Below are 57,671 nucleotides of genomic sequence, written 5' to 3'. Positions count from 1 at the left end.
CGTGGGTGTCGTTTGGTAGGCAAATGATCTTACAAAGGTGGGATTTTTTTGAGATCGGTTGATACCATTTATAAGATATTGTTTGGTCGATTCATCGCTGCGGTCGCTGACTATTATTCCTGTAAATTCAGCAATTCCTTCGTTAATTTCCAATAAATTTTCATTTTTAGCAGCTTCATCGAATAGCACGTATCTATATTTTCTAAAAAATAAGGCATTAGTGAGATGACGTTTCATTTCATTTTTATGTGTAGACATTAAAGCTTGTTTTAAAGCTTCAAATTCAAGACGCAAGCTAATTCGACCATATTTTTCGTCGAGGTGATTATTGTTTGCATTATTTAGTGCGAAACCCAAATCAGGTTGTATGCGATGAAATGACTCATGTGCGAGCAGATTTACACGATCATCCCTGTTTTCTGGAAGTGGTAACATGATCATTGCCCATCTCTTATCGTTCCAATCCAGTGCCGTGTTAGAAAAATTAACTTCCTGAGGTAGAATTCCAGTGTATAAGTTTGCCGAGGGTTTTAAAGTTTTTTTTCCATCCAATTCGTTGGCATAGATCGTGCGTGTGGCGGGATCGATAAGAAGAATTGGTCCGTATATACTTCTATTCCATAACTTGAAACTCTTATCTGACGCAGCTTTGAGCTCCTCAAACCATAGGTTTATATCGGCTGTTTCATATTGCTTATGTTGTGCATAACCCTGTGCTGTAAGATGGATGATAAAGAGAAGAGTGAATATTTTTTTCATAATTGTATGGGAAATAATGGACTTTCAATATAGGCTGGCCGGTTTAAATTAAACCGCATTAAGCAAGGATCTCTTGAAAAAATGTATCATGATAAGTTTTGCCAATCGCGATTTCATATTTGTCGATGAAGACGTCATTATGGTCAAATGAGTCGATTTTATTTTTATTAATGATGTATGAGCGATTTATTCGTAAGAAAATAGATTTTGGAAGCCACTCATGTATATTCTTTATGGTCATACGTGTAATTACGCGTTGATTTTCCATTTGGAAAATGACATAATCTTTAAGAGATTCAATAAAAAGAATTTCGCTGAGATTGATCTTAAAAAATCTACGGTCGGATTTTACAAAGATATAATCACCCGTGATTTGCTCTAAATTTTTATTTTCTTCATCCAAAAGAAGTCGGTGATAGACAATCGCCTTATCTACAGCTTTACGAAAACGAACGGCGTCAATAGGTTTGACAAGATAATCGATTGCATCGACTTCATAGCTATCTACGGCATATTCGGAATAAGCCGTGGTGAAAATCACAAGCGTATTTTTGGGAATATTTTGTGCAAACTCAATTCCGTTAATTTCTGGCATATTGATATCTAGAAAGATTAAATCAACAGCGTTTTGTTGTATGAATATACCCGCAGAAACAGCATTGTTGAAACTTTCAAGCAGTTCAAGAGATGCAATCTGATCGACTAGTTTCCGTATTCCTTTACGCGCTATAGGCTCGTCATCTACAATGATACATCTCATACTAGTAGCGTTAATTTTACGATATAATTTTGTTCTGTTTCTTCTATTTCTAAAGCATGTTGATTTTCGTAAAGCAACTGTAATCTACGGACGATATTACTCAATCCGATGCCTCCCCTTTCTGTTTGCCTTTGGTTTATAGATTTCGAATTTTCGCATATAAAAATAAGGGAATCTTTTTCTAATTGAAAGGATATATTAACATAAGATATGCCATTACTGTTTAGGTTGTGTTTAACTGCATTTTCCACAAATGGGATGAATAACAGCGGAGCAACAATTACTTTATTGCTGTCTCCCCAAATTTTTATATTGAACTCAAATTGGTCCCTTCTGACTTTCTCCAATTCCAGATAGTCTGTCAATAGACATAGATCATCAGACAATGAAACTTTATCGTTGGTGTTGTTAGTGAACTGGTATTGCAGTAAGTCATCCAGTTTGGTTAAAATATGGGCTGCCATGTTTGGATCTTCATCCACCAGTATATTGGCATTATTAATCGTATTGAATAAAAAATGAGGATTGATTTGACTCTTTAAAAATTTGAGTTCCGATTCAGTAGTTGCTTTTTGTAACTCCTGCTGCTTTATTTTGCTTTTTATTAAAGGCTTAAATAGTAAAAGGGATGAAGTGCCGACAATAAATAGGATGATTGCCAATAGGCTAGATGCTAAACTCAGAAATATAGCTGTAGGGCTGGGATCGTTTCGGCTGACTGCGATATCGTAGAACATATGTTGTAGGATCATCACGATCAATAGTGCAACTACGGAAAATGACACGGCAGCAATTAAATAATGTATCAGCTTATCTTTGGCCAAAAAGTAGGGGAATAACAGGTAAACGTTTACATAAACCAGCATATTCATAAACAAATAGTAGGATACCCAACCGCAAGTTCTGTCGAAAGATAGGTTTAGTTTATCAGGCGCATCGAAGAATATCCCAATTGAAATTAACAGCATAAATAGTTGCATACAAAGATGCCTTTGTATGCTGTAGCGATCTTCAATTAAGAAAGCAATTTCTTTATTTTCTACGGCTATTTCCATTCCTTTAGATCGAGTTGAAGACTGATATTTCCGGATTCCATTGTAAATATATATAAATCAGGATAGAGCATATTTAATTTGTCGGCTATTTCCATTTTGTATTCCGGGGGTAATCGATAAGTGTTCTCATAGTTTACGATAAAGCGTATTTTTTTTTCTGAAATTTCAAGGTTAATACTTAAGCTTTTAATTTCATTTGCTATCAGTATGGACTGTATCAATACGATGAATAAAAGGGGGGAAATCAGCAAATTGTTGGTTTTTCCCTTTACCTCCAAAACATATTCAAAATAGCTATCTTCAATAATTTTTTTTAATTGTAGTAAGTTTTTTAGGAAGATTATTTCGGAATTAAGGAAAACTTTATTTCTATTGCAGTCATAGAGTTGGTAGCGCAGTAAATGACCAAGTAACATCAATATCTGCGACGCTTTTTGCGGATCTGATGCGGTTATTAAGGCAGCTTTACGTAAGGCTCTCGACATAAAGATTGGCGAAATTTGCCCTTTCAGTTTGTTTACTTCTGTTTCAAGGAAATTCTGCTCCAGCATCATCACATCTTCGTTCTTTTTATTCCATTTGCGAAAGAGTTTGATAACGGACATGCTCCATAGGCAGATTATAGTCATTGCTGAGGAAGATAGGCTGTCTATCAGGATGATTGGATTGCTATAGGATGTTATGCGATGCGGTAGGCTCAAAATTGTGCGTATGGCGTATTCCAAAAAAAGCGTGCAGCCCATAAGCGCTACCACAATAACTATTAACAAAACGATATAAATGGTATAGTTTTCGTTTAGTAGGAACTTTGGTATGAGGTAAAAATAATTCAGATATGTTGTTAGTAGGTAAGTGACAAATGAAAGAAAACAAATTAAAAAGATAGTGTTTCCCAAAGAAGACAGATTGTCTTGATACACTATAAATGTTTGATTAAATGTAATAATAACTAGGGTAAAAATAAAGGTCAGATGCCTCCATAGTCTATAATTGGAGTTAAATAAAAAATGATATGGTATGTTTTGGCTCATATAGGTACTAAAATTACATTAAAAATCCATTCTATACAGTATATTAAAAAGTGATGTTGCCTGTTTTTTAGGCTCTATGATTCCTGTCTTTAGATTGTATTGATGCCCATAATACTCTTTTGCGCCCGTAACATTTAGCCATTTGATTGCAATCTCGTGCGATCGGTTCAATCTGTTAAGTCTATAACTTATCGAATAATTAGCGATAAACATGGGGGAGAATTGTTTGGCAAATGCATTTTTTTCCTCGTATTGGATTTCTTTATCGGGATGATTAAGGGAATATTTTTCCAGTACAGGAGCATAGCGTTCTCCGCCTTGTAGGGTCAATTTTAGGTTAACGCTTAGTAGATCCCGTTGTTGTTTGTTTATAAACCATTCTTTGCCTGTCAATCCATTTATGATAAAACGCCTGTTAAATTTGCCGTTATGCCAAATGGCGTCACCTCCCGCAAATTTTGCGTCAAATAGTGTGGCTGTCAACATATAATAAACACCTTTCTGTAAGTAGCGCTCGATTGTAATATCCAATCCGACATGCTGTCCTTTGCCGCGGTTTACCAAGGCATCTTCCACGTAGAAAAGGTTGCGGTTAAGGATGGAATATGAGCTATCCGCAATCACTGGTACATGGAAAAGATATTGATAAAATGGCTCTAGTTTGATACGCATGTTATCCGACACTTTGTATTGATAGGATAAAGACAGATGGTGTGCTTTGGTGAAATCAACATCCTTGTTTAGTGGTTGGCCATTGGCTTTATCTCTTACAAGATATACGTCCATCTTTTCCATACGGCTATGTAGGCCATAAGCCATAGCAATTGAGCTTTTAGGTCCTGAAGACCACCGGATAGCAGCCCGTGGCTCAACGGTCCAATGGTTATTCAGGGTTAATAGCTGTGCATTTAGCCCTAATGTAACATAGATTTTTTTGTTAAATTCAATTAATGAACTGCTGTAAGCGGAAAGCAATGTGGTTGTCCCTTTTCCTTCGGAAATTGCCTGCAGTGGTTTTCCTACAAAAGGTGAACGATCCAGCAGGGTATTATAATACATGTTCGTTACCGTAAAGCCGGTTTTATTGCTATGTTTCTCCGCATATTTTTTATCAAAAGACGATGTTAGAATCAAGTTAGTATAGCGGTTTCTTAAATTTAAATAGGGCATTTCGGTACGATCGTTGATGATATCTTCGGTTGCCTTATTATTCGAATAGGTCGTAGCCAAAGTGGTACGAAGAATTCCGCCATGCTCAAAAAAATAGCGGTGGGTAATTCCGGCTGCTGCAGACATCTGATCTGTTTTTGAGGATTTATGATCATCCGCATACGTCCAGCTTGATTCCGGTTCTTTTTTTGTTCGAAACCTATCGACTAGTGCGTTCCCCCACATTGAAAAAGTTCCTTTATGCTTGCTTGGGAAGTTTAATTTAAAATTGAGATCCTGATAATCCAATAATTGTCCATTAGTTTCCCCTGCGCTAAGTTTGCTCATCAAGCCTGTTGTAGAATAGCGGTAATTAACCAAATAAGAGGCATCATTATTCCTGCTAAAAGGTCCTTCCGAAGCGAAATCCAAGCCTAATAAGCCTGCCTGGAAGGTATGTTCATGTTTCGTATTATTTCCCGTCCGCAATTTGAGGTCAAACACCCCTGATACGGCATTGTTATATTCCGCAGGAAAGGCGCTAGTATAGAAGTCCGAATTGGCTAAGACATTTGTGTTCAATGAAGTCAGTATGCCGCCGCCCAAAGTCGCTATATCTGCAAAGTGATTTGGATTTGGTATTTCTATTCCCTCAAGTTTCCATTGAAGCATACTTGGAGCATTTCCATGTACTGAGATGCCATTATTTCCCAGACTTGTAGCTACTCCGGCAAAAGAACTAACCAGGCGGGCGGGGTCGTCCATTCCACCGGCATACCGATTAACTTCCTCAATCCGAAGTAAACGCCCCCCAGTAAGAGCCATTTTATTAGAAGCTCGTTCCTTATTGGCTACCACGACCACGTCATTCAAGGTATAATGTGTCGGATCCATCGCAATTTCTAATGCGACCTCTTTTTGAGAAGTTAGCATAATCTCTTTAATCACCGTAAGCTCATAACCTAGGCAATAAGCCTGTACGGTATATCTTCCGACTGGAAGATTAGGAAAAACGAATTCCCCTTTATCGGAGGTTACTGCAACCAAATCTGGTTTTTCCATTACCCGGATGGACACTGCAGCAAGTTGCTTACCGGACAATCGATCGGTAACGACTCCGCCTATTTTTTGTGTTAGGGAAATCTGACCATGAACAGCCGTAGAAATTAAGGTGAAAAACAATATAATAACGATTTTATCCTTTAATTTTTCCATAATTTTATAGAGTAAGTTGAAGCTGTACCGAAATCCTTTTTTTTTCGATAATTTTTGGCCAAGCACGATTTCGAGAGCAGTGAGGACTTTTTCACAGTCTGCAGCTGTTACTTGAGATAGTTTCGAGATCTGTTCTATTGTTTCTTTTCTGTTCATTCTTCAAAATCTGATTACGGTTCAAATTTATCAGTTCAGCGAAGTTGTGTTAGGAATATGAGATGAAATGCGTGAGAGTAGCGACAGAAATAGGTATTGTTAGGGTAAATGAAATCGTATAGGTAGTTCCCGACCAATTGGAAATCGGTTAATAAATAGGGAAACAATCAAAAATAGGCTGAATAGTATTGCTTACGCAGATCTTATCAATGATTAGATTGATCAAAAAAAATTACTAGATTTGAATTAAATTTTATCTACTTAAACTGAAAAGCAAAACGGCTCAAATTTATAAATGAACTCTGATCAACAGATTTGGCAAATGTTTCAAGTTGGACATGAACCTTCGTTCAAAATACTTTTTGAACGCTACAACCACCTGTTGTTCAATTATGGATTTAAATTTACGCAAGACGAAGAAATCATCGAGGATAGTATTCAAGAGCTATTTGTAAAGCTATGGTGCAACAAAGATACCTTAAGTGCAGATGTTGCTGTAAAGAATTATCTTTTTAAAGCGTTTCGAAGGACGTTGATCAAGAAAATAGAACAATCGCTGCGAAGGGCAGATGTTACGCAATCTTCCCTTGATTATTTGCCGTTTACTATTGAATTACCTCACGATCTCAGTATGATCCGTCAAGAGCGTGCGCATGAGATTAGAGATAAGCTTGATCAAGCACTGCAGCAGATGACAGCACGCCAAAGAGAAGTTATACACCTCCGGTTTTTTGAAGAATTGCCGTATGACGAAATCGCCGAAATTATGGGACTCTCTACAAAAGATACCTATAAATTGTACTATAGGGCCCTCGATAGTTTGCGAAAACATTTTGGTGCATTTGGTTTATTGGTATTACTGCATGTACTTAACGCGCTACGTTATCCTTAAATTTTTCACCTATCTTCAAATTTCTCCCGAATAAATAATAGGCAGTATTTACAATCATAGTCTGTGTTAGCGCTGTTTGATGATGATTTGGTTGAGGAAGTCTATTTTTTTTAAAAAAAATATAATTGAGTGGGGTAAAATTCTGTCGAGAGGTGTAACCTATATAAAACAGTATGAACTCTCGATTATCAAAATATAAAGATTATAAGTCGGCAGATTTTTTTGCGGATGAGGATTTTGTATTGGCGGCTTTAATGCCGGCAGACGCCTCAACCGATTTTTGGTCTGAACTTAGTCTTTATTATCCACATCTTTCAGACGAAATGGCGCTTGCCAAAACATGGATTTTATTGATCCAAAATCAGACGACTGCAAAAAGTACCTTAGGTAGTGAACAGCGCTGGGAGAGGATTCAAGCACAAATTCCAATCTACGAAAGCAAAAAACACCGTAGTCGAATCTTACGCACTTTATTCCGATGGACAGCCTCTGCAGCAGCCATCTTGGTATTCATTATGGTGGCATATGATGTTAGTCAATTTGGGACTAAGGAGACCAATACGGCCTTCGGCGAACAACGTCTGCTTTCTCTTCCGGATTCTTCTATCATCAGGCTAAATAGTAATTCTCACATTTCATACATCCGCAGTTGGAAAACGGATAAACCGCGCGAAGTTTGGCTTGAAGGAGAAGGCATGTTCGAGGTAAAGCACACCGCCGTTAAAAATCGCCTGCGCGAAAGCGACTTCTTTGTTGTACATGTGGGCGACCTTTCATTAACTGTTTTGGGGACAAAGTTTAATGTAAAGGACCGCCGTGGGCGTATTGAAGTGGCGCTGTTTGAGGGAAGTGTCCGTATTCAGGGACAAAACGGTGAAGATCGTATCCTAAAACCAGGAGAGACTTTTGTCTATGATACATCGGCAAAGGAAAATCGTGTTGTTAATAACGATGCCAATAGGGTGCTATCCTGGACGCGCGGTGAACTCAGTATTGAGCATAGCAGCTTAGCAAATATTGTAGATGTATTGGAAGATAACTATGGCTATCAAGTTGTCGTAGAAGATTCAACATTGCTCAATAAGCGATTTACAGGTGTTATACCAATCAAAAAAATAGATGACATCCTCTTTGTTATCAAACATACCATGAATGTAAACATCGAAATGAAAAACAAACAAATAATAATAAAACCTAATTAAAAAACGAGCACTAATCAATCGAAATTTATGAAAACTAAATTACTTGTGCCTATAGTCTGCCTGCTGAGTACCACGGGTAGTTTTGCGCAAAAAAGAGCGAGTCTCAGTCAGGCTCTTAGCGAAGTTACCCGGATCTACGGAACTAAATTTTCCTATGAAGAGGGGCTGATCCGGGATGCCTTTGTTAACAGTGAGGATATTCCAAAAAACAAAAGGCTTCCTGTGGAGACCGTGTTAAAAGAACTTCTTTATCCAAACAACTTCTTATTCCTTTATGTACAGAACAATTATTTCACGATTATAAAAGATTCGCGGGGTAAACGTGACAATGATGGAGACGACCGCTTCTGGAAAGTCATTACGGGCAAGGTTAAAGACAATAACGGGGTGGCACTTGCTGGTGTTACTGTCATACCGGATGGCTATGCCGTACGATCGGGTGTAACCACTAGTAGTGATGGAAGCTATACCCTTCGCCTGAAGGATCCAGCAGAGGCAATCATTTTTTCTTATGTTGGTATGGAGCCTACCCGAAAGGTAATCGGCAGCGAAACACAGATCAATGTCACCTTGGGGTCGGTTAACAATCAACTGGATGAGGTTGAAGTTGTGTCGACAGGATACCAAAAAATCGCGAAAGATCGTGCAACTGGGGCGTTTGGCCAAATTACCGCTAAACAGTTAAAGGAAGTGCCATCCGTCAATCTTTTGGACCGCATTGCAGGCATGATTCCAGGCGTACAGGTTGACCCGGTGAAGAATTCAGTCACCGTCAGGGGAGTAAATAGTTTCAACACAGACGGTGATTCTAAGCGTCCACTTATTGTTATTGATGGCTTTCCGGCGATCGATCAGGACTTGGTAAAAAATACCACGCAATTTGCCAGCAATTCCATATTGAGTCGTTTAAATCCGGCAGATATCGAAAGTATTACCGTACTTAAAGATGCAGCAGCAGCTTCCATATGGGGGGCGCAGGCGGCAAATGGTGTTATCGTCATTGAAACAAAAAAAGGACGTATTGGCGACCCCGTCATTTCATATAATACTAGCCTCAGTATTTCAGCTCCAGCTAATCTTAATAGCTTGGATCGGATGACCACTTCACAGTATATTGATTTTGAAAAGGAAATGTTCGATTACGGTTGGATAGCTGATCCAGAAGATTGGAATTCTTCATGGCAACCCTTTAATACCAATAAGCCTGCTAGTGAAGCGGTTCAATGGATGTATAAAAATAAAAAGGGATTGATCAGCGATGATGAATTAGCTAAACAGCTCGACCGTTTAGGTCAAATTGACAATACCAGCCAAATTCGCAAATACTTGCTACAGCATGCAGTGACCCAACAGCATAACCTTTCCCTTTCAGGTGGAAATGGAAGGACAACTTATGCGTTCTCGGGCAGCTACGCAAAGGATGTTCCCGTATTCCGGTCCAATCAGGCCCAGTCCTTTTTTATGAATTCAACTTTATCGACAAACTTTTTAAATCAACGATTAAGTTTGACAACGGGATTGAATTATAATTATACGAATACGGTTGCTAACCAAGTTGCGGCAAACGCCATTGGCAATTCGACTGAGGGATTAAGGCCATACGAATTATTGGTTAATCCCGATGGAAGTAGAAATCGGCGATCATTGCGTTTTACAGAGTCTGTAGCAGCAAATCTAAAAGAGATTGGATTGTATGACTGGACCTATAGTCCAATAGATGAATTGGACTACAACAAATATACCACCGCAGACAATCGGATAAGAATTAATGCTGATCTCAATGCCAAAGTGACTAGCTGGGCTAACATCAGCCTGTCAGGTATGCTTCAACGTACCATTGCAAACAGTCGAAATCTTGACGAATTAAAGAGTTATTCGATGCGTGACTTTTTAAATTATTATTCCACAGTAGATTTCCAAAATAATACGTTCACCAGAAATTTCGTACAAGGCGGAAGAATCGCATTGCGAGACCAAAATGCCACACAGTATAATATTCGCTTGCAAGGTAATGTCAATAAGACGTGGGGTGACTTCGTTAATTTAAGTCTTCTCGCAGGAGTAGAGATTAGTTCTCAAACAGGCTTTAGCTCATCACAAACGGGATATGGCTTTAATGAAGATACCTATTCAATCGCTCCGTATAATCAGCTTGGTAGCTTCATGGGTATTGAGGGCTGGCAGCAGTCGATTACAGGTTCGGATGGAATTAGCAGAGCTAACCTACGCAAGATGTCTTATTATTCAAATGGAGCATTATCATTTCTTAAGGATAGGTACATTTTGTCTGCAAGTGCACGTTTTGACGATCTTACGTTGGTTGGTATTTCCAGATCGAAGCGAGCCAAACCAATCTGGTCAGCTGGTGCCAAATGGAATATCAAATCCGAACGTTTTATGCAAGAAGTCAATTGGCTGAATGCGCTGAATTTACGTGTTACCTATGGTGTGGGTGGTACAGTGCCACAGGGTGGATCCAATGTTACCATCATCAGCGTTGAAGGGGCTGATTATGCAACAGGTGAAATACCGGCGTCAATATCGCAGCCACGAAATCCTGAGGTTGGATGGGAAAAAGTGTATACACAAAATTACGGACTTGATATCGGTTTGATCAATAACAGATTAAACATAGCATTTGATCTTTATAAAAAACATACGCGTGATATCCTATATAGTTTTCCTTATAATGCGACATATGGATGGACAGACCTCCAATTTAATGGTGGAACGATGCAATCTAATGGGATCGATCTGGGTATTCAGGGACTTCTCATTCGCAAGAAAGACTTTTCATGGAGTTCCATCCTTAATTTTTCTTACAACACCAATAAAGTTACGGATTCACGTTTAATAGCAAAAGATATTAGTCACTACATCAGTGGTTCTTTACTAGAAGGGATGCCGTTGGATTATCTATACGGCTATAAGTGGGCCGGCCTCGATGAGACAGGACAGTCACAAATCGCCAAAGCCAATGGTGAAATCGTAAAAAGTACGCAGGGAGGGCGAAATTTATTTATCCGTGAAGATCTCGTGTATATGGGACGTAAAACGGCGCCTTACTTTGGTGGTTTTATGAATACATTTTCATATAAAGGGATTAATCTTGGCTTTCGTATTACCTATGATCTGGGAAATGTCAAACGTCTGGAAACATTTGGTAATTATCCACAATACCAAGGTACTTTCTATGGCGTGCTAAACACAAACAAGATGCAGACAGCGCGTTGGCGAAATCCGGGTGATGAAGCAACAACAAATGTCCCGGGCTTAAAAAATATAAATACAAATAGTTATAACAGGTTTAGAGATTCCGAGGTAATGGTGATTGATGCGAGCCATATACGCTTTCAACAAATATCATTAGGATATAGTATACCATCCAATTCGCTTAAGCGGACACCGTTTAAATCTGTCGGTGTAAATGCAGCCGTACGAAATTTAGGTATTCTTTGGAAAGCAAATAAATTAGGAATTGATCCCCTTTATGTACGCGCAAATTCCTATAATAATTTGCCGCCTACCAAGAATTTTTTCTTAACGATTGACGCCACCTTTTAAAAAACAAACAGCATGAAAACAAAATATATTTTTTTTGCATCGATTTTTGCGCTGACAGCCGTTATGCAGGGCTGCCGTAAATATGTGGAAGTCGAGCAGTATAATCGTAGGGAATTAAAGTATACGACAGATTATGCTTATCTCTTAAACAATTCAACGGTATTTTCGCCAACTTTTAGTACACCTATATTATCTAGTGATGATGTCACTTTCGCTAACCTGGCATACCAACAACAACAAACGGAAAGTGTCGCGTGGCCCTATATTTGGTCCTCGCAACTTGTGCCGGATAACACAGAAGATCTGAACTGGTCCAGACCTTATAAACAGATTTATACGGCCAATGAAGTCATTGCTGGAGTGATGCAAAGTCAGGATGGTTTAGAGAAGGATAAGCGTGCACTCTTGGCAGAGGCGAAAATCCAAAGAGCGTATGCTTATTTCGTTTTGGCTAATCTCTATGGAGATATCTATAACCCGCAGAATGCGGGAAACGCAATGGGGGTACCAATGCTTCTACAACCTGATTTATTTGCTTCGCTAAAGCGGGGATCGCTCGGCCAGGTGTATGCGCAGATACTTCAGGATTTGGACGAAGCATTAGTTGATATTCCGACAACCGCAAGTACGAAGAGGCATCCCAATAAAGCCGCTGTAGAAGCATTGTTGGCGATTGTACATCTTCATATGCGTAATTTCGATTTGGCCGCTAAGCATGCAGATGCAGCCCTTCAATACAATGCAACACTTTTAGATTTACAACAGTTCGCTACATCGGCATCTGGATATCCTCTTCCGTTCAATCATCCTGAAACCTATTTTTTAAAGCAGGTGGGACAAATGATTGATCAACAATTAAATCCCGAGCTTGTTTCTCTTTTTGACACTAAAGATCTTCGACGTACGGTTTATATGCAAGCTGGTACCGGTCAGATGCCAAGTGGCGCATTGCGCTCAAAAAAAATGAACGTAATGGCCGGTGCTCCTAATGCTGGACCTTCTGTCCCTGAAATGTTGCTTATCAAAGCGGAAGTTGAGGCGCGAAAAGGAAATACAGCGACAGCAATGGAATTTGTCAACAAGCTGCGCGCTAAGCGATTCAAGCAACAGGATTTTACACCTCTAGTGGCGAACTCTGCTGATCAAGCACTCCAGCTTATAGTCGATGAACGCCGTCGCGAGTTTTTCGGGACAGGTTTACGATGGTTGGATATGCGTCGGTTCAATCTCGATGCTAAGTTGGCGAAAGAATTTAAAAGGCAATTTATAAATCAAGACTACACGCTCAAAATTAATAGTGCCAGCTATGTATATCCAGTAGCAAATAAATATTTACAGCTCAATCCAGAAATAGGTCAAAGACCAATGTAATATAAGATAAGATGAAAAGAGAAATAATTTTTATACTAATGTTGTTTGTTCAGGCTGTGTCATATGCACAGCCTCGATTTGACAGCAGTGTTTTTAAACCAGACAAACCTAGCACATCTGAACCTGTTCAAGTGCTATACAATGCCAAAGATAAGGACCTCGAATTTAGTGATGCGATAAATGCGGCCTGCTTTCTATTCGAAGATTTTTCATGGCGGCAAATTAGTCTTCCCATGCAAAAAAATGCAACAGGGCTATGGACTGTAGTGCTGCCGGTCAAATCGACAACAGCTTTTATTGCTGTAAAATTTTATCAGGGCGATGTTGATCATCCCGACGTAACAGATAACAATCAGGATCGGGGCTATGCGGTAGCTTTAAGTGATGCAAAAGGAAAAGCTGTTCCTGGCGCATACCTTGGAGAAGCTGCTTTCCAGCAGCCTGAGATCGCCGGCGGGGGCATTTTTTCTTATTATAATACGCAACCGGCTGCTATGCCCGCCGGCTATATGAAAAGTTTAGCAGATAAAGAATTTGCTTTATCAGGTAAACAATTGTTCCGCTATTTTCAGTCATTTATGAACTTACAAAAATTGGCTTTGGGAGATGCTTTTCCAGCATATGCCCAAAAACTGATTACGCAGCAATTACAACAAAAAGATTTAAGCGATGAAGTGCTTGGTCAGCTTTATCTGTTTGCTAGTTCAAGACTAAAAGACAATGAAGTGGTACAAATGATTGAGAAGCGTGTAAATACGGATTATCCAAGTGGAGCGACAGCTCGTTTTATTGCTTATAGTAATACGATGAGTGGCAATCCAAGCAACGCTGAGATAATCACTTCCTATGAAAAGTTTTTACAACGGTTTCCCGTTCAGCAGTGGCGCCAGCGTCCCAATGCTCAGGGATTTATCTATTATGCGATATACCGCGGGCTCGGATCGGCATATTTCGAAACCAAACAGCTCGACAAGTTTGCCAAGTTATACGATGATCTCGATTTTAGAACAGGAAATGAGTTGATGCGCTGGAATATTATGCGTGCCTATATGTTTAAAATGGTCGGTAAAGATAGCCTCTATCAGGTGTCTGAAGCAATCCTACCCAAAATGATTGCCCGTCGTGGCGATAATTCCTACAAAGATGATTTTGATCGTCAGGCTCAGGCAGATTCCAATGTAGTGAAAAATTTGGATGACCGTCTTTTTACGCATATTTCTTTGTTAAACGATCTGAAAAAATATGCGGAAGCGCGAAAATATTTTCTGCTGCTCTCTGAAGATGGCAAATACAATAATGCCGAACTGAATGAAATTAATCTTAAGGTTTTAGAAGGGCTTGGCGATGAAAAGCAAATTTTGCCTTTACTGGAAATGAGTGCACGATACAATGCGATGACTCCGCGGATGTTTGACAAACTTAAATCAATTTACTTAAAAGGACACCCCAATGATGAAAGTGGCTATGAAGCTTATCTGGCCGGCTTAAAATCCGATAAAGAAAAAGCTGCAATGCATGCCTATGTAGATCATAACTGGGTCAATCATCCGATGCCTGACTTTCGTTTGGAAACGGCTGAAGGGCTATTTATTACACCAGAAGACTGGAAAGATAAAATTGTGGTTGTGGATTTTTGGGCTACTTGGTGTCGCCCATGTATCATGGCATTTCCGGGAATGCAGCTTCTAGTCGACAAGTATGCACAGGATAAAAATGTTGCGATATATATGCTAGGAACCATGCAGACTGGAAACTATAAAGATAAGTCTGTCAACTATGTTCGTGGGGAAGGGTTCCGTTTCAATTTATTGCACGACAGTGTGAATCCAAAGACCAACGAGCAAGACCTTGTATTCAGACAATTGGTTCCTTTATTTGGTGATTCATCCATTCCGCGCAAAATCATTGTTAAAAACGGTCGTGTGCGCTATTGCTCAGGTGGGTATTCAGGAAGTCCCAGCAAGTTGATGGATGAACTATCCCTTGCTATTGAAATCCTTAAAAACGAAAAATAGATTTAAATCAAGATACAATATGAATAGGAAAGCAACGAGCTTACTCGTGGGAATGCTTGGTGTGGGGCTGTCGCTGCAGGCGCAGATGAATCCAAAATATAAATTTGAAGAGGCACTGAAGCTTATTCAGCAGAATTATGTAGACCAGGTCAATGAAGAGCATTTGGTGGATGCAGCGATCAGGGCGATGATATCGGATTTAGATCCCCATTCACGGTACACTAGTCGTGAGGAAGCGGAGCAGATGAATGTGGCTATGAGTGGAAGTTTCGCTGGAATTGGTATCCAATTCCTAAAGGACAATGAGCAGACTTTCGTCTCTAAAGTAAATGCTGATGGGCCAGCCATGCGTGCAGGATTACGTGTGGGTGATCAGATACTCCGGATCGACGGCGAGAGCATCGATGGGGAAAAATGGGGCAACCGCGAGATTATGGAAAAATTGCGTGGCGAAAAAGATGTGCCAGTGGTATTGACAATAATATCTCCGGGAAGCAAGGAAAGTAAGGAGATAAGTATTATTCGCGAAAATATACTGGAGAGATCTGTTCGCGAAAGTTATATGGTTGACAACCAGATTGGTTATATTTCCCTTTCAATTTTCAATCAGACTACGCGTCAGGAAATAGATGCTGCCTTAAAGAGTCTTAAAGATCAGGGTATGAAAAAATTGATCCTAGACTTGCAGAGTAATGGTGGCGGGTATGTGCAATCTGCTATTGGTGTCGCTGACGAGTTTTTGCCCAAAGAAAAAATTGTGTTTTATTCCGTACCAAACCAAGGCGGGAAAGATTACTACTTCACTGGTGGTTATGGTCAATTTTATGATGGGGAATTGGTCGTCCTAATTGATGAATCCACGGCTTCAGCCAGTGAAATTGTTACGGGAGCACTTCAGGACTGGGATCGCGCCGTGGTCATCGGTCGACGCAGTTTTGGAAAAGGGTTAATGCAGAAACCCGTTCCATTATCCGATGGTTCACAAATGCAACTTACCGGCGCACGTTACTATACCCCCTCTGGTCGGTCGATTCAGAAACCCTACACAAAAGGGAAGGAAGATTATTTTCAGGATTTTAATCGCCGCATGGCATCCAAAGAGCTTTTGGAAGAAGGACATATTTCTTTTCCAGATTCCTTAAAGTATAGTACATTGGGAAATAAAAGAACGGTATATGGCGGCGGCGGAATTATGCCGGACCGTTTTGTGCCTATCGATACCAATGAATATAGCACATGGATGGCACAGCTGATGAACAACGGTATTGTCGCTAAAGGAGGGATTGAATTTGTACAGCAAAATCGCACAGCGCTTCTTAGTGCATACCCAAACTTTGATGCATTTAATTCCCGCTTTAAAGTTCCTAAAGAAGTTCACCGCCAACTCGTTGCTGGAGCACATAAGCGATCGATTGCGATCCCCCCGGAAAGTCATCTAGACGCTCATGATGCCATTGATATTGAATTTAAAGCACAGGTTGCTTCTTTGCTTTACACCGGTGGCGATTATATGGCACGTGTCAGAAATGAGTCAAACAAGAGCTTCAGGGAGGCCTTATTAGTCCTTCGTGATGATAAGCTTTATAAACAACTTTTACAGACAAATATCGTTGGGCAAAGCGTGAAAAAAGGCGTGGCGAAAGTGTCTAAATAGATTTTAAAATAGTACAATAATTATTATATCAATATGAAGAATATAAAATGGGCTTTAGCTTTAGCCTGCATATTGCCAGCATTAGGATATGCGCAACAAAATTATACCTTGCAAGGGACTGTAGGTAAACTAAACAAACCTGCAAAAGCCTATCTTCGTCTTAATTATGACGGAAAAGAGCGGATTGATTCCGTAGATATGAAAGACGGGAAATTTGAGTTTAAAGGAAGCATTCCTTCACCAATGGAAGCACATTTGCGTATCATCCACGATAATGCTCCTTTTGATCCCGCCAAACCTCCTAAGCAGGATATATTAGCATTTTTGATAGAAGGAACAACGATCAAATTCGCAGCTGCGGATTCTATCAAACATGCGAAAATAACTGGATCGCCTTTGAATGATGAAAATGAGCGCGTTAATGCCATGCTGAAACCAATATATGATCAGTATGAGGGACTTGAAAACGAGTATAAATCCAAATCGCTCGCAGATCAACAAGATCCTAAATATATCAAAACGCTAGAGGATCGGGCTAATGCGATACAACAGCAGACGATAGATGCAAAATTGGATTACGTCGCCAAAAATCCAAAAAGCTATATGGCTTTGATGGCATTTAACTCCACATTACCACCAGAGTTTGATGCTGTCAAAGCCGAAAAAATATTTGGAACGCTAGATCCGAGTTTACAAAACTCTATTCTTGGGAAAGACCTTGCTAAGCGTATTGCCCTAGTTAAAAAAACAAGCGAAGGGGTAGAAGCACAAGATTTTACACAACCCGATGTCGACGGTAAACCGGTCAAGTTATCGGACTACCGTGGAAAATATGTCCTCATTGATTTTTGGGCATCTTGGTGTGCCCCTTGCCGTCGGGAAAATCCAAATTTAGTAAAAGCCTATGCGAAATATCAGAAGCAAGGCTTTGAAATTCTAGGAGTTTCCATGGATAAAGCCGCTGATAAAGCAAAATGGTTAAAAGCTATTCAAGATGATGGCCTGACTTGGAAACAGGTAGGGGATCTCAAGGGATGGGAAAATGAAGCTGGGGCCATGTATGATGTCAAGGCTATTCCCATGAATTTCCTGGTTGATCCAAATGGAAAAATCATTGCTAAATATTTGCGTGGTGAAGAGTTAGATAAAAAACTAGCTGAAATTTTTGCCAAATAGTTTATAGGAGCACTGTAAAATCCTATAGGTAACGTCAAATTTTTTTTAGTTGGTACGGCTGTAAACTCAACGCAGCCGTATCGACTTAATATAGCGTAATTGTCTCCCTAATCGACTAATATAGTCTATTCTAAAGTTTCAAAAAACAATATTCGATTTCAAGCTGTCTTATCTATGTTAAATCGATAAGCAAGATGAATTTTGATATTATTCAATGTGAAGACCTGAAGCAGGCCATACATATACCAAACACAACGACAGACCATAGTGAAGAAACTTGGTTTGTTAAATTTGGAGAGGAAATAATCGGGGTCGGACTTTTTCCGATACAAAGCCAAAATTGTTCTTTAGCCATTGTTGGAAATAACTATGATGATAAGAAAATATTGGGCGATATTGGCGCTCACGATACAACAATCATCGAGGGACTGAATATCGCTTATGAGGGCTATTTAAGATCCATTGTTGGCGACATCGTTATAGGTGAAAAGCGAGTAGACGATTAAGCGGTGACCCCTATTTGCTCTTCATTCCAATAGCTACAAGACCTTTTAATTTTTTTTTCGCAATAAAATTCTTTCATTTGTAAAGAAGAGAAAGTCGTGATGATAAGAAAAGATCTTTTGATCGAAATAGCTGAAGAGCTTGAAGATTACTGCACCAATGAATCAGCAGATGGTACACTTGATGATTTCCTAAAATACATGTATCTCAAAAATTCAATTGGGATGACTCAAACACGGAAAGTCGGGGGAGACCATGCAGTCGTAGAAGGTAGGGACCTTCCTGCCGAAGATTTAGGAAAACTACTTTTGATGATGAACCGTTATGCCAAACATTATATCAAAATGGCATTTGAAGGAACTCATCTACAGTCTCCAGAAGACTTTACCTTCTTAATGGTGTTATTTTCTTATGACAAACTTCTACAAACGGAGCTGATTCGAAAAAATGCAGTCGAAAAGGCCTCGGGTACTGAAGTGATTCGAAGGTTAATGCGTCTTGGTTTAATCGAAGAGGCACCCAAAGTCTCCGATAAGAGAGCTAAACCAATATGTATTTCCAATGCAGGACGCTCCGAATTGTTTAAAGTGCTTCCTAAAATGAAAATTGTAGGTAATATATTAATTGGAAATCTTTCCAATGAAGAACGTGATCTATTGATTATATTACTTGCAAAGCTTGATCATCATCATCATACCTTGATTGACAAAAAAGACGTGAACCATCTCGAGCAATACTTAAACAAAGATTAGGCTCAGCTCAATCGTTGTTATTCGATACATATCCTGTAGTTGCTTTTTTTATAATCTTTTGATTATTAGGTGTCTAATGATGTGTTCAACCTTCTTGTTTTTACTGATCTATAGCTTGAATATATACCGTTAATCATTTCATAGTTTACTTATTTTTTAATTTAGTGTTTTTTAATACTAAATTAGGGTTTTAATACACTATATTTAAGAAGGGATTTTGAATAACTTCTCTTTATGGCAAATGAAAAATGGTAATAAAATTCTATGAATTCTTATTCCATTTCTAAGTAGTATCAGCAGCTTTATATTGTAGCGCATGATAATGTATACGAAGACTAGATTACAAAATATTGGGTTTAGCATTATTTATTGTTTTAGTTTGTTTTTGAACTTAAAGAAGTGTGTTTTAAATTTATTTAAACAATAATGGTATATTTATGGTCTAATTAGATTGAGCGGTGGATCCCGATAGCGAATGATTGTCCACTGTAGGCTGTAAATAGAGCTGAGTAATAAATGGATGTTATTGGAAATTGATTAGAGGGTGTGAGCATTGATTAAACCGTATCTTAGGTAAATAAGTTAATGAAAGAGATTTAAATAAATAGATATGTATATTAATAAATATTTTATCATGCTGTTTTGTATGTTGTTTGGATTTACAGCATATGGACAAAATAATAAATATCAATTGTCAAGTCACATTTTAGATATTTCTAAAGGAAGTCCTGCACCAAATGTCAAAGTTGATTTGGAAAGACTGATGCCGAATAAGGAATGGATGACTATAGCCAGTGAAAGTACGGATAGCAATGGTCGTATTGGTAATTTTTTGGTCTTTGGAAAGGGTGATAATAAAGGGATATATAAACTTAAGTTCTACACAGAAAACTATTTTATCAGTCAAAAGCTAGAAACCTTTTATCCTTTTATTGAAGTCATTTTTGAGATAAAAGACGATAAACATTACCATGTTCCAATCACTGTAAGTCCATTTGGATATTCTACATATAGAGGCAGCTAGGTAAAATGAAAGCGACTTTTTGATCTCGTATTACTCATTCTAGGTGCAGTTAGATCCTAAATTATTAGACCATGAAGAAACTATTTGATGAACTCGCTTATGAAGTGAGCAAAAGAACTACCGAAAAATATAGCACCAGCTTTTCTCTCGGTATCCTGGCACTAAAACCCTGCATTCGTAATAGTATTTATGCAATCTACGGTTATGTGCGGCTTGCAGATGAAATTGTAGATAGTTTTCATGGTTATGATAAGAAACGCCTTTTGGCACGCTTATATCTAGATACAAATTGTGCTTTAGAAGAGAAAATTTCTTTAAATCCCATATTGCAATCTTTTCAGGAAACTGTACATAGGTATGCGGTAGATCCGGAACTGATTCGTCAATTTCTTCATAGTATGGAGATGGATCTGACTAAGGTCGATTACAATGCCGAACGCTATAGGGAATATATCTATGGTTCGGCAGAAGCTGTGGGACTCATGTGTTTGCAAGTTTTTACAGAAGGAGATAAAGCGCAGTACGAAGAGTTAAAACCTTATGCGATGAAACTCGGATCTGCATTTCAAAAAATTAATTTTTTACGTGATCTTAAAGAGGATTATCATATTCTTGGGCGAACGTATTTTCCCAATTTGGATATGACAGTTTTTGATAATGTGATCAAAAGTAAGATTGAGCATGAAATTCACAGTGAATTTAAGGAAGCGCTTTTGGGAATAAAAAAACTGCCCGCATCTGCAAAGTTTGGGGTTTATTTGGCTTATAAATATTATCTATCACTTTTTGCCAAGATTCGTAGAAAATCTTCAAAAGAAATTTTAGAAAATCGGATTCGGATACCGAATCTTCAAAAAGGCCTCGTTGCAGTCAAGAGTTATCTACGGTACAAGATAGCGTATTTATAAATTGAAGTATGAATTTCGAGGCAGACAGTCACTTGTCTCTTCTCTAAAAATTACAAAACTATGGATAGAAATCATGTTGTCCTTGTAGATGAAAGCGATCAACAACTTGGTCAGATGGATAAGCTGCTTGCTCATAAAAAAGGGCTATTACACCGTGCTTTTTCAATATTTATTTTTAACAGTAGGGGGGATCTTTTGCTGCAACAACGGGCGTTGGATAAATATCATGGGGGAGGCCTTTGGACCAACACATGCTGCTCCCATCCGCAGATTGGCGAGGACGTTTTAGATAGTGCTCAAGAGAGGCTTTTTTTTGAAATGGGCATTTCTTGCGAATTAAGTTATTCTTTTTCCTTTATCTATCATGCTAAAGTAGAAAATAATTTGATTGAGCATGAGTATGATCACGTATTTATAGGATTTACCGATACTGATCCAATACTTAATCCATCAGAGGCTGCTGATTTTAAATGGTGGTCGGTTGAGCAAATTGCGACGGATATTTCTGCTCATCCCACGCGTTACACGTATTGGTTCAAAGCCGCGCTTCCACAGGTATTACATAAGCTTAAACAAGCTAGCATATGAAAAAGATTTTGATCGCAGGAGGTACTGGTTTTGTAGGTGGTTATCTCGTTTCCCACCTGACAAAGCTTGGTTACGAGGTACACGTCTTAACGCGTCAGTCTGTCGCTGAACCTGAGGAGAACGGAACCAAGTTTTTTAAATGGGATTTGGACAAAAGCTACATCGATCTAAAGGCTTTTGAGGGAGTGGATACCATCATTAACTTGACTGGTGAAAATATAAGCGCAGGAAGATGGACAACTAAACGCCGTTTGGAGCTGATTGAAAGCCGGATGTTGTCACTAAATTTACTTTACGAATACGTCAAGCATCATACTATTGCTATTAATAAAATCATTTCATCATCGGCAGTTGGCTATTACGGTGCACGTACAACCGATACCATATTTTCGGAAGATGCTAACAGTGGAAGTGATTTTTTGGCAGACATCTGTAAGTTATGGGAGAAGGCAGCAAGGCAGTTTGAAAGCCTGGGCATCAAAACTGTTATATTGCGAAAAGGTATTGTCTTGGGAAAGGAGGGAGGTATGTATGCTAAGCTTGCGCCTTTGGCAAGACTTGGTATCAATGTGTCAGTGGGCGACGGAAAGCAATACCTCCCTTGGATCGACATTCGTGATTTGGGGCGTTTATACGAGTTTATACTCCATCAAGAGGATCTCCGAGGTGTTTATAATGCTGTTGCTCCTCAACACATTACTATGAATGATTTTGCTTATTCTCTCCTCAAATCATTTGACAAAACAAGCTTTTTACCCAATGTACCTGCCTTTATGTTAAAACTATTATATGGCGAGATGTCGACTATGCTACTGCAAGGTTCGCGCGTTAGTGACGAGAAAATTAAGAGTGTGGGATTTAAATTTTATTATGACACAATAGACCATTCGTTAGAACGGCATGGTACGTGAAGAGCGGATCAAGTGTGTTGCGTGTAACACTTTTTAGCATTGTGTACTTCTCATAATTTCAGCTTTCTTACTTTCCGCAACCCTGTCGCGGTTGCCGTTAATAAAACAATGCTGTATGCCCACATGAGCCACGAACCGAATGTAGCGGCTTGGCTCGGTAACAAATTCGGAAAGATCTGTTCAAAAAATTGAATAACAAATGCATCAATGATCATTCCGGGCAATACAAGAAGAACGCCTGCCAGCACATTTTCAAGACCTGAAAGTCTAAATGTTTTGAAGGTTAAAATAGCGAGCAATGCCAATACAGGTATGACTGCCAGATATAGACCCATCAATATGGCAGGTGAGTCGGTAATAAAAAAGAAGTGTCCCGCAAATCTAAAAGCCAAGGTTGCCAAGAACCAAATTAAAAAGCCAATGGCAAGTACTGGTAGAATAAATCTTGTTTTCATAATCGACATACTTTTCAATAGGTAATCAATATAGTTAAAATTCTTTACAATTGATACGCTCTGCTTATAGCACCTTCGACAATGCAATAATTCCCTCTTCCAGATCTTTTTCCGATAGTGATCCATATCCTAATCGGATGCCATTTACCGGTTTATCGATGCTATAAGTCTTGGGTAGAATGATTTGAATTCCGACGCTGTCTAATTTACCTGCAACATACGACCAATCGACGTCCTTATGCGGCACTATCCAAAATGCTAAACCACCTTCGGGGAAAGTAAATGTTGCTTTATCGGCGAAATGTTTGTTTAAAAGCCCCGCCATAAAATCCCTTTTGTTTTTGTAATAATGACTTGCCTTTTTGATATGACGCTTGATCGTACCATCTTTGATAAGTTGTAATACTGCCTGCTCCATAATACCATCTCCCTGAACATCAATTATTTTTCGAAGACCGCCCGCGTTTTTGATTAAGCCAGTGTTATTGCTTACCAGATAGCCAATTCGCAATGCTGGTGCCACTACCTTGCTTAGCGTACCGATATATACATAGTTTTTTAATTCTGTAAAACTTGACAAAGGCAATAGTGGACGGTATCCAAAGTGAAACTCATTGTCATAATCGTCTTCAATAATAGTAAAACCATAGGTGTTGGAAAGCTGTATTAGTTCCAATCTTCTCTTTAAACTCAGGGTTGCCGTCGTAGGATATTGATGGTGTGGCGTTACGTAAATAGCCTTTATTTTTTTATAAGATTTCAGATAGTGGCTGACCTCTTCCATGATTATGCCGTTACGATCTACATTAACTGGCAACAGCGTGGCTCCTGCATGTTCAAATGCTTCCCATGCGGGTTTGTAACCAGGGTTTTCTATCATGACATAGTCGCCTTTGGTAAAAAGACAGTGTGATGTCAGATACATCGCCATTTGGCTTCCTCTTGTGATGCAGATATGATGTTCGTTTACCTGCATCCCTCTTTGATGATTGAGCATTTGAACAATTGTTTTACGAAATTCAAAATCTCCAAATTCATTGCCATAGCCCATCATCTGCCACTTCGCTTTTTGATTGAAAATCTGACGATAAGCGCGAGCTAGCTCACTAATAGGAGCAATTTTAGTATCTGGATTCCCATCATCAAACCGTAAATGATAATGCTGGTGTGCAGTACGCTGTATAGTCCCAGTTAACTCATCACTACGTTGCACATCTTTAAAATTAGGCAATGTATCAGCGACAAACGTACCCTGTCGTTCCTTAGAAACAAGCCAGCCTTCAATCAGCAGTACATTCAGCGCTTCTACCACGGTATTCCTATTGACTTTTAATAGTTGTGCCAAGTTTCTGCTTCCGGGTAGAGCATCCCCAGGATGTAGTCGTCCCGAATGGATATCTTTTATTAGAGCATCGGCAATTTGTAGGTAAACAGCCTTACCCAATTTCTCATCTAATTGTATTTCAAACTTCCAATCGCGCAACATCTGGACTATCAATTTTTGTAAAAACTGCATCATTAATACAGTCCAAAGATACAATACTTTTGTCATGCAATAGTGCAAAAAACAAATAATAATTACAGTAATGGCAAAATTAGAAACAACTACAGAACTAAAGAAGTCTATTCATGAAGAGCAAAAACAATTCAGTTCAAAAGATTTTCATCAAACATTTGCCCGGCCAACGTATGTAAAGCCATCACATGTTATCCACAAAAATGTTGAGAACGCTGGGGTACATAATCAATTTTCGGAGGAGAGAAAACATCCGGTATTCTTTGTGGATCTGCCAAGTAAGAATGTAAGTATGACTATCGGTGGTTTACTGCCCGGACAGAAAACGCATTTACATCGTCACACCTATGAGACGGTTTTGTATGTGCTCGAAGGTAAGGGGTGGACAAAGGTGGAAGATGAAATTGTAGAATGGGAAGCAGGTGATGCCGTTTACATTCCATCGTGGGCGTGGCATCAGCATCAAAATCTGAGCGATAGCCAACCTGCAAAGTATATTGCCTGCGAAAATGCGCCACAACTTCAAAACCTAGGAGTAGCACTCCGTGAAGAAGAAGGAAGAGATTTTTAATTTTTAAAGGAGATTTACACAATGAACACAGTACCATTTAAAGGCGTGATTGCCTATCCCATTACACCATTTGACAACAACGAGCATATTGATATTCCCTTGTTCAAAAAGCAGGTAGAGCGATTAGTGACAGCAGGTGTACACGGTATTGCTCCCTTGGGGAGTACTGGCGTGATGCCATATCTAAATGATGATGAAAAAGAGACCATTACGGAAGCTACGATGCAACAGGTGGCAGGCAGATTGCCTACGCTGGTAGGGGTCTCAAATCTTACAACGGAGCGGACCGTTTATCATGCAAGATTTGCCGAAAAAGCAGGAGCAACAGCCGTAATGATTATTCCGATGAGCTATTGGAAACTTACCGATGACGAAATTGTAAAGCACTACGACAAAGTAGCGTCCAAAATTTCTATTCCTATTATGGCATATAACAATCCGGCTACGGGCGGCGTGGATATGTCGCCTACATTGTTGAAACGTTTACTGGAGATCCCAAACGTCACGATGATTAAGGAAAGCACGGGAGATATTCAGCGCATGCATTATTTAAGAAAGGTATTGGGCGAAGAAGTAGCTTTTTTCAATGGTTCGAATCCGCTGGCTTTGGCCGCTTTTTCTGCAGGTGCACGAGGTTGGTGTACCGCTGCGCCCAATCTGATACCTGAACTGAACATAGCACTTTATGACGCCATGGAGAAAAATCATCTAGACCGAGCGAGGAGGCTTTTCTACCAGCAAATTGAGCTGCTAAAATTTATTGTCGCCAAAGGTTTACCACGCTCCATAAAAGCAGGTCTGGATTTGCTCGAAGTAGGGGGTGGTGGTTTTAAAAGCCCAATTCAGTCGCTCAATGAAATGGAAATAGCAGAACTGGCTGGCATACTTTCAGCTTTGGAAAACGAAGTTTATCATAGTTAAAGCTTACCGGTGTACAACCTATTCTCAGCATTGTTACCGGCTCATGCAAATGTAAGTTTTGTAAAAGCCCGAGAGCCTAAATAGGGCTTTCGGGCTTTATATGTTCAAATGTAATTTCAAGCAGCGTACAATAACGTCAAAACAGAGGGGTAATTCATGTGAAGCCCAGGATAGCCCATTCAATACGATTAGGATAAATGTAAATCGAAAGCAGTAACTAAATTTTACGTACTGGAACACCAGTTTTTTGATAAACTGTACCACTAGGCTCAGCTCACGATCATCTATTTTTGTAGCATCAATAAAAATCATAAAAAATGGAGTGTAACATTAAAAAAGTAGGTCTCAACGAATTAGATGAAACCGCAGAATTATTTAACCTTTACCGGATTTTTTACCGCCAGAATGATGACTACCAGCAATGTAGACTTTTTGTGCGGGAACGAATGATTCACGATCAATCCACTATTTTTGTGGTATATGCAAATGATAAAGCCGTCGGTTTTGTACAGCTATACAAATTGTACCATTATATTAAACTGGCGAAGCAATATTTATTGAGTGACCTGTTTGTGCATCCTGATTATCGTGGACACGGCTTATCGGTAGCATTAATAAACCAAGCAAAACAATGGTGCGTCGATACGGAAGCCTGCGGATTGATGCTAGAAACTGAAAAGACAAACGATATAGGTAATAAGCTCTATCCACGTTGCGGTTTCGAATACGATGGCAATCACAACTATTATTACTGGTGGAAGTAAAAAAATGCAACAGTAGTACATACTAGCATTAAAGGGTTGTCAATGAGGTTGTTTTTTGTACAGCAGTTCGCTCAATAACCGTTAAATTTCGGCTAAAAGTTCCACTTTTTAAAAAGGCCAAAAAGGAGTAGAATGCAATAGCTTTCTACTCCTTTCTTTGTTATTAATGCTGTTCCTGTTCGATGCGATCCTGCTTCCTATCCTGAAAAATCTACTGTTTAGCTCCTATCTCAAATGGTAAAATAGCAATTCTCCATTTCCTTCCAAACAATTCGGAATTGAGCGCTAAGCCTCATTCATACTATTTTTCAAAATATTAACTTCCCGGTGGGTAACAAAAAATATAGATAGCAGATGAAACAGTCACTTGGAAAAAAAAGAATAATAAAGGCAAAACCGTTTTAGTTTTTAGTACATTTGCATATAACCATCTTACGATAGTCCTTATACAAGTTAAACGATACAGATTGAACGGCCATATTATGAAATGTCCTGCATCATGTAGTTTATCTTGTGTGGCGCTCACTAATTTATGTGGCTTACTATTTATAACGCTCACTAGTTTATCACGTAAATGCTAAGATTGGAAATAGATAACCAAATACAATAAACGTTTAGCAATATTTGCTATCGCTGAAAGGGTAAAACGTGACCATGGATACACAAAAATACGACTACGCTGAAGAGGAAGCTGTGTTGATCTCCCTACGTTCAGGTTGCAAGCAAGCTTTTCAACTGATTTACAAAAAATACAGTGGACGTATCTATCTTAATATCCGTAAGATGGTCAAGTCTGAGCAAGACGCTGCTGAATTACTACAAGAGGTATTTATTAAAGTGTGGGATAAGCGTGAATTGATTGATCCCGACCAGTCTTTTCGATCGTATCTTTTTCAGATTGCCAAATATACTGTCTATAATTTTATCCGAAGAAATAACATTGAAAAGCAAGTTCAAGCATATCTCAGCTTGCACAGTACAGTATTATATAGTCATGTCGAAGAACAACTCTATGAAAAACAATATCAGCAATGGTTGTTGGTAACTATAGACCAACTTCCACCACAACGTAGACTCATCTATAAACTTTGTAAGATTGAGGGCAAAACCTACGCGGAAGTAAGCAATTTATTGAATATATCGACATCTACGATTAATGACCATATTGTAAAAGCCACTAAATATATAAAAGAGAAACATGGAATTTTGGACAAATCTACATGGCTTCTAGTTTCATTTATACTTCTTCAACAGCAATCGTGCTGAATATCTTTCTCTTCCTTAAAAAAAAATAAAAAAAAGTGAAACCGGAGCAGATGATGTGTACGGCTGAAGTGTATTAGCTAAAAAGAGAGTAACCAATTGTGGAAAAGGAAACACTTCAATATACGCTAAGGCAGTATATACATGGAAAACTTAGTGAAGAAGATTCGCGTAAGTTCTTGTCCTATATAAAGTCTGGTAAAGATAGCATACTACTTCAAGAAATCATCCAAGAGGTTTTGGACGATCCCATCGATCAATATCTGTTGGATGATCCAGCAATATTGGCTGTATTGGACAGTACCTGGGATCAATTGGATCACCACATCAATAAATCCGAAATAAAATTGCTTCTATCTTGGAAACGTATTGGCGCGATCGCAGCCTCCATCATTGGACTATTAGCTATTGGTCAATGGTTTTTTAATGCAGAAACGGACAATAGTGCTCCGCCAGCAATACAACATGTGATATCACCCGGAAAACAATCCGCAACCTTAACGCTGGCCAACGGCAAGCAGATTCATCTACATGAAACACACAACGGTCGGATTGTCGAAGAATCGGGCATTAGGATCTCTAAAACAACAGATGGCCAATTGATTTACGAGGTGAGTAGTAATACGCAGGGCGAAATCGAGCAAAATACCTTATCGACAACCAAAGGGGAATGCTATCGGATTAAACTACCTGACGGGACACAAGTATGGCTGAATGCCGCATCATCGCTTAGGTATCCCGTTCGTTTTTCAAAAGGGGGCAATAGAACTGTTGTGCTAACTGGTGAAGCATATTTTGAAGTAGCAAAAGATTCCAAACACCCCTTTATTGTAAAGACCGCAAATCAAGAGGTCAAAGTGCTCGGTACCCATTTCAATGTAAACAGTTATGCCGACGAATCGGCGGTACAGACCACCCTTCTAGAAGGTCGCGTACAGGTCAGTTCCCATAATCAAAAATTGCTATTAGCACCGGGTGAGCAGTCGAGCCTTACAGCTTATGGGATGTTAAAATCTCACCCGATAGATACAGCTCCGGTTATTGCCTGGACAAACAACGAATTTATGTTCGATGGAGATGATATCGAAAGTGTTATGCGTAAGGTGGCACGCTGGTATAATGTGGAGGTTATCTATCAGGGTAAAAAAACGACCGAGAAATTTGGGGGCGGAATATCGCGTTTTGATGATGTTCAAAAAGTTTTAAGGCTGCTCGAAAAAACAGGTGCCGTTCATTTCAGAATAGACGGAAAAAAAATACATGTACTTCCGTAGTAACCTACTAAATAATTAATGACACAATAACCTAAATAAACGAACCGATGAATAAAAAACGACAAAACGAATAGCCACGAAGGTGGGGTATAAAAAAGCAACCAAGATCCTGAAGGGGCTCGGTTGCCGTTTGGGACAATTAAATTTTAACTATCCAATCTGCAGTATGTTTCTGTTTTGGACGACTCGAATACACTGCAAATAAACCTTACAAATGTATCAAAATTATATCAGAAAAAAGGAGATAGCGTATCTGCTATTCCGTAAACTATGGCTTATTATGCGATTGACTACCATAATTATCTTGGTTACTTTTATGCAGGTTAGCGCTACCACCTTTGCACAAAAGGTAACATTAGAATACTCCAACATGAGCCTTAAAAAGATATTTAGGGAACTCAAATCCCAGACGGGATACAATTTTCTGTACACGGAACGGCAGATGGTAAACGCGAAGCCTATTGACATAAAAGTTAGGGACCGTCAATTATCGGATGTATTGGACCAGATCTTTAAAGATCAGCCCTTGTCTTACCAGTTGGATAATAAGACAGTGGTCATTTATGATAAGCCAAAAGCTTCCATAAAGTCCGCACCGATGGAGTTTACGATGATCCCAAATCAAATCCCTGTAAAGGGACGTGTGACCAATGAGCGTGGCGAACCTCTTGCAAATGTCTCTGTGCGGGTCAAAGGAAATGAATCTATAGGTACTACCACCAATGGTGATGGTCTATTTACGCTCACAAACCTTTCGCCCAAAGCAACCCTGATATTCTCCTCTGTTGGTTATGATGCTTTGAGCGGGGAGCTATCTTCCCTGCAGACCGATGGATCGGGGCAGCTCAATGTGATTATGAAAAATAGCAACAGTCAGCTCGAAGAAGTTATCGTAATCGGCTATGGTACCACTACACGTCAGCGTGTTGTTGGGGCTGTTGATCAGATCAGTGCGAAAACTTTCGAAAACCGACCTGTAGGCAATGTAACACAAGCTCTTCAGGGAGCTTCGCCCAGCTTGACCATCCAACAGAAAAGCATGGACCCCAATGATAATTCGATGAATATCAATATTCGTGGGATATCTACCATAAACAGTAACGCGCCGCTGGTAGTGATCGATGGAATTATTACAGAAGGCGGTACGCTCAATAAGATCAATCCGGATGACATCGAAACAGTGTCGGTATTGAAAGACGCAGGCTCTACGGCTATATACGGTTCGAGGTCAGCCAATGGCGTTATTTTGGTAACCACCAAAAGAGGACGCCAAAATCAGCGCCCCACAGTAAATATCGGCACACAATGGGGAGTGCAAGAACCTAAAATTTTGTTTTCTCCAGTTGAAGGGTACCAAAATGCAACCCTACGTAATCTAGCGCTAACCAATTCAGGAATGGATCCGCAATTTTCACCGGCTGCTATCGCTGACTTATATGCCCATCGGGATATTGAGCGGTGGAACTTGCCTGAAATTATGAAGAACTCTTTCCAGCAAAAATATAATATCAGTGTGGCCGGCGGCGGAGAGAAAAGTTCGTACTTGTTTTCCGGAGGCTTTTACAATCAACCCAGTAATTTTGTTGGGCAAAACTTTGGCATTAAGCGGTACAATTTGCGGAGCAACCTCAGTACAGAGATCGGACGTTTTAAATTGACTTCGATTTTAGCCTATACCCGCAATAACAACATGAGCAACACGGCCGGAAGTGCCATTATCAATGCTTCCAGACTTCCTTCCTATTACTACTACCGCATGCAGGCAGATAATGGAAAATATCTTGTCAACAATGCACTGACAGACCAAAATCCATTGGCTGAGCTAAACGAAGGGGGATATATCAAAAATGATAACGATTATTTCAATATCAACCTGAATCTTGAAGCTAAACTTTTTGAAGGTTTAAAACTACGCGGTATCTTCGGAGCGGACATCTATGCAGACCACCGCTCTATTCGAAGAATCCAAGTTCCTTTGTATTCAAATCCAGATGCCACGCAACCGCAGGTTTATGTCAATTCAGATCGTAATACGGAAGATTTTAATGAAAAAGCTTCGCTATTAAATTTCCAGTTGCTCTTAGATTACGATCGGACTTTTGGAACTCATCATGTATCAGGGCTTTTTGGAGCATCCAACGAATCCTATACACGTCGACAAAACGAATTGAAGATGAAATTTACAGATCCTATCCTCGGTACACCTACTACAGGAACGGTCATTGATCCCGTAAGCGCCCGTGTCACACCAAATGGTACACTGCAAAATAGTATCAATTCGATCTTCGGTCGTGTCGGATATGACTTTGCAAGTAAGTATTTTGCCGAATTTAGCTTTCGCTACGATGGATCTTCTAAGTTCTCGAAGGCTAATCGCTGGGGGTTCTTTCCTTCGGGATCTCTGGGATGGCGAGCATCCGACGAAGTATTTATGAATTGGTATAAACAACATGTCGGTAGCCTAAAAATCAGATCTACGTATGGTGTCCTGGGCAATCAGGCCGTAGATGACTACGCCTATTATTTTACCTATGAATCTTATCAGAACAGTTATGGATTTAACAACAAACCTGTTTCTGCTGCGGGATTTAATTATGCCAGCCTTGATCTACGCTGGGAGAAAACCTATAATTTCAATGTTGGGTTGGACGCCACCTTCTTTCAGGATAAATTAACGGCCAGCTTCGATTATTTTAAAAAGCGAACAGTAGATATCTTGATGGCGCCACAGATACCTTCCACATTCGGAACTTCCTTAAAGAATCAGAACTTAGGTGAAATGAACAATGAAGGCTGGGAAATCAACCTCAATTACCGCGTTACAACAGGAAATTTCCAGCATGTGATCAATGCCAACATGGGTGATAGTCATAATAAGATTATTGCAATGCCGGGCGATGACCGTATTTCGACAGTTGACAACATTACTAAACTGACCCGTGTTGGGCTACCCTATAATTCCTATTATGGGTATAAGATGGAAGGATTCTTTCAAAATATAAGGGATATTGAAACTTCGGCGCTGCCGAGTGGTATTACGGCGGCAGATCTACGACCCGGTGATGTAAAGTATGTCGATCGGAATAACGATGGAATTATCGACGCACGGGACCGCTTTGTGTTGGGCAATGGTTTCCCTCGGTTTACATTTGGTCTTACCTATAATTTGAATTACAAAGATTTTGATTTTAGTATGTTTTGGCAAGGGGTGGGCAAGCGTGATATGATGATTCGCGGAGAATTGATCGAGCCCTTTCATCAAAACTATTCGTATTCCATTTACCAGCATCAACTCGATTACTGGACACCCACAAATATCGACGGGCATTGGCCGCGATTGACGGCAAATGGATCAACAGCGTCCACCAACAATTTTGGAAAAGATTCTGACCTCTATCTTTTCAACGGGAAATACGCCCGCCTGAAAAATATACAGATTGGCTATTCATTGCCAAAGGGAGTGATTGGAAAATGGGGATTGCAGCGTGTTCGCTTTTTTATTAATGCCCAAAACCTGCTGACGTTGAGTAAAAACTCCTGGATAGATCCCGAATCCTCCGAATTTGATTCTAACATGGGTGGTTCGGCCAATAGTGCCCGCAATTATCCGACGTTGAAATACTATGGCGGTGGATTAAATATTCAATTCTAACCTTTTATGTAATGAAACTATATAAGATACTTGTAGGAGGCTTGAGTTTAATGGCAATTCTCCAATTAACATCCTGTAATAAGTTGGATACGCTACCAACTGATCGTTTTACTGATGAAAACTTTTGGGACTACGCAGATAATGCAGAAAAAATGGTCAACATGGCCTATAATCAGCTGTATTCAGCAGATCGTATGTGGAATGATGAAGCGCTGAGTGATAATATTTTTGAGGGGCGCTCAAACACAGACCAGCGTGCAATTCGTAATGGAACCGCCGATCCGACACTGGGCCGATTTGGTGCAGAGTGGTCCGATCTCTACGGCGGTATTAAGACCTGCCATGTCTATCTAGCGAATGTGGAACGTGTACCCGGAATGGACCCGGCACTCAAAAAACGTCGCATCGCCGAGGTGCGCTTTATCCGTGCATTTCTCTATTTTAGACTTGTTAATTTTTATGGCGCTGTGCCTTTTTTCACAAAAGATATCTCACTGGAAGAGTCCAAAACTCTACCTCGGACAGATAAAGCGACTATTATGGCCTTCATCCATCAAGAGTTGGATCAATGTATGGCCGATCTACCGAACAAAGATGCTTTATCCGCAGACGACCGCGGCCGGATTACAAAGGGTGCCGCTTCAGCCTTTCAAGCTCGGGCTTACCTTTATGAAAGTAATTGGAATAAAGTAATAGTGTACTGTGAAAATCTGATGAAAAATCAAACTGAATTTGGAACTTACGCATTATTCCGCAGTTATCCGGAATTGTTTACTGCAGCCAATGAATATAATTCAGAGGTTATTCTGGATTATGCCTATGTACCTCTTTTAAAAACCTGGAATAAGTTATATGATGCAGCACCAATCTCTGCACAGGCACGTTTAAACGGTTATGCACCATTACAAAGTCTGGCTGATAATTATTTGACACTGGGCGGAAATCCCATTGCTACGGATCCCCAATACAACGACAGTAATCCCTATGTCAATCGCGATCCACGTATGGCCGCAACCATCGTTTTTCATGGCGGACAATGGACTGATTTTGACGGTACAACACGCAAGATCTTTATCAAACCCGGCTCTGGTACAACAGATAAGGAACGGCTCGACGAATATCAGGGGGCGAGTGCCAACGCTTCCGCTACCGGTTATTACGTAAAGAAATACTACGATGTAACAGCAACGGTAAAATACGATGCCGGATTGAATATCATCATGTTCAGGTATGCCGATATCTTGTTGATGTATGCAGAAGCAAAAGAAGCACTGGGACAACTCGATGCAGCAGTATGGGATATGACGATCAGACCTATTCGTCTACGGGCTGGTTTTGAAGCCTCCAAAGCATTGGAATTTCCGACTGCCGGAGATCTAAAAACAATAGTCCGAAACGAGCGGAGAAGTGAACTCGCTCTTGAGGGATTGCGTTATTATGATATCATGCGCTGGAAAGCTGGTAAAACCTATTTGGACGGCCAGGTATTTGGTGCTAAATATGGTGGTAACAATAGCAATATCAAATTGGATATCCGCCGATTTGATGAAAGTAGAGATTATCTCTGGTCGATACCACGAACCCAGATCGATCTAAATAAAAATTTATTGCCTAACAATCAGGGCTACTCAAACTAAATTTAATTAAAAAACTAGCGCAAACGGCGCATTAAAAAAATGTACGTTTCGAACCATAAATTAATGATATAGACATGAAATGGTATTTTAAAGTTATAGCAATGGTCGCATTGGCTGCGAGCATCGTTTCCTGTAAAAAAGACGATATGAAATACGCCGACGCCGAAGTGTCCGCGGTTGAGAACCTATATGCTCCTGCAGATGCAAAAGCGGTTAAATTATTAAGTTCAAGCTCCGCAGCGCTGTATTTTGAATGGCAGTCGGCTTTGGTGGCCGACGGTGGGGCAGCTCAATATGAAGTGGTCTTTGACAAGTCCGACGGCGATTTTAGCAAGCCTCTTTATACAGTCACATCGGATAATAATGGAAACTCCAACGGCGCTAATATCAGTCACAAAATATTGAATCAGGTCGCCACGAAAGCGGGGATCAACCCTGGTGAGAGTGGCGATGTAATCTGGTCAGTCTATGCTATCCGTGGAATGAAACGGGTGTTGAGCAAAGCTAAGAAGATATTGAACATCAAAACACTGGAAGGCTTTGCAGAGATCCCCGATGAACTATTTATCGCTGGAGAGGCAACTGAGGGCGGGACGGATGTTGCCGCATCTTTACCTTTTAAATTGGTAGGTAATGGTGAATATGAGATCTTTACAAAACTGGAAGCCGGTAAGAAATATATTTTTACGGATCGCAAGTCCGCAGAAGGACGTGTTTTCTATTCGGAAGATCAAACTAAAATAAAAGAAGGTGAAACGGGAAGTAATAGCATTGCCAAGACAGCAGTATATCGTATTCGAATAGATTTTAATGTCGCAGCAGTTACTTACACCGAGATCAAAAACATGGGCGTTTATTTCTCGCCATCCGGAGCAGTGGTGTTGGATCTTCCTTATCAAGGTAGGGGAATTTGGTCTGCAACGGGCATTATCAATTTTAAACAGGAAAGTTGGGGCCGCGACCAACGCTATAAGTTCCAAATGGAAACCGTTAAGGCCGGAAAGGCTGAAACTTTACAGCTGGGAACTCAGAACGGGACGGACAGTCCTCCCAATAGTTCATCAGCTCCTTCTTATTATTTCGTTCGCATATTGCCCAATCTTTCACAATGGGACGATAAATGGAAATTTGCGGATGCAGTAGACGGCCATCCAACAAAAATATCGATGATTTTACAAGGCGACAAAGACTATACGCATACTGTCGTACCAAATTAAAGGAGGAGACCCCATGAATAAAATGATTATACTGTCATCCATATTGTTTCTACTCTTTGGATGCACCAAAATTGAGGACAGCTACCCGTATGATGATTCCGTAGAGGAAAGCTGGACAGCTATTGCAACGCAGGTTTCCGATAAGATGATTGCCGGATTCTGGAATGAGTCCGGGTATTTTAACAATGCAATCAATCAATCCGATCTGGGATTTCAATATTGGCCCAATGCACATGCGATGGATGTTGTTATCGACGCTTATCTACGGACGAAAGATGCCAAGTATAGTGCCTATTTCAGCAAATGGTTTGAAGGTGTGAAGATCAAAAATGGCAATACCTATTACAACGTATTCTATGATGATATGGAATGGAATGCATTGACCATATTGCGCTTATATGAAATTACCAAGGAACAAAAATACCTCGACACCGTATTACTTTTATGGAAAGACATTACTGGTGCATGGGATGAGCAATACGCAGGCGGGGGATTGGCTTGGAAGAAAGATATGCGCTACAGCAAAAATGCTTGCTCGAATGGCCCAGCTAGTATTTTGGCCGCTAGATTATATCGTTTGACAAAAGATGAAAACTACTTGACCTGGGCTAAGAAGATCTACGAATGGCAAAAGGCAACCTTATACAATCCATCAACAGGCGCCGTTTATGATAACATTAATGGTCAGACAGGTAATGTGGATATGACGACGCTTACTTATAATCAGGGAACGTTTCTTGGTAGCGCGGTTGAGCTTTTTAAGATTACTAACGACCAGCCTTATCTGGTTGATGCGCAAAAAATTAGTTATTATACAATCACGCGTTGTATCGATGGCGGGAATAATATCTTGCGCGATGAGGGAAATGGCGACGGCGCATTGTTTAAGGGAATATTTATACGATATTTCGTAGACTATTTAAATCAGGAAGGAATTGATGCAGCCTACCGCAGTAAGTTTGATAAGTTTTTGGTCAATAATGGCAAAATTGCGTGGACCAAGGGAACAAGTCTACCGACGTTGTTTTTTGGTTCCTCCTGGGCGCAGCCACCCATAGGTAATAGTGAGCTTACAGCATATGCAAGTGCAGCCATGCTCTTTGAAGGATTGGCAAGCTATCAAAATAAATTAAAATAATTGAACAAATGCAAAGAAGCCTTGCGTTTCCGTAAAGGTCGCAACGGCTTCTTTAAAGTAGAGATGCAGATGAAACAAATTACTAAAATAACGACCACTGTGTTACTGTCAGCCTTATGCTATCTCACCGGAAATGCACAGCGCAGCAAAGGACAGTCTGCCGAAAGAGCCCAAGAGACTCTAACTGTTATTTATGCTAAATATGGAAATTCGAACAACCAGCTGTTAACGGAGAAATTTCCTTATGATGAAAGCTTTAAAGCTGATTATCTTGACAATCCAGAGCAAGCTGCAGCGCAAAAGAAATATGCCTACTTATGGCCATTCTCGGGAAGTTTTTCGGCAGTCAATAGCTTGATGGAACTGCCAAAGAACAGAGCGTTTTACCAAAAGATCCTAGACCAACGCGTGCTGCCAGGATTAATGGCATATAGGGATCATTCCAGGGAGCCCGTTGGTTATGCTTCCTACATCAATTCTGCTCCAGTGTCAGACCGATTTTATGATGACAACGTTTGGCTCGGAATCGATTTTACCGATAGCTATGTGCAGACAAAAAAGATTGATTACCTAAAGCATGCAAAAGAGATCTGGACTTTTGTAAAAAGTGGTGAAGATGAAAAGCTTGGCGGTGGAATCTATTGGTGCGAGCAGAAGAAAGAGTCTAAAAACACCTGCTCGAACGCTCCTGCAGCGGTATTTGCACTCAAGCTGTTTGAGGCAACGAAAGACAAAGAATATCTGAATGAGGGACGGCGTTTATATGAGTGGACAAAAGCAGGACTGCAAGATCCAACGGATAACCTGTATTGGGATAATATTCAGCTCAATGGAAATATAGGTAAAGCCAAATATTCCTATAATTCTGGACAAATGCTGCAAGCTGCGGCATTGCTATATAAGCTAACTAAAGAAAAAAAGTATCTTCTTGATGCACAGGTTCTAGCAAAATCTTGTTTAAACTATTTTTTCCAAACTAAGGACGGGGATAATTTTCCAATATTGAGAAATAGTAACTTATGGTTCCATGCCGTAATGATGCGGGGATATGTCAGTTTATATGAACAGGATGGAAATAAAACCTATCTTGATATTTTTGCTAAAAACCTTGACAGGGCTTGGTACAAAATGAGGGATCAGTACGGACTGTTTGATGTTGATTGGACTTTAGAGAAAAAGCAAAAGTCGAAGTGGTTATTGGATCAATGTGCTTTTGTGGAGATGTATGGACGTTTGGCACAGCTAGGGTACTAGACGAGCTAAGTTTCATCGTTAAGCTGCATCGACGCCAACATTGACATATTTACCTCCTTTCTATACCTAGTGGCTAAACAGCAACGTTTTGATTGGGTGCTGTCCAGTTTGTCCGTTACTATCTAAACGGACAAACTGAAAACATACGCTACACCAAAGTTTTTTTACACCTACTTTTTAGCCACCTTTTTCTCCAAATATCCGCTGAATAATACTATTAAATAAGCAAGTAAATCAAATATTAAGGTAAGCCACGGAGTGTAAGCTAACCCTTTGTTAACAATAACCCACCCGCCAATAGTTGTCACAATAGTTATACCTCATTTTAACCGATCATGTAATCAATGGTTAGACCCAGTAGAAGAACCATTACTGAAAATGTGATTAATCCTAAAACATATGCAGCCAGTGCTTTAAAGTAATTTCCTGCCTTTTTAGCGTCGAAGAATTGTCCTATTGCCCAAGAGCAATATACGATCCCTACAATGCCGCCAACATTAGCTATACGCATATGAGTGACACCTTGCAAAATGGAAAATACGGCATAAATGAGCATGCCCATTCCCATGACGAAGCATAGTAAGATTAATATTTCAAAAAAGTTATAATTATACTTTTTAAAAAATAGTTGAATCCATGCCGCAATAAATACACCCATAATGAGGTTTGCATAACCATAATGCCCCTGTACCCACGCAAACAGTACTCCTGTAGTGGATGGCTTAGCTTCGTTGTAATGGACATATTTGTCTTCAAGATGGAAGAAGTGCGTGATAATGGAGTATATCAACGAAGTCACAATAATGAATATAATCGGTTTGACTAGCCGACTTCGATTTTCCGAAATGTATTTTTTTACATTTTGGCCGGGAGTGGTAATAAGTTCTTTGATCGTATATAATATACCCCTTTCAAAATGAAGTACATGCTCAATTTCATGAGTAATGTAATGTGCGTCTATTCTTTTGAGAACCGCTGGCTGTCCGCAGTCTGGGCAAAATTTTGAAGCAATGGTAGTTCCGCAGTTTTTACAGTTCATATATCAGTGATTTTAGATGAATATAGTTGATTAGCGTTCGGCAGCTCAGGGCCGAAAATCCGCAATGACATTATTATATATTGGCGTGCAGACTGATAAAGTGGTTATAATTATAATGGATCTTGGTGAATACTCATGTTTTTTTGCATCTTAAACCATATTAATACTATTTCGTTCAAAAATATTGCAGTTTACACGAAGATTAGCTACACTTAAGTGTAGTCTGCTAAAAAGAATTTTTATTATACGCTATTGTATAATCCAGTAAGCCTATATTTAAGATGATATGCAGTGCTTATCCAGCGGTAGCTCGGTAATGAATTGTTAGTTGATAGGCAGATGCTAGTGTAGCTCCAAGCAGTATTCCGCCCAATATATCGGTAGACCAATGGACACCTGATAGCAGCCTTGCAGCGATAGTGATAATCATAATTAATGCGGAAATTAATACGACTATATTTTTTAAAAGTGGATTTTTTATTCTGATCCTAAACTGTGCGATCGAAGTTGCCATGATAAAAAGGACGACCATCGAATGTGACGACGGAAATGATGCTTCCAAAGATCCCTTAAGGATTACCGGCCTATAATTTATTATGCACATCTCAAAAAATGCATAAATGAGGGCTACAAGAATATAAAAAAAAACCAAAATAAGGATGTTATCATCGACTCGTTTTAAACTACCCCGTTTTATCAGCTGGATTAGTCCAAATGCCGAAAATCCTGGGACAAGTGCCAGCGCAATCCAACCTAGCCATTCGCTTGCGAGATACCATTTCATATTTAGTCCTACAGTTTCATGGACATAGCCATTGATTTTGCCAAGGCCAACTACAGAATCTTGTGGGCCGATTGCTTCTTTATCAATGTATATTACAGCTATCGTAAGTAAAAGGAAGCTTAAAAATAATATAACTATAGTCAGAAAATTGCGATAGATGCCGTTATTAAATGTGTAATTCATTTAGTATGTGCTGATAGTATTTTAAACAATGGAAAAGAAGCAATCTCTTGAGGATGTGCTCTACATTTCGAACAATCTAAAGAATATTTTTGTTTAAGCCAAATCGATATGATGATCGCAACCTGATACGAAGTAGCTAAGCGATATATGTAGCATCCTTCTAGTCACTTGAGGTTCATTGCTTAAGGATGGTTATATTCAAATCTTTAAAATAATACCTTAAGTCGTGATTTTCAAACAGAAAAAAATGAATGGAGATGCTGGTAATTGAAGTTTTTTGCGAATTTATTCTTGTTTTTTTGAATTTTTCAATCCTTTTTTCTTGATTTATTAACTCACTATTGTGTTTAACCTTGTTAATTTCGATTATTGCTGTAAATAATCTTGTATAGATAGTAGCCTTAAGTTGTCAATTAAAAAATTACTTCCAGTTATGAATCGAAAATTTAAAACGATAGCCTTCATTTCGCTATTGTTCATTACTACCGGCATCCAGGCCCAGGTAGGCAAATATGTATGGAAAGATTCCACAGAGGGTGGATATACTTATAAGTATGTGACTAACGACCCTATTCGCACCCGTTTTTACACATTAAAAAATGGTCTCACTGTTATCCTCAGCGTCAATAACAAACAGCCCCGTATTCAGACATACATTGCTACCAAGGCTGGAAGTAAAACAGATCCTAAAGATCATACCGGATTGGCGCATTATCTCGAGCATATGCTATTTAAAGGTACCGATAAGTTTGGTAGTCTCGATTGGTCGAAAGAAAAACCACTGTTGGATCAGGTTGACAATCTATATGAAAAGTATAATCATACAACAGATGCTAATGAACGGGCGGCGATTTATAAAGAAATTGATCGCGTATCCGGTGAGGCGTCTAAATATGCGATTCCTAATGAGTACGATAAGCTGATGAGTAGTATGGGCTCAAAGGGGACCAATGCGTTTACATCTTTTGAACAGACAGTATACGTGGAAGACATTCCTAATAATGTGCTCGATAAATATTTGACAGTTCAGGCCGAGCGCTTCAGGAATCCCATACTGCGTTTATTCCATACTGAACTAGAATCGGTTTACGAAGAGAAAAATATCAGTTTGGATAACGACAATAGAAAATCTATTGAAACTATTTTTGCAGCCATGTTTCCAAAAAATAATTATGGTAAACAAACGGTTTTAGGTTCTGTAGAACATCTTAAAAACCCTTCACTAAAAGCAATACGCGAATATTACAATACGTATTATGTGCCTAATAACATGGGGGTGATTATGTCCGGTGATTTTAATCCCACCGAGGTTGTTCAACGTATTGACAAGGCATTTTCCTCCATGAAACCCAAAGCTGTTCCGGCCTACACTTTTGATAAGGAACAGGCTATTACGAGTCCCATTACTAGAACTGTCATGGGACCGACAGCAGAATATCTGCTTCTGGGGTTCCGTTTTCCAGGGGCTGCCGATCCTGACGCACAAATTCTGAATCTTATGGCCAACGTGCTTACCAATGGCTCCGCAGGATTGATTGATTTGAATCTGGTTAAATCGCAAAAGTTATTGGGTGCAGGTGCATTTCCCTATGTATTGAAAGATTATTCCATGTTGATTCTTCAAGGGAATCCAAGTTCAGGTCAGAGCCTTGATGATGTGAAGAGCCTATTGCTGAGTGAGCTCGACAAATTACGAAAAGGCCAATTTTCAGATGATCTGTTGACCTCTATCGTGAATAATGAAAAGAAAGCGCAGATCAAGTTATTTGATAATTATACCAGCACTGCTGAGCAACTCATGTCAGGCTTCACATCGGAGGTTGATTGGGCAAAAGAATTGGGATATACCGATCGTTTATCAAAAATTACAAAAGAAGATATCATACGTTTCGCTAATAAGTATTTGTCTGATGTCAACTATGTTGCTGTCTATAAACAAAAAGGGCAGGATAGCAAAGTGGATAAAGTAGTCAAACCGACCATTACACCAATTACTGTTAACCGAAATGTTGAATCTGCCTTTTTGAAGCAGATCAACGCGATGCCTGAGCAGGATATCAAACCTAAATGGATTGATTTCTCAAAAGATATGTCAACAGCTAAATTGAAAGATCTAGATGTGTTGGCCGTTCAAAATAAAAATAATGAGTTGTTTAGCCTTACCTATCATTTTGATTTTGGAAGCTGGGACAATAAATTATTAGGCCTTGCAGTGGGATATTTAGAGTTTTTGGGCACCAAAGATAAGAGTAGCGAAGACTTTAGTAAGGCATTTTACAAATTGGCATCAGACTTTTCAGTCTCTTCAGGAAATGAGGAAAGTAGTGTTTCTGTTTCCGGGCTAAATAGTAATTTCGCAGCAACCGTAGACTTGTTGCAAGACCTTATGCACAATTGTGTAGTCGATGAGCAAGCATTCAAATCTTATATTGAACGCGTCAAAAAGTCGCGGGCTAATGCCAAGGAGAATAAGGCGGCCATCATGGAAGGATTAAAAGCTTATGCACGTTATGGCGCCAAAAACCCATTTAATTATACCTATACCGACCAGCAACTTGATGGGCTGAAGGCATCAGACCTCGTTGCTGTCTTACATAATCTGGCTAACGCTAAACATCGCATATTATACTATGGCCCGTACAGGATGACTGATCTGGTAAAAAACCTGAAACCTTTAAAACATCATGATTTGCCTTACTATGCGATTGAGAAAGGGATGAAATTTGAGGAAAAGCCAACAAGCGATAATAAAGTTTTGTTTGCGCAGTATGCGATGAAGCAGGCAGAAGTTTTCTGGATCCGTAATTCAGGATTGTTTGATAAAAACCAAATACCCACAGTGGCTTTCTTCAACGGTTATTTTGGAGGCGGTATGGGAAGTATTGTTTTTCAGACGCTACGCGAGTCCAAAGCTTTAGCCTATACCACTTATGCCTACTATGGACAGCCTCAGAAAAAGGAAAATCATGGTATGGTGGGAGCTTATATAGGCACGCAATCCGATAAGTTTAAAGAAGCCGTTGGTGGTATGAATGAACTTTTGAATGAGCTGCCAGAATCGAAAATTGGCGTAGAATCAATTCGTACCAATTTGCTGAAATCGTTGGCAAGTGAACGAATTAGTGGGGCAGGAATTCTTTCAAGCTATTTAGCCGCACAGAGACGTGGACTTACAGAAGATTCTCGAAAAATAATTTTTGAGAAGCTTCCTCAGCTGACATTTTCAGATCTCAAATCATTTCATGCCGAGAATATCAGTCGTAAACCTTATGTCTACTGTATTGTAGGGGATGAAAAGGACTTAAATGAAGACATGATGTCTGGATTGGGAAATGTTAAAAAGTTAAATCTTGATGAAATATTTGGATATTAATCCAGATTAAAAAAATGTTTAATGTTTATTGGGGCACATTCTTTGGAATGGCCCCTTTATTTTTCTTCATGAGCATGTGTTACAAGTCACAAAGATACCATAGAAGTAATTTCTTACAGAAATGTTCCTTTTGATGATGAATTTTATTTATTTCGGTTCAAGAATAATAAATTGGAGAAATGGCATCGAGAATTTCAGCCGATATACAAAGAAGTAAAGCCCTAGATTTTTATAATAAAAGTTATTCATGATTTTAATCTCGCGATATGCCCATATTGCCTAAGCTAGAGGTGCAAAAGTTTAAAAGGTTTTATAGCTTTCTTTTCCTTAGCTTTGTTGTTTACCAAGAATTGAAAATAGCCTCCCATGGATAATATCATCGCATTTATACGTAAGCATTTTGATGTAAGAGATGAGTCTTTAGCATTACTGATCAGTATCTTTAATGATGGCTAAAAATAATGTATTTACGTTCAAGCAAGTTCTGCCTTATCCTACAAGTTGGAGTCTTTTCATTATTATTCCATCTTTGATATGTTACAGTTTATTATACTATATTTTTTTTAAGGGGATATTCCATCTTTCGATCATGATGTTTTTCATGCTCATCTATTTAGGTACATGTTATAGCATTTTAAAAGCACTGTCCGTACGTATGACAATTTGGTTTGAAGGAGATTTTATCTCTATACAAAAAGGAAATGATGCTCCGCAGAAGTACTTGAAAGCTAATATTTACGGATTTTCTGCTTACAACTACGAAACCGAAGCACCTGCCTTAAAAACGTCAAAAATTTACTTTAGGCTATGCTTCACAAATGGGAAAGATATTTATTTAAACGATGTCGAGTATAAAAAAAAGTATGATGAGCTTAAAGGTAGAAATCTGAAGAAATTTCTAAAAACAGTACAAACAGAGCTACAATTTACAAAAACAAGTAAACATAATCTTCAAAACATCTATTGGTAATTTAAACACGATTAACAGCGCTAATAACTTAACTAAATTGTAAACATCGAATGATGAATACGAATAGCAGGAACAATGATACCGTTGCTCCTGCTATTCATTTATCCTACACTACAGTGCACATCCTATTTAAGGCATCAATACAGCATCTATCACATGGATTACCCCATTCGATTGATTGACGTCAGCAACCGTTACTTTTGCGCTATTACCTTTTGTGTCTTTTACATATACGTCTTTACCTTTCATCCAAAAAGTAAGGTTGCCACCTTGCACTGATTTGGTTACATAAGTTCCTTTGCCATCCTTAATTGCTTGAACGATCTGTGGCGCGTTCCATTTCCCAGGAATCACGTGATAGGTCAATATTGAAGTTAATTGAGCCTTGTTTTCTGGCAGCATTAAATTATTTAGAGCCTCTTTGGGTACTTTTGCAAAAGCATCATTCGTAGGGGCCAAAACTGTAAAAGGACCCGGTCCCTGTAAGGTTTCCACAAGGCCTGCAGCCTTTACTGCAGCAACCAACGTTGTGTGATCTTTAGAATTGACTGCATTCTCAATAATGTTTTTGGAAGGATACATCGGTGCACCACCTACCATAACAGTTTTTTCCTTTGTTTGAGCGTGGCTCATATAATTGCTTCCCAATAATGTTGCTGCTGTGGCAGCCGCCCATAAGATTGATTTCATTTTCATGATCTTTATTTTTTATATGTGATTTAAAACTTTTATACGATCATTTACGATAAAACGGAAAGTTTGGATTTTGGTGATACATAAAAATTATTAATTCTTCATTTTTCCTCATCTTTTACGAGATAATAAATAGAGTAATATAAATAGAATATTTTAAATGCAACTAAATTGCTTTTGTGAGTTATTGTAGTTACTTTTGTACTTAAATAGAAGACAATGAATATAATTCCGAAAAACTTTGAAGATTGGAAATGGTGTATTGAGACGCAATGTGGTATTCCATTAACGGTAGAATTTGCCAAAAGCCGACTGGCTATCTATAACGATTATTTAAATACGGAAACGCAGCGTTTTATAACTAATTACGGGGAAGAGCATCTTGAGAATATCAAAGCGTGGATGAAAATAATTGCCGACATAGGGGAGGATACAAGTAAAATTTAATTTTGATCAAAATGAAGAATAAATTACCGGTTACAGTCTTAAGTGGCTTTTTAGGTGCTGGCAAAACATCATTGTTAAATCACGTGCTACATAATAAGGAAGGTAAAAAGGTTGCCGTGATTGTAAATGATATGAGTGAAGTGAATATAGATGCGCAGTCTGTTGAGCGTGAAAATGTTCTTTCACGTACTGAAGAAAAACTTGTTGAAATGAGTAACGGATGCATTTGTTGCACATTAAGGGATGATTTGATGGTCGAGGTCGAGCGTTTAGCAAAAGAAAATCGGTTTGATTATCTCCTAATTGAAAGTACAGGGATATCCGAGCCAATTCCTGTTGCTCAAACATTTAGTTACGTTGATCCTAATAACGGGATTGATCTTTCATCTTTTAGTTATATTGATACAATGGTCACCGTGGTCGATTGTTTTAATTTTTCTAAGGATTTTGGTAGTGCAGACACTTTGCTGGATAGAGAATTGGCTGATGATAATATGAATAATAGGACAATTGTAAATCTATTGACAGATCAAATAGAGTTTGCAAATGTTATTATCTTAAACAAAGCGGATCTTGTATCTGAGGAAACAATAGGAACTTTAGAAGCAGTTATTGGTAAACTCAATCCTGGGGCCAAGATCATAAGAACTCAATTTGGACAGGTCGATCCTACAGAAATTATGGGTACTGATAGGTTCGATTTTGAAGAAGCATCTGCATCAGCAGGTTGGTTAAAGGAGCTTGAGGCAGATCATGTTCCCGAAACAGAAGAGTATGGAATTTCCTCATTTGTCTTTCGTTCGCAGCGGCCCTTTCATCCACAGCGGTTACATCGCTATTTAAATGAGCATTATCCCCATAATATAATCCGCGCAAAGGGCCTTTTTTGGTTAGCGTCTAGACCCGATACGGCAATTAGTTTTAGTCAGGCTGGTGGAAGTGTCCGTTTAGAAAGCGCGGGCTCTTGGTGGAGTAGTATGCCCGAAGAAATGCGCTATCAATATCCGATTTATCACGAGATAAGGGCTGATTTACTAAAGCGTTGGCATCCAGAATGGGAGGATCGTAAAAATGAATTAGTTTTTATAGGACAACATTTGGAGAAGGATAAATATCTTCAGGAGTTGGAAGCGTGTTTGCTGACCGAAGAAGAAGCTGATGATTGGCGCTTCACTTGGTGGAAGGACGAATTTCCTAAAAATCTTTAAAAATACTATCAATATTTCCGCTATTTAAATCCTGGAAGCTTGTTCTGTTTTTTGCTGAGGTTCGATTCCCACCTTATTCGCTGTTTGATCAGCTATAAAACTTTGATGAAGGGATATGTAATGACTAGCAGCATGCAATTTTGTAATATGTATTTTGCATGGACAAGATGTAGATTATAAACATTACTGTAGCAGATTTTCAAATTCACTCGTATTGTTGATCTATAAATAATCAATAAGTTATGAAAAGAAAATACAGCGTTCTGCTTCCAGCCTTAATTGCTGTCGTTCTTGGCTCTTGCAAAAAAGATGAAAAGATAGCCATTGATAACCTGATCGGTAAATGGACCGTCGCAAATGATGATCCTAGAATGGCCGTAGATGGTTCTGTTACATACAAATTCAACTCAGATATGACCTGTATTAAGAATATATACAATGCGCTTTCAAATCGAGATACGACTATTTTCAGAACCTATGTATTAAGTAATGATAAGACTTTGGTGACGCTCTACGATGAACGTAAGTTATATACAGAACAGTATCTGATAAAAAAATTGAATACGAAGGAAATGAAATGGGAGAATGCTTCTCCTAATGACGGTAACGATAATAAGAGGTTGGTTCGATCTAACGACCAATAGATTTCATTAACTTTTAACTCTCCCACTAATTTTGGTCAATACTTAAGAGGGTATATTAAACGCTAATTTTATCTATGATATTTCTATGGGCCGATGCTTTAGACCTATGAAAGATAGCATACACTTTATAGGGTTGGTAAATTATTGGTATGACGAAACCGATATATTCAGGATACTCGCAATGTGAATTTTAATACTTCTAACATATAGATAATACAATCTTTATTGAGGCTGTCTGCTTCCATAAAAATTTGCGCTAACCTCAACGTGTTATACTTCTCCCGCTATATATAATAAGGATATATATTTTTATTAAAAAAAAGCAATTAGTTATGTAAATTAGAGCAATCCAATACAGCTGCTGGACCATTAAAAACATACAAATAGATCTTTCAATAAATCCCTTATATATGTGTTTACTAAATTGTAGTAAAAGTATCTCCGTGCTTATTGTTTTATTCGCTTTTCTCGGCGACACAACATTGGTAGCGCAAGAAAAATTAAATGCGTATTTTGATCATCTTTTCCGAAATGATAAAATGATGGGAAGTGTAGCGGTACTGCACAATGATAGTCTATTTTATACAAGTTCAATAGGCTATGCCGATGTTGATTCTAAAAGAAAAAACGATAGCAGTACAAAATTCCGTATTGCATCCAATACCAAAACTTACACGGCTGTTTTAACCCTTAAGGCTATGGAAGAGCAAAAACTGCGTTTGGATACCCATCTTTCGACATTTTATCCCCAAATTAAAAATGCCGAAAAGATCACTATAGAGCAATTATTGAAGCATCGTAGCGGCATAGTTAACTTTACTGAAATCGATGGGAACGAAATATGGGACCAGAAATTTCATACAGAAGCAGAAGTTTTTAACTATATTAAGGATTTTAAGAGCAATTTTGAACCAAATACTGCCTTCGAATACAGCAATACGAATTACGTGCTATTAGGGTTTATATTGGAGAAAGTATATCAGAAGTCTTACGCTACACTGTTAAATGAAAAGATATGCAAACCACTTAAACTTACCAATACCTACTTCTCTGCAGAGACAGATCCCAATAGACATGAAGCGGTATCGTATAATATTCAAAATAAATATATTAAAAATTCAAATGTAAATTTTTCCAATCATCCAGCTAGCGGTGGTATAGCGACTACAGCTGTAGAACTTAATCGATTTCTTTCAGGACTGTTTGAGGGTAAATTAATCTCCAAGGAGAGCCTTGCGTTAATGTTACCCGAGAGTAAGGGGGAATACGGAATGGGAATAGAAAAAGCACGATTTAAGAATCCAATAGGGTATATTCACGGTGGTAGAATTGAAAATTATTTCTCGGATTATTGGTATTTTCCCGCGGAAAAGCTAGGGATCGTGACTTTGTGTAACGCCGTTAATATTAACCTAGGCGAAGTCCAAAATACACTCATTCAATATGTTTATGGTAGAGATCCCATCTTACCCGATTTCAATAAAACAAAAGACCTGACTGAGGATAAGTTTCGCAAAATAGCAGGAACCTATCGATATAAGGAGGGGAGTCAAACAATGACGATTTCTTCAGATGGCAAGAATTTGATCGGTCAGTTATCAGACAATGGACAGATGTATGTTCCTTATCGCTATAAGTCAGACTATACATTTGTGTATGATGATGAAGGTAGCATTTTAGAGTTTATGCCAGAAGAACAACGCTTGTTGTTGAAAGATGGAGATTTGGTTCTCGAATTTAAGAAAATATAAAGATTCAATTTGACATTTTCCGATAGAAAACACGACAATTTTTAGAGACAGCGGCGAAAAATTATATAGCATCGTAAAGGAGAAAATTACCTTCCATTTGCCTTTTATTTTTTCAAGAATAGAATACTACCCCTGGCCACATAACCCACCGCGTTTGAACCGCCTTATTTTTGGAATTTGGATAGAGATTTAGTGCAGTTTCCTGAACTTTTAAACGATCCTATAAGTAATTGGATTGGATATATAGGTGTAAATAGCGATAGGATAGAATTTTGTGTCGGTCATTTTTCCGCTGATATCCCAGGTTAAAATTGTTATAAAAGAGTCGCGGATGAATAGGGTAGTGTAAACTGAACTGTGTCACATCACTCCTTTTAGGGTTCGTGCTCAGAGGCTGAAAGCCTCGAGTGCGAACCCTAAAAGGAGTTGCCGAAGGCTTTAATTCTATCCCCAAATTTAATATGTAATTGTTGCATTGTCAATCCCCAATTCCGAATAGGCATGGTCCATTTTTTTGATATCTCCTTAACTGTGAGATAAACCAACTTTAAGAGTGCCTGATCAGACGTAAATGCTCCTTTGGTTTTGGTCACTTTTCGGATCTGACGGTGCATAGCCTCAATAGCATTTGTGGTATAAATAGCTCTGCGAATATCGGGTGAGTACTCGAAATAAGTAGAGAGATTTCCCCAATTATCCAACCATCCCTTTACAGATAACGGATATTTCTTACCCCATTTTTCGTCAAATTCCAGGAGCTTTTCATAGCCTTGTTCTTGGTTATTTGCTTGATAGATAGGTTTTAAATCTGCAACAACAGCTTTTTTATCTTTCTCCGGAACATACCTCAGACTTGAACGTATCTGATGAACAATGCAAAGTTGAACCTGGGTTTTCGGGTATACCGCTTCGATGGCATCGGGAAAACCCTTTAAACCATCGACGCAGGCGACCAGGATATCTTCTACACCACGCTGTTTCAGATCTGTCAGTACCGATAGCCAGAACTTAGCGCCTTCATTTTCTGAAAGATAGATGCCGATAAGGTCTTTTCGACCATCTCGATTCACTCCAAGTATATTGTACACTGCACGGGTCTGCACGCTGCCATTGTCTTTAACTTTATAGTGCATACAGTCTAGAAATACAAAAGGATATACCGATTCAAGCGGACGGTTACGCCATTCATTCAGTGCAGGAATCACCTTGTCTGTAATATTGGAGATCTCCGTAGCAGATATATCCATGGAATACATTTCCTTCACATAGCCCGAAATATCCCGTGTACTCATTCCTCTGGCATACATGGAGATAACATTGCCTTCCAGTTCTTCTGTAATGATCAATTGACGTTTAGGGACTATCTTAGGCTCGAAAGTACCGTTTCGGTCACGACCGCTCTCCAATTCAAATTGTACGGACTGAAGGCTCCGTACAGTCTTTCTTGTCTTCCCATTTTTACGGTTAACCTCTCCTGAAGCTTTACTTTCCTGTAGATGATGATCCAGTTCACCTTCAAGCATACTTTCCAGAAGATGTTTCAGCATCGGAGCGAAAACTCCGTCAGTACCGCCCATTTTCTTGCCTTCATAAAGGCCTCTCATTGCTTCCTCTTTGAAGCGTTCAAAATCAAATTCCTCTTTTTCCATTTGCTGTGTCTAATATAAAAATTCTTTATCTGACACAGTTTACTTTACACCCTCATGAATAGCACCTTACATTCCAAAAGGTTTCGCAAGCTTATTCTTTTTTCGACTGTTCTATTATTCTCCATTTAACATCATGATTGCTGCTGTATTTAAGCTTATTTGAACCACATATCCCGCAAGCCCAAACTGTATATCTAAATGGTTTTTTAAGCTGAAATTTATTTTTCATTATTGGGCTATTAAGGTTTTTACAAGTCTCGCAATAGCATTTTTCACGTTGTTCGCGGGGGATATTTAGATCTTCCATTTCGACGAAGATTTTCATTTCCGCTAAGATGAATTCTTTTGAATTCTCAAGCGTAAGTCCTGTATTAAAAAGGGTTGAATTGTTATACTTCAAATAGTACAGATCCTCTTCAATTTCATAAAAGGAGATATATCTGTAGTTGTATCCGCTTGCGGACACAATTTTCAACATTTGGCCAAAAGCATATTCTATACTGACCTCTTTTCTGATTGCTTTTTTTGCGATGTTTAAGGCATAGTTTTCTATTATATCTTCTTCGCTTTCCTCTGTATTCAACTTTAGATCAGCAATTGATTTCCAAAAATAAATTTCGCGTTCTTCCGTAGATGCGTTATCCAAACCAGCTAAAATGTACAGGTTGTCACTCTCATATCCCAAGGTTAACACATTTACGGCCCATGTAACCAGGTGTTTACTTTCAAAATAAGTCAATGCTCTTTCCGCATAAATTTCAAGTGTTAATTCTTCAAGTGTCATATACTATAATTGCTAATTCTCATTTTACTAAACAAATATATCCTAAAGGTACGCATGGTATTTGCGCAGTATATTTAGTGCGATATTTATTTTGAGACTTAGGAAAATTCGCTGCGAACAATTACTATTGTAAATAAATGGAAGTCAAATTTAGAATAGTGACCTTAGGCTATATTGTAGCCGAGATTTCATCCGAGACCAAAGGATTCAAAGTAAACCATAGTTCAGATTATGGCGATAAATTTCAGGAGCTACTTAACAAGTTTTTCTTTATTTATGAAATCATAAAGGAAAAAGATATAGCGTATTTTCCTTATTCTACCACGATATTGTGGGAGGACGATTGTGTTCATTATAACTGGACCATCCGCATGAATTCTGTTGATTCTCATATCAATATCAAAATTGAACAATTATCACCTTCTAACGAATCGTATAAAGAGATGTTAATTGATGAAGATATTGAAACAAGAAAATTGTTCGATGCTATTTATCATTCTCTGGAGGAGATGCTAGCAGATTTTGGCTTCGTTGGCTATAAGAAAAAATGGGAGGTAGGTAACTTTCCTATAGCTGAATATATAACGCTTAAGGCGGCAAGAGAAAGGATGGATTTGCGGCATGCGAGTGGTTTAGAGGAAGACGAATGGAAACAAAAGATAGACCCTAATGATGAATTAGGGGTTATTAATATATCTACCTCGAATTCGGGGTAATTAAAATTGGAGTTATTTATCTTCTCCAAAACACTCAGATACGCTAAAAGATCTATAATCGATTGCAGAGTGTTCCGTATAAGGACATCTGTTAAGTACAGGAATGTCCTGATTGTTATATGCAATTTCTATTGCAAGTATTAATTCTAGTGCCATTGTGTGTTTGTTGGATTTCCTGTTATAACTAATACTAGCGAATAAGAACATACAAAACAACTTGCATCCTGTTCAATACTGAACGCTGGTGTTCAATAACGGTCAGTATTCAAAGAGGAATTTGTTCGTATTTTGCTGTCAAATAAGATGTTATTTTTTTGGCAAACCATTTGGTACCTCCATTGAAAGTATAGAACGAATTAAAGAAGATAAAACCTATTTCCGCTATGTTCGAAAAAATTTCTAAATATGTATTGATTATCCTGTTCAGTTTATCATTTATGCTTACCTATGGGCAGCGTAGCGAAATTATGGATAAGCCAAAAGTTGATGAGCGTATCGAGATTCTGAGTATTGTATTTAGACTTGCTGGTAATCAAGAGTATAGTTCAGCTATTTTTAAGCGTTATGTTGATCGAATCAATGAACACTATAGTCCTTTTAAAGAACACGAATTGATCACTTTTGTCAATAAGATTAAAAATGAAAATGGTATAGGCTACGATGCAGTGATGAGTATGGCCATACATCTTGATGATAAGTTCAATCTTAAGCAAAAAAATATCGACGAAACACTCGACAAAAGGTGGAGTAGAGCTAATGCTATTCAATTCGCAACACTGTTAAAGAAGTTTTACAAAGACAGTAATAGCAAAGGATTTTTTCAGGATAACCAGGCACTGTACAATGAGGTACAAAGGCGCTTTCTTCCAATTTATGAACATATTGAATTGGACTGGTACCCTAAATTCTATGGTAAGAAACCATCCGAAAAGTTTTTGATTGTGAATGGTTTGGGGAATGGCGGCGGTAACTATGGGGTAGCCATTAAAAATCCACAGGGTCTTAAGGAAGTCTACGCTATTATGGGGACATGGAGTATGGATAGTCTTGGCATGGCTGAATTTCCTTTACAGAGCTATTTCCCTACATTACTTCACGAGTTTAACCACTCCTTTGTTAATTATTTATTGGAAAAAGACACGACAATTTTTAGAGACAGCGGCGAAAAATTATATAGCATCGTAAAGGAGAAAATGAACCGGCAGGCATACGGTAGCTGGCAAACGATGTTGAACGAGGCTTTGGTTCGAGCTGCGGTTATCAAATATCAAAAAGATCATAATTTCAGCTCCGAAGAGATTTCAAAGGAAACCAATGGACAGCTAGATAGGGGATTTCTTTGGATTGAGAAACTTGTTGATGAACTTGAACACTTTGATCGTCAGCGAGACTTATATCCTACTTTAGAGAGCTATATGCCTGTACTTGCCAAAGCTTATCAATCTTACGCTGCAGATATTTCTTCTTTAGATGCAGCTTTTGAAGAAAGAAGACCAAAAATCATTTCTTTTGAGGGAATTCAGGATGGACAAACCAATGTCAGCATCACCTTAAAGGAGCTGAAGATAAATTTCGACAGGCCCTTATTGGGACAGGGACGGTCGTTTAGGGGAATCTCCAAAGAAAGTTTTCCGATGATAAAAGGACATCGCTATTCTTCAGATAAGAAATCCGTACTTATAGACTGGGAATTGGAACCAAACAAAACCTATGAGATCATCATTACAGGGAATGCATTCCGGACTGCAGATGGAATACCGATGAAAGACCATTACCTAAAATTCAATACAAAGTAATTTACTACTGCTTTGGGCAATATTTGACCATAGACATAATCAATTGAGGCAAAGGTAACTCACATTATCATGGTGAGTGTTAAATATTGTAGAGAATTATTTGGACTAATTAATGTATCAATTAATTATGTTTTAAGAAATGCTTTTGATACAACTTTTTTAATATCTTTGCTGAGTAACTTCATTTTATGAAAAGAGCTATTTTTTACCATTGTGCTCAGCTATTTTTCTTAATTCTAATTTTATTAATTGGAGGATGTTCCAAAAAGGAGAATATTGTGAGCAAAACCGATGAATATATTGATCAGGCAGAAATATTAAATCCTTTGAATCTTGTTGTAAGTGCTGCAAACAAAGATTTAATAGAGTTATCTTGGGATAAGGTGAACAGCTCGCATTTTAAGCCAGTATCCTATGCGATATATGTAGATAATAAGCTTGTAGTGAAGGATCTCAGTATAACAAAATACAGCTTAATTAATTTGCTTGGCGATACAAATTATAAGATCCGTGTAATTGCGAGTTCCCAAACGGGAATAACACAAGAACAAAGCATAGATGCAAAAACTGTTGGAGGCAGTACAACTAATGCAAGTACCTATGTTGAATACAAAATTCATACGCAATCACGTATAACGGGCAATAATAGCATCCGTCTTCTGGAAGATGGTGGACATTTAATCTGTACATTTTTGCAGCATGAGGGTGGAGAAACAAACTTTAAACTGATTGTATATCGTACAAATAATAAAGGCCAGATTATTTGGTATCGCTTGATCCAGGATCTAAATTATTATGATTTACCACCACATGTAGTGTTGCCTGGTAAGCAAGATGAAGCTTTCATTATTGTTAAACACGATATTTATGTCATTGATCAGACGAATGGTAAACTGAAACTGGAGAAGCCCGTTTCGATAGATTTGTCTCCGAATGATTATGTTTCATCAGTTCAGTTTGACGCGTCACATAACATGATTATGGGTACAGGTGGGGGACAGCTGTTAAAGGTTACTTCCAGCGACCTTAAAGTTGTCTGGAAACGTAAAAATAGCTCCGTTGGCATTTCTTCAATTCAGTTAGACAATGCGCAACAGATCTATTATAGTTTGCTTGATTCGGAAGCAACAAAAATTAAGGTGCAAAAAACAGATCGGGATGGTAATGTGCTGGCTACTTTTGAGTTTGATGGAAAGCTTCCTGGCGATTACGAACGTCAATACCATATGCCTATTTTACTGAAAGATAAAAATGATATTTTTTATCTCTGGGGTTTTGACTTCTATTCCTATTCGTTAAGGTATGTCAAATTTGATAAGAATGGCAATGTCAAGGCAAAATTGGGTGAATACGTCAATTTAAAGCCAGCAGGAGCTTTTTTTGATAATGATAGCAATATTGTGGTCTATGGACAGCAAGAGGGTGGTGGAATAACCACTTATGGTACTATAAATAAGTATGACAGTGATCTGAAGCTCTTATCGACTTTACAATATCCTAATTTGGAGATGCATATGTTTAAAAATATGACCCAAAATGTCGATAATTCATACAACCTGTTTTTCTATTATATACAAACCTGGTCCTATGAAAATTTGAACTTCATTTATATTAAAACAAAATCAAATGGGCAACTTTAACAAATACCTTTATCTACTGGGGCTTGTTTTTCTTATGTCGGCCTGTAAAACTGAAAAAAATGAGGTTTTTCCACGTGTTATTAACGAGGCTATTACTAGTGTCCGGGATAAAGAAATTTCAATGACCTATCAGATTTCCAGCCTTGGATATACAAAATCGGGCGTCAGGTACTATAAAAAAGATAACCCTGGTCAAGGAAACAGTGTTGAGGCTGTTCGTGAAGGCGATATATTTCGACTCACATTGAATGAATTGGATCCCGAATCCACTTATATTTTGGTGGCCTATATCGAATATAACGGTAACACAATCGAATCTGAGCATAAAAATGAAATCACCACAACTGCTCCATTCCCAGAAGATTTTACGCTATTCTGGCCTACACCTGTGGCAACTTATGATGAGACTGGCAGGTTTACCACCGTTGTAGAAGGCAAGAATCTCCAAGATATCAATTTGCGGGATCTTAAATTTCTTTATTGGATGGATACATTGCATATGGACTACCCGAAAGCAACAAAAAATGGAACTTATCAAATCAACCTGTCAGGGTATTATCCCTATAGAGATGGTAACCATATGTTACGTGTTCTTTATAAAGAAAAGGAGATTATTGGGCAGGCAATTGATTTTGTTTATAAGGGAAAAGACTTGGCTATTAATTTGAAAAAGACCCATTGGAAAAATAATTATCCTGCCATCTGCAATGAACAGGTTTATTATTTTTGGGAAAAATCGGTTTCACTCTACGATCCTGAAACGAGCACTTTACAAAATATTGCGCATATTCCCGATACGATGAGGCTCGTTCCTATGAGATCAGTGACTTTAGGAAACAAAATATTTTTTCAAACGCAGCCAATAGGCCACATATTACCTTCTCTGGAGCCAGATATTTACAATGGTTATGAACTATTTTGTCAATCTTTTGACGTAAATAAACGTGAGTTTACGAAGTACTATCTCAGTCGGCCTCAAATAAAGGAGGCACATGGGTATAGTAATTTAGCGATTTTTGTTCACAATAATGCGGTCTATCAAACGTACACACTTACAATGAATTCTCGTGGAGTAAAGAATATTGTGGCCAAGTATAATCCGACAAAAGACAAATTTGAAGAGATCGGTACTTTTGATCGCAATTTTACCAGCGATTGCTTTGTTTCTATAAAGGGCAAATTATATGCGCTAGGTATTGCGAACGTGTTTGACCAAGGCTTCAATATTGGATATACATTCACAATATATGCAGTCGATGAGAATAATTTTAAATTGACGGAATTATATCGTATCGGGACGACTAACCAAACATTTCCTCATGCAGCTGTGAGTGCCATTAACTATAATGATGAGATTGTGTTGGCGCTTGATGTCAATAATTTTATGATTTACAATATATCAAAAAAAACGCTTAGTCCTCTTCGCTCGAATATTGTCTCCGATCACACGTATTTCTTGGGAATGTTCACCTATAAAGATAAATATTACGTCAATTACGAAAGCTCGATTTATGAAATGTCCATTCAATAAAATTGCTGTAAGCTTGATGTTTGGGATTCTATTATTCCTGATCAGCTCCTGCAAAAAGGAAACCATATACAACGAAATAGATGCTTTTGCAGATATTCAAAATAAAGTTACTTTA

Annotated in this window: 46 protein-coding genes (2 of these 46 cut by a window edge); 34 read left to right on the top strand and 12 right to left on the bottom strand. The window is 38.7% G+C overall.

The annotated features are described in order from the left end of the window. The 5 genes from VXM68_RS21455 to VXM68_RS21435 all read right to left on the bottom strand — a co-directional run. Positions 1-759: the 5' portion of a hypothetical protein gene (locus VXM68_RS21455; protein WP_367209997.1), read on the bottom strand. Its footprint begins 540 nt before the window's first position; the window shows 759 of its 1,299 coding nt (coding positions 1-759); it begins with the start codon at positions 757-759; the stop codon falls past the left edge of the window. A gap of 58 nt (positions 760-817) precedes the next feature. After that, a complete protein-coding gene (locus VXM68_RS21450) occupies positions 818-1,519 on the bottom strand; it encodes a LytR/AlgR family response regulator transcription factor (RefSeq protein ID WP_367209996.1) in 702 nt (233 codons plus the stop codon). After that, entirely contained in the window at positions 1,516-2,574 is a 1,059-nt protein-coding gene (locus tag VXM68_RS21445) for a sensor histidine kinase (protein WP_367209995.1), read from the bottom strand. Before VXM68_RS21445 ends, VXM68_RS21450 begins: the two co-directional genes overlap by 4 nt. Continuing rightward, positions 2,565-3,179 (bottom strand): histidine kinase, encoded by a 615-nt coding sequence (locus VXM68_RS21440; RefSeq protein WP_367209994.1) that lies wholly within the window; start codon positions 3,177-3,179, stop codon positions 2,565-2,567. Before VXM68_RS21440 ends, VXM68_RS21445 begins: the two co-directional genes overlap by 10 nt. Positions 3,180-3,623: 444 nt before the next feature. Then, entirely contained in the window at positions 3,624-6,125 is a 2,502-nt protein-coding gene (locus VXM68_RS21435) for a carboxypeptidase regulatory-like domain-containing protein (protein ID WP_367209992.1), read from the bottom strand. A 295-nt stretch (positions 6,126-6,420) separates the two neighbouring features. On the opposite strand from VXM68_RS21435, the gene VXM68_RS21430 reads away from it, so the two are divergent. From VXM68_RS21430 to VXM68_RS21370, 13 genes are all read left to right on the top strand, one after another. After that, on the top strand, positions 6,421-7,017 hold the full coding sequence (locus tag VXM68_RS21430; protein WP_367209991.1) for an RNA polymerase sigma factor: 597 nt from the start codon (positions 6,421-6,423) through the stop codon (positions 7,015-7,017). A gap of 173 nt (positions 7,018-7,190) precedes the next feature. Then, complete coding sequence (locus VXM68_RS21425; protein ID WP_294346397.1) at positions 7,191-8,219, top strand: FecR family protein; 1,029 nt, start codon at positions 7,191-7,193, stop codon at positions 8,217-8,219. Positions 8,220-8,246: 27 nt separating this feature from the next. Continuing rightward, entirely contained in the window at positions 8,247-11,783 is a 3,537-nt protein-coding gene (locus VXM68_RS21420) for a SusC/RagA family TonB-linked outer membrane protein (protein WP_367209990.1), read from the top strand. Between the two features lie 12 nt (positions 11,784-11,795). After that, a complete protein-coding gene (locus tag VXM68_RS21415; RefSeq protein WP_367209989.1) occupies positions 11,796-13,154 on the top strand; it encodes a RagB/SusD family nutrient uptake outer membrane protein in 1,359 nt (452 codons plus the stop codon). 11 nt (positions 13,155-13,165) lie between these two features. Continuing rightward, positions 13,166-15,169, top strand: coding sequence for a TlpA family protein disulfide reductase (locus VXM68_RS21410; protein WP_367209988.1), 2,004 nt, complete (start codon positions 13,166-13,168; stop codon positions 15,167-15,169). A gap of 19 nt (positions 15,170-15,188) precedes the next feature. Next, the gene (locus VXM68_RS21405; protein WP_293952256.1) at positions 15,189-16,823 is read left to right on the top strand and encodes a S41 family peptidase; all 1,635 of its coding nucleotides are present in this window, start codon (positions 15,189-15,191) and stop codon (positions 16,821-16,823) included. Positions 16,824-16,856: 33 nt separating this feature from the next. Next, complete coding sequence (locus VXM68_RS21400) at positions 16,857-17,999, top strand: TlpA disulfide reductase family protein (RefSeq protein ID WP_293952258.1); 1,143 nt, start codon at positions 16,857-16,859, stop codon at positions 17,997-17,999. Positions 18,000-18,193: 194 nt separating this feature from the next. Beyond that, positions 18,194-18,505, top strand: a complete 312-nt coding sequence (locus VXM68_RS21395) for a hypothetical protein (protein WP_293952260.1) — start codon at positions 18,194-18,196, stop codon at positions 18,503-18,505. Between the two features lie 99 nt (positions 18,506-18,604). Then, positions 18,605-19,255 (top strand): MarR family winged helix-turn-helix transcriptional regulator, encoded by a 651-nt coding sequence (locus VXM68_RS21390; protein ID WP_367211313.1) that lies wholly within the window; start codon positions 18,605-18,607, stop codon positions 19,253-19,255. Positions 19,256-19,865: 610 nt separating this feature from the next. Continuing rightward, entirely contained in the window at positions 19,866-20,279 is a 414-nt protein-coding gene (gene uraH / locus VXM68_RS21385) for a hydroxyisourate hydrolase (protein WP_312363219.1), read from the top strand. A 71-nt stretch (positions 20,280-20,350) separates the two neighbouring features. Then, positions 20,351-21,187, top strand: coding sequence for a phytoene/squalene synthase family protein (locus VXM68_RS21380; RefSeq protein WP_367209986.1), 837 nt, complete (start codon positions 20,351-20,353; stop codon positions 21,185-21,187). Between the two features lie 60 nt (positions 21,188-21,247). Further along, entirely contained in the window at positions 21,248-21,775 is a 528-nt protein-coding gene (gene idi, locus VXM68_RS21375) for an isopentenyl-diphosphate Delta-isomerase (protein WP_312363223.1), read from the top strand. Further along, entirely contained in the window at positions 21,772-22,686 is a 915-nt protein-coding gene (locus tag VXM68_RS21370; RefSeq protein WP_367209984.1) for a TIGR01777 family oxidoreductase, read from the top strand. Before idi ends, VXM68_RS21370 begins: the two co-directional genes overlap by 4 nt. Before the next feature lie 50 nt (positions 22,687-22,736). Here VXM68_RS21370 and VXM68_RS21365 read toward each other — a convergent pair whose 3' ends face one another. Both VXM68_RS21365 and VXM68_RS21360 read right to left on the bottom strand, forming a co-directional pair. Then, positions 22,737-23,141 (bottom strand): DUF5367 family protein, encoded by a 405-nt coding sequence (locus tag VXM68_RS21365; protein WP_367209982.1) that lies wholly within the window; start codon positions 23,139-23,141, stop codon positions 22,737-22,739. 64 nt (positions 23,142-23,205) lie between these two features. Then, entirely contained in the window at positions 23,206-24,693 is a 1,488-nt protein-coding gene (locus VXM68_RS21360) for a PLP-dependent aminotransferase family protein (RefSeq protein ID WP_367209981.1), read from the bottom strand. Between the two features lie 34 nt (positions 24,694-24,727). On the opposite strand from VXM68_RS21360, the gene VXM68_RS21355 reads away from it, so the two are divergent. From VXM68_RS21355 to VXM68_RS21310, 10 genes are all read left to right on the top strand, one after another. Next, positions 24,728-25,228 (top strand): cupin domain-containing protein, encoded by a 501-nt coding sequence (locus tag VXM68_RS21355; RefSeq protein WP_367209980.1) that lies wholly within the window; start codon positions 24,728-24,730, stop codon positions 25,226-25,228. A 21-nt stretch (positions 25,229-25,249) separates the two neighbouring features. Then, positions 25,250-26,149, top strand: coding sequence for a dihydrodipicolinate synthase family protein (locus VXM68_RS21350; RefSeq protein ID WP_293952277.1), 900 nt, complete (start codon positions 25,250-25,252; stop codon positions 26,147-26,149). Between the two features lie 317 nt (positions 26,150-26,466). Continuing rightward, positions 26,467-26,913, top strand: a complete 447-nt coding sequence (locus VXM68_RS21345; RefSeq protein ID WP_294183109.1) for a GNAT family N-acetyltransferase — start codon at positions 26,467-26,469, stop codon at positions 26,911-26,913. 654 nt (positions 26,914-27,567) lie between these two features. Beyond that, the gene (locus VXM68_RS21340) at positions 27,568-28,179 is read left to right on the top strand and encodes an RNA polymerase sigma factor (RefSeq protein ID WP_294183106.1); all 612 of its coding nucleotides are present in this window, start codon (positions 27,568-27,570) and stop codon (positions 28,177-28,179) included. 98 nt (positions 28,180-28,277) lie between these two features. After that, positions 28,278-29,450 (top strand): FecR family protein, encoded by a 1,173-nt coding sequence (locus VXM68_RS21335; protein WP_367209978.1) that lies wholly within the window; start codon positions 28,278-28,280, stop codon positions 29,448-29,450. A 214-nt stretch (positions 29,451-29,664) separates the two neighbouring features. Further along, positions 29,665-33,102, top strand: coding sequence for a TonB-dependent receptor (locus tag VXM68_RS21330; RefSeq protein WP_367209977.1), 3,438 nt, complete (start codon positions 29,665-29,667; stop codon positions 33,100-33,102). Positions 33,103-33,113: 11 nt separating this feature from the next. Continuing rightward, entirely contained in the window at positions 33,114-34,739 is a 1,626-nt protein-coding gene (locus VXM68_RS21325; protein ID WP_367209975.1) for a RagB/SusD family nutrient uptake outer membrane protein, read from the top strand. 74 nt (positions 34,740-34,813) lie between these two features. Continuing rightward, positions 34,814-35,956 carry a SusE domain-containing protein gene (locus VXM68_RS21320; protein WP_367209974.1) on the top strand — a complete coding sequence of 381 codons (1,143 nt, stop codon included), beginning with the start codon at positions 34,814-34,816 and terminating at the stop codon, positions 35,954-35,956. Positions 35,957-35,969: 13 nt separating this feature from the next. Beyond that, a complete protein-coding gene (locus VXM68_RS21315; protein WP_293952291.1) occupies positions 35,970-37,094 on the top strand; it encodes a glycoside hydrolase family 76 protein in 1,125 nt (374 codons plus the stop codon). Further along, the gene (locus VXM68_RS21310; RefSeq protein ID WP_367209973.1) at positions 37,095-38,348 is read left to right on the top strand and encodes a glycoside hydrolase family 76 protein; all 1,254 of its coding nucleotides are present in this window, start codon (positions 37,095-37,097) and stop codon (positions 38,346-38,348) included. Positions 38,349-38,673: 325 nt separating this feature from the next. Here VXM68_RS21310 and VXM68_RS21305 read toward each other — a convergent pair whose 3' ends face one another. Beyond that, the gene (locus VXM68_RS21305; protein WP_367209971.1) at positions 38,674-39,387 is read right to left on the bottom strand and encodes a DUF3667 domain-containing protein; all 714 of its coding nucleotides are present in this window, start codon (positions 39,385-39,387) and stop codon (positions 38,674-38,676) included. Between the two features lie 295 nt (positions 39,388-39,682). Next, positions 39,683-40,354, bottom strand: a complete 672-nt coding sequence (locus VXM68_RS21300) for a phosphatase PAP2 family protein (protein WP_367209970.1) — start codon at positions 40,352-40,354, stop codon at positions 39,683-39,685. Between the two features lie 433 nt (positions 40,355-40,787). On the opposite strand from VXM68_RS21300, the gene VXM68_RS21295 reads away from it, so the two are divergent. Beyond that, complete coding sequence (locus VXM68_RS21295) at positions 40,788-43,727, top strand: M16 family metallopeptidase (protein ID WP_367209969.1); 2,940 nt, start codon at positions 40,788-40,790, stop codon at positions 43,725-43,727. Between the two features lie 655 nt (positions 43,728-44,382). Continuing rightward, positions 44,383-44,697: a hypothetical protein gene (locus tag VXM68_RS21290; protein ID WP_367209968.1), complete on the top strand. Its 315-nt coding sequence runs from the start codon at positions 44,383-44,385 to the stop codon at positions 44,695-44,697. A gap of 129 nt (positions 44,698-44,826) precedes the next feature. Here VXM68_RS21290 and VXM68_RS21285 read toward each other — a convergent pair whose 3' ends face one another. Continuing rightward, a complete protein-coding gene (locus VXM68_RS21285; RefSeq protein WP_367209967.1) occupies positions 44,827-45,393 on the bottom strand; it encodes a fasciclin domain-containing protein in 567 nt (188 codons plus the stop codon). Positions 45,394-45,609: 216 nt separating this feature from the next. Between VXM68_RS21285 and VXM68_RS21280 the strand changes: the two genes are divergently transcribed. From VXM68_RS21280 to VXM68_RS21265, 4 genes are all read left to right on the top strand, one after another. Then, positions 45,610-45,837, top strand: coding sequence for a hypothetical protein (locus tag VXM68_RS21280; protein ID WP_312331694.1), 228 nt, complete (start codon positions 45,610-45,612; stop codon positions 45,835-45,837). An 11-nt stretch (positions 45,838-45,848) separates the two neighbouring features. Further along, a complete protein-coding gene (locus tag VXM68_RS21275) occupies positions 45,849-47,045 on the top strand; it encodes a GTP-binding protein (protein WP_367209965.1) in 1,197 nt (398 codons plus the stop codon). 242 nt (positions 47,046-47,287) lie between these two features. Further along, positions 47,288-47,689 carry a hypothetical protein gene (locus VXM68_RS21270; protein ID WP_367209964.1) on the top strand — a complete coding sequence of 134 codons (402 nt, stop codon included), beginning with the start codon at positions 47,288-47,290 and terminating at the stop codon, positions 47,687-47,689. A 410-nt stretch (positions 47,690-48,099) separates the two neighbouring features. Continuing rightward, entirely contained in the window at positions 48,100-49,440 is a 1,341-nt protein-coding gene (locus VXM68_RS21265) for a serine hydrolase domain-containing protein (RefSeq protein WP_367209962.1), read from the top strand. A 416-nt stretch (positions 49,441-49,856) separates the two neighbouring features. On the opposite strand, the gene VXM68_RS21260 is transcribed toward VXM68_RS21265, so the two are convergent. Further along, positions 49,857-51,089 carry an IS256 family transposase gene (locus tag VXM68_RS21260; protein WP_367209961.1) on the bottom strand — a complete coding sequence of 411 codons (1,233 nt, stop codon included), beginning with the start codon at positions 51,087-51,089 and terminating at the stop codon, positions 49,857-49,859. Positions 51,090-51,180: 91 nt separating this feature from the next. Then, complete coding sequence (locus tag VXM68_RS21255; protein WP_367209960.1) at positions 51,181-51,873, bottom strand: hypothetical protein; 693 nt, start codon at positions 51,871-51,873, stop codon at positions 51,181-51,183. Positions 51,874-52,010: 137 nt separating this feature from the next. Here VXM68_RS21255 and VXM68_RS21250 point away from each other — a divergent pair, with 137 nt between their 5' ends. From VXM68_RS21250 to VXM68_RS21230, 5 genes are all read left to right on the top strand, one after another. Continuing rightward, positions 52,011-52,589 carry a hypothetical protein gene (locus VXM68_RS21250; RefSeq protein ID WP_294183080.1) on the top strand — a complete coding sequence of 193 codons (579 nt, stop codon included), beginning with the start codon at positions 52,011-52,013 and terminating at the stop codon, positions 52,587-52,589. A 383-nt stretch (positions 52,590-52,972) separates the two neighbouring features. Beyond that, the gene (locus VXM68_RS21245) at positions 52,973-54,385 is read left to right on the top strand and encodes a DUF4932 domain-containing protein (RefSeq protein ID WP_367209959.1); all 1,413 of its coding nucleotides are present in this window, start codon (positions 52,973-52,975) and stop codon (positions 54,383-54,385) included. A 188-nt stretch (positions 54,386-54,573) separates the two neighbouring features. Further along, positions 54,574-56,025, top strand: a complete 1,452-nt coding sequence (locus VXM68_RS21240) for a hypothetical protein (protein WP_367209958.1) — start codon at positions 54,574-54,576, stop codon at positions 56,023-56,025. Next, positions 56,012-57,556, top strand: coding sequence for a hypothetical protein (locus tag VXM68_RS21235; protein WP_367209957.1), 1,545 nt, complete (start codon positions 56,012-56,014; stop codon positions 57,554-57,556). The genes VXM68_RS21240 and VXM68_RS21235 overlap by 14 nt, the downstream gene beginning before the upstream one ends. Next, on the top strand, positions 57,537-57,671 hold the 5' portion of the coding sequence (locus VXM68_RS21230) for a hypothetical protein (RefSeq protein ID WP_367209956.1). Its footprint extends 264 nt past the window's final position; the window shows 135 of its 399 coding nt (coding positions 1-135); its start codon is at positions 57,537-57,539; its stop codon lies off the right edge, out of view. The genes VXM68_RS21235 and VXM68_RS21230 overlap by 20 nt, the downstream gene beginning before the upstream one ends.

The sequence above is a fragment of the Sphingobacterium sp. R2 genome, assembly GCF_040760075.1.
GTDB lineage: Bacteria > Bacteroidota > Bacteroidia > Sphingobacteriales > Sphingobacteriaceae > Sphingobacterium.
Note: the sequence above shows the minus strand (reverse complement) of the source record. Positions and strands in the feature narration are given on the sequence as shown.

Bases quoted from the DNA above. Each gene is read 5' to 3' on its own strand.
- VXM68_RS21450 (WP_367209996.1), bottom strand. From the start codon at position 1,519: ATGAGATGTATCATTGTAGATGACGAGCCTATAGCGCGTAAAGGAATA.
- VXM68_RS21445 (WP_367209995.1), bottom strand. From the start codon at position 2,574: ATGGAAATAGCCGTAGAAAATAAAGAAATTGCTTTCTTAATTGAAGAT.
- VXM68_RS21440 (WP_367209994.1), bottom strand. From the start codon at position 3,179: ATGTCCGTTATCAAACTCTTTCGCAAATGGAATAAAAAGAACGAAGAT.
- VXM68_RS21435 (WP_367209992.1), bottom strand. From the start codon at position 6,125: ATGAACAGAAAAGAAACAATAGAACAGATCTCGAAACTATCTCAAGTA.
- VXM68_RS21430 (WP_367209991.1), top strand. From the start codon at position 6,421: ATGAACTCTGATCAACAGATTTGGCAAATGTTTCAAGTTGGACATGAA.
- VXM68_RS21425 (WP_294346397.1), top strand. From the start codon at position 7,191: ATGAACTCTCGATTATCAAAATATAAAGATTATAAGTCGGCAGATTTT.
- VXM68_RS21420 (WP_367209990.1), top strand. From the start codon at position 8,247: ATGAAAACTAAATTACTTGTGCCTATAGTCTGCCTGCTGAGTACCACG.
- VXM68_RS21415 (WP_367209989.1), top strand. From the start codon at position 11,796: ATGAAAACAAAATATATTTTTTTTGCATCGATTTTTGCGCTGACAGCC.
- VXM68_RS21410 (WP_367209988.1), top strand. From the start codon at position 13,166: ATGAAAAGAGAAATAATTTTTATACTAATGTTGTTTGTTCAGGCTGTG.
- VXM68_RS21405 (WP_293952256.1), top strand. From the start codon at position 15,189: ATGAATAGGAAAGCAACGAGCTTACTCGTGGGAATGCTTGGTGTGGGG.
- VXM68_RS21400 (WP_293952258.1), top strand. From the start codon at position 16,857: ATGAAGAATATAAAATGGGCTTTAGCTTTAGCCTGCATATTGCCAGCA.
- VXM68_RS21395 (WP_293952260.1), top strand. From the start codon at position 18,194: ATGAATTTTGATATTATTCAATGTGAAGACCTGAAGCAGGCCATACAT.
- VXM68_RS21390 (WP_367211313.1), top strand. From the start codon at position 18,605: ATGATAAGAAAAGATCTTTTGATCGAAATAGCTGAAGAGCTTGAAGAT.
- uraH (WP_312363219.1), top strand. From the start codon at position 19,866: ATGTATATTAATAAATATTTTATCATGCTGTTTTGTATGTTGTTTGGA.
- VXM68_RS21380 (WP_367209986.1), top strand. From the start codon at position 20,351: ATGAAGAAACTATTTGATGAACTCGCTTATGAAGTGAGCAAAAGAACT.
- idi (WP_312363223.1), top strand. From the start codon at position 21,248: ATGGATAGAAATCATGTTGTCCTTGTAGATGAAAGCGATCAACAACTT.
- VXM68_RS21370 (WP_367209984.1), top strand. From the start codon at position 21,772: ATGAAAAAGATTTTGATCGCAGGAGGTACTGGTTTTGTAGGTGGTTAT.
- VXM68_RS21365 (WP_367209982.1), bottom strand. From the start codon at position 23,141: ATGAAAACAAGATTTATTCTACCAGTACTTGCCATTGGCTTTTTAATT.
- VXM68_RS21360 (WP_367209981.1), bottom strand. From the start codon at position 24,693: ATGACAAAAGTATTGTATCTTTGGACTGTATTAATGATGCAGTTTTTA.
- VXM68_RS21355 (WP_367209980.1), top strand. From the start codon at position 24,728: ATGGCAAAATTAGAAACAACTACAGAACTAAAGAAGTCTATTCATGAA.
- VXM68_RS21350 (WP_293952277.1), top strand. From the start codon at position 25,250: ATGAACACAGTACCATTTAAAGGCGTGATTGCCTATCCCATTACACCA.
- VXM68_RS21345 (WP_294183109.1), top strand. From the start codon at position 26,467: ATGGAGTGTAACATTAAAAAAGTAGGTCTCAACGAATTAGATGAAACC.
- VXM68_RS21340 (WP_294183106.1), top strand. From the start codon at position 27,568: ATGGATACACAAAAATACGACTACGCTGAAGAGGAAGCTGTGTTGATC.
- VXM68_RS21330 (WP_367209977.1), top strand. From the start codon at position 29,665: ATGTATCAAAATTATATCAGAAAAAAGGAGATAGCGTATCTGCTATTC.
- VXM68_RS21325 (WP_367209975.1), top strand. From the start codon at position 33,114: ATGAAACTATATAAGATACTTGTAGGAGGCTTGAGTTTAATGGCAATT.
- VXM68_RS21320 (WP_367209974.1), top strand. From the start codon at position 34,814: ATGAAATGGTATTTTAAAGTTATAGCAATGGTCGCATTGGCTGCGAGC.
- VXM68_RS21315 (WP_293952291.1), top strand. From the start codon at position 35,970: ATGAATAAAATGATTATACTGTCATCCATATTGTTTCTACTCTTTGGA.
- VXM68_RS21305 (WP_367209971.1), bottom strand. From the start codon at position 39,387: ATGAACTGTAAAAACTGCGGAACTACCATTGCTTCAAAATTTTGCCCA.
- VXM68_RS21300 (WP_367209970.1), bottom strand. From the start codon at position 40,354: ATGAATTACACATTTAATAACGGCATCTATCGCAATTTTCTGACTATA.
- VXM68_RS21295 (WP_367209969.1), top strand. From the start codon at position 40,788: ATGAATCGAAAATTTAAAACGATAGCCTTCATTTCGCTATTGTTCATT.
- VXM68_RS21290 (WP_367209968.1), top strand. From the start codon at position 44,383: ATGACAATTTGGTTTGAAGGAGATTTTATCTCTATACAAAAAGGAAAT.
- VXM68_RS21285 (WP_367209967.1), bottom strand. From the start codon at position 45,393: ATGAAAATGAAATCAATCTTATGGGCGGCTGCCACAGCAGCAACATTA.
- VXM68_RS21280 (WP_312331694.1), top strand. From the start codon at position 45,610: ATGAATATAATTCCGAAAAACTTTGAAGATTGGAAATGGTGTATTGAG.
- VXM68_RS21275 (WP_367209965.1), top strand. From the start codon at position 45,849: ATGAAGAATAAATTACCGGTTACAGTCTTAAGTGGCTTTTTAGGTGCT.
- VXM68_RS21270 (WP_367209964.1), top strand. From the start codon at position 47,288: ATGAAAAGAAAATACAGCGTTCTGCTTCCAGCCTTAATTGCTGTCGTT.
- VXM68_RS21265 (WP_367209962.1), top strand. From the start codon at position 48,100: ATGTGTTTACTAAATTGTAGTAAAAGTATCTCCGTGCTTATTGTTTTA.
- VXM68_RS21260 (WP_367209961.1), bottom strand. From the start codon at position 51,089: ATGGAAAAAGAGGAATTTGATTTTGAACGCTTCAAAGAGGAAGCAATG.
- VXM68_RS21255 (WP_367209960.1), bottom strand. From the start codon at position 51,873: ATGACACTTGAAGAATTAACACTTGAAATTTATGCGGAAAGAGCATTG.
- VXM68_RS21250 (WP_294183080.1), top strand. From the start codon at position 52,011: ATGGAAGTCAAATTTAGAATAGTGACCTTAGGCTATATTGTAGCCGAG.
- VXM68_RS21245 (WP_367209959.1), top strand. From the start codon at position 52,973: ATGTTCGAAAAAATTTCTAAATATGTATTGATTATCCTGTTCAGTTTA.
- VXM68_RS21240 (WP_367209958.1), top strand. From the start codon at position 54,574: ATGAAAAGAGCTATTTTTTACCATTGTGCTCAGCTATTTTTCTTAATT.
- VXM68_RS21235 (WP_367209957.1), top strand. From the start codon at position 56,012: ATGGGCAACTTTAACAAATACCTTTATCTACTGGGGCTTGTTTTTCTT.